The 48,049-nt window shown below is 62.3% G+C and carries 53 protein-coding genes and 2 pseudogenes (1 of these 55 only partly in view); 22 read left to right on the forward strand and 33 right to left on the reverse strand.

Features of this window, described 5'->3' with window-relative positions:
* Positions 1–37, forward strand: the 3' end of a protein-coding gene (locus ACP7DW_RS06195; protein WP_426054369.1) for a metallophosphoesterase. It extends 1,085 nt beyond the left edge of the window; the window shows 37 of its 1,122 coding nt (coding positions 1,086–1,122); its start codon lies off the left edge, out of view; it ends in the stop codon at positions 35–37.
* 3 nt (positions 38–40) lie between these two features.
* Here the strand turns inward: ACP7DW_RS06195 and ACP7DW_RS06200 are convergent, their stop codons facing one another.
* Complete coding sequence (locus tag ACP7DW_RS06200; protein WP_426054370.1) at positions 41–793, reverse strand: DUF4303 domain-containing protein; 753 nt, start codon at positions 791–793, stop codon at positions 41–43.
* Between the two features lie 16 nt (positions 794–809).
* Complete coding sequence (locus ACP7DW_RS06205; RefSeq protein ID WP_426054371.1) at positions 810–1,733, reverse strand: LysR family transcriptional regulator; 924 nt, start codon at positions 1,731–1,733, stop codon at positions 810–812.
* A 123-nt stretch (positions 1,734–1,856) separates the two neighbouring features.
* Here ACP7DW_RS06205 and ACP7DW_RS06210 point away from each other — a divergent pair, with 123 nt between their 5' ends.
* A complete protein-coding gene (locus ACP7DW_RS06210; protein ID WP_426054373.1) occupies positions 1,857–2,618 on the forward strand; it encodes an SDR family oxidoreductase in 762 nt (253 codons plus the stop codon).
* A 37-nt stretch (positions 2,619–2,655) separates the two neighbouring features.
* Here ACP7DW_RS06210 and ACP7DW_RS06215 read toward each other — a convergent pair whose 3' ends face one another.
* The 3 genes from ACP7DW_RS06215 to ACP7DW_RS06225 form a co-directional block, all read right to left on the reverse strand.
* Entirely contained in the window at positions 2,656–3,828 is a 1,173-nt protein-coding gene (locus ACP7DW_RS06215) for a porin (RefSeq protein WP_426054374.1), read from the reverse strand.
* Positions 3,829–3,969: 141 nt separating this feature from the next.
* The gene (hpaR, locus tag ACP7DW_RS06220; protein ID WP_257225069.1) at positions 3,970–4,425 is read right to left on the reverse strand and encodes a homoprotocatechuate degradation operon regulator HpaR; all 456 of its coding nucleotides are present in this window, start codon (positions 4,423–4,425) and stop codon (positions 3,970–3,972) included.
* Between the two features lie 86 nt (positions 4,426–4,511).
* On the reverse strand, positions 4,512–4,805 hold the full coding sequence (locus ACP7DW_RS06225) for a hypothetical protein (RefSeq protein ID WP_426054375.1): 294 nt from the start codon (positions 4,803–4,805) through the stop codon (positions 4,512–4,514).
* On the opposite strand from ACP7DW_RS06225, the gene ACP7DW_RS06230 reads away from it, so the two are divergent.
* The 5 genes from ACP7DW_RS06230 (at position 4,804) to ACP7DW_RS06250 (ending at position 7,274) form a co-directional block, all read left to right on the forward strand.
* Entirely contained in the window at positions 4,804–4,965 is a 162-nt protein-coding gene (locus ACP7DW_RS06230; RefSeq protein WP_426054376.1) for a hypothetical protein, read from the forward strand. The genes ACP7DW_RS06225 and ACP7DW_RS06230 overlap by 2 nt on opposite strands.
* A gap of 48 nt (positions 4,966–5,013) precedes the next feature.
* Complete coding sequence (locus ACP7DW_RS06235) at positions 5,014–5,475, forward strand: GNAT family N-acetyltransferase (RefSeq protein WP_426054377.1); 462 nt, start codon at positions 5,014–5,016, stop codon at positions 5,473–5,475.
* Positions 5,476–5,546: 71 nt separating this feature from the next.
* Positions 5,547–5,834 (forward strand): putative quinol monooxygenase, encoded by a 288-nt coding sequence (locus tag ACP7DW_RS06240; protein WP_426054378.1) that lies wholly within the window; start codon positions 5,547–5,549, stop codon positions 5,832–5,834.
* 79 nt (positions 5,835–5,913) lie between these two features.
* The gene (locus tag ACP7DW_RS06245; protein ID WP_426054379.1) at positions 5,914–6,480 is read left to right on the forward strand and encodes a hypothetical protein; all 567 of its coding nucleotides are present in this window, start codon (positions 5,914–5,916) and stop codon (positions 6,478–6,480) included.
* The gene (locus ACP7DW_RS06250; RefSeq protein WP_426054380.1) at positions 6,480–7,274 is read left to right on the forward strand and encodes a hypothetical protein; all 795 of its coding nucleotides are present in this window, start codon (positions 6,480–6,482) and stop codon (positions 7,272–7,274) included. The genes ACP7DW_RS06245 and ACP7DW_RS06250 overlap by 1 nt, the downstream gene beginning before the upstream one ends.
* 92 nt (positions 7,275–7,366) lie before the next feature.
* Here ACP7DW_RS06250 and ACP7DW_RS06255 read toward each other — a convergent pair whose 3' ends face one another.
* Together ACP7DW_RS06255 and ACP7DW_RS06260 are read right to left on the reverse strand one after the other, a co-directional pair.
* Positions 7,367–7,657 (reverse strand): hypothetical protein, encoded by a 291-nt coding sequence (locus ACP7DW_RS06255; RefSeq protein ID WP_426054381.1) that lies wholly within the window; start codon positions 7,655–7,657, stop codon positions 7,367–7,369.
* Positions 7,658–7,728: 71 nt separating this feature from the next.
* Positions 7,729–8,301, reverse strand: coding sequence for a sigma-70 family RNA polymerase sigma factor (locus tag ACP7DW_RS06260; protein ID WP_426054382.1), 573 nt, complete (start codon positions 8,299–8,301; stop codon positions 7,729–7,731).
* A gap of 351 nt (positions 8,302–8,652) precedes the next feature.
* Between ACP7DW_RS06260 and ACP7DW_RS06265 the strand changes: the two genes are divergently transcribed.
* The gene (locus ACP7DW_RS06265; RefSeq protein WP_426085195.1) at positions 8,653–8,913 is read left to right on the forward strand and encodes a hypothetical protein; all 261 of its coding nucleotides are present in this window, start codon (positions 8,653–8,655) and stop codon (positions 8,911–8,913) included.
* 166 nt (positions 8,914–9,079) lie between these two features.
* On the opposite strand, the gene ACP7DW_RS06270 is transcribed toward ACP7DW_RS06265, so the two are convergent.
* From ACP7DW_RS06270 to alkB, 8 genes and pseudogenes are all read right to left on the reverse strand, one after another.
* Entirely contained in the window at positions 9,080–10,621 is a 1,542-nt protein-coding gene (locus ACP7DW_RS06270; protein WP_426054384.1) for a cryptochrome/photolyase family protein, read from the reverse strand.
* Between the two features lie 23 nt (positions 10,622–10,644).
* Positions 10,645–13,098: a penicillin-binding protein 1A gene (locus ACP7DW_RS06275; protein WP_426054385.1), complete on the reverse strand. Its 2,454-nt coding sequence runs from the start codon at positions 13,096–13,098 to the stop codon at positions 10,645–10,647.
* A 74-nt stretch (positions 13,099–13,172) separates the two neighbouring features.
* Positions 13,173–13,568, reverse strand: coding sequence for a hypothetical protein (locus ACP7DW_RS06280; protein ID WP_426054386.1), 396 nt, complete (start codon positions 13,566–13,568; stop codon positions 13,173–13,175).
* Positions 13,565–14,383 (reverse strand): class D beta-lactamase, encoded by an 819-nt coding sequence (blaOXA, locus tag ACP7DW_RS06285; RefSeq protein WP_426054387.1) that lies wholly within the window; start codon positions 14,381–14,383, stop codon positions 13,565–13,567. The genes ACP7DW_RS06280 and blaOXA overlap by 4 nt, the downstream gene beginning before the upstream one ends.
* An 85-nt stretch (positions 14,384–14,468) precedes the next feature.
* Positions 14,469–14,636 (reverse strand): hypothetical protein, encoded by a 168-nt coding sequence (locus ACP7DW_RS06290; protein ID WP_426054388.1) that lies wholly within the window; start codon positions 14,634–14,636, stop codon positions 14,469–14,471.
* A 46-nt stretch (positions 14,637–14,682) separates the two neighbouring features.
* Positions 14,683–14,832: pseudogene (locus ACP7DW_RS06295) on the reverse strand (GTP cyclohydrolase, FolE2/MptA family); the annotation flags it as partial.
* A gap of 154 nt (positions 14,833–14,986) precedes the next feature.
* Positions 14,987–15,763: a GTP cyclohydrolase FolE2 gene (gene folE2 / locus ACP7DW_RS06300; protein ID WP_426054389.1), complete on the reverse strand. Its 777-nt coding sequence runs from the start codon at positions 15,761–15,763 to the stop codon at positions 14,987–14,989.
* Positions 15,764–15,854: 91 nt separating this feature from the next.
* On the reverse strand, positions 15,855–16,517 hold the full coding sequence (gene alkB / locus ACP7DW_RS06305; RefSeq protein ID WP_426054390.1) for a DNA oxidative demethylase AlkB: 663 nt from the start codon (positions 16,515–16,517) through the stop codon (positions 15,855–15,857).
* A gap of 94 nt (positions 16,518–16,611) precedes the next feature.
* On the opposite strand from alkB, the gene ACP7DW_RS06310 reads away from it, so the two are divergent.
* Positions 16,612–17,094: a heme-degrading domain-containing protein gene (locus ACP7DW_RS06310; RefSeq protein ID WP_426054391.1), complete on the forward strand. Its 483-nt coding sequence runs from the start codon at positions 16,612–16,614 to the stop codon at positions 17,092–17,094.
* Between the two features lie 9 nt (positions 17,095–17,103).
* On the opposite strand, the pseudogene ACP7DW_RS06315 reads toward ACP7DW_RS06310, so the two are convergent.
* From ACP7DW_RS06315 to ACP7DW_RS06325, 3 genes and pseudogenes are all read right to left on the reverse strand, one after another.
* Positions 17,104–17,193, reverse strand: a pseudogene (locus ACP7DW_RS06315) (aspartate racemase); the annotation flags it as partial.
* 8 nt (positions 17,194–17,201) lie between these two features.
* Positions 17,202–17,939: an SDR family NAD(P)-dependent oxidoreductase gene (locus ACP7DW_RS06320; RefSeq protein WP_096235720.1), complete on the reverse strand. Its 738-nt coding sequence runs from the start codon at positions 17,937–17,939 to the stop codon at positions 17,202–17,204.
* Positions 17,932–18,648, reverse strand: a complete 717-nt coding sequence (locus ACP7DW_RS06325; protein ID WP_426054392.1) for a GntR family transcriptional regulator — start codon at positions 18,646–18,648, stop codon at positions 17,932–17,934. The genes ACP7DW_RS06320 and ACP7DW_RS06325 overlap by 8 nt, the downstream gene beginning before the upstream one ends.
* Before the next feature lie 115 nt (positions 18,649–18,763).
* Between ACP7DW_RS06325 and ACP7DW_RS06330 the strand changes: the two genes are divergently transcribed.
* The gene (locus tag ACP7DW_RS06330) at positions 18,764–19,144 is read left to right on the forward strand and encodes a hypothetical protein (RefSeq protein ID WP_426054393.1); all 381 of its coding nucleotides are present in this window, start codon (positions 18,764–18,766) and stop codon (positions 19,142–19,144) included.
* Here the strand turns inward: ACP7DW_RS06330 and ACP7DW_RS06335 are convergent.
* Complete coding sequence (locus tag ACP7DW_RS06335; protein WP_426054394.1) at positions 19,054–19,737, reverse strand: YoaK family protein; 684 nt, start codon at positions 19,735–19,737, stop codon at positions 19,054–19,056. The genes ACP7DW_RS06330 and ACP7DW_RS06335 overlap by 91 nt on opposite strands.
* Positions 19,738–19,926: 189 nt before the next feature.
* Here ACP7DW_RS06335 and ACP7DW_RS06340 point away from each other — a divergent pair, with 189 nt between their 5' ends.
* Positions 19,927–21,291, forward strand: coding sequence for an amino acid permease (locus tag ACP7DW_RS06340; RefSeq protein ID WP_426054395.1), 1,365 nt, complete (start codon positions 19,927–19,929; stop codon positions 21,289–21,291).
* A gap of 64 nt (positions 21,292–21,355) precedes the next feature.
* Here the strand turns inward: ACP7DW_RS06340 and ACP7DW_RS06345 are convergent, their stop codons facing one another.
* Positions 21,356–22,978 carry a hypothetical protein gene (locus ACP7DW_RS06345; RefSeq protein ID WP_426054396.1) on the reverse strand — a complete coding sequence of 541 codons (1,623 nt, stop codon included), beginning with the start codon at positions 22,976–22,978 and terminating at the stop codon, positions 21,356–21,358.
* 423 nt (positions 22,979–23,401) lie between these two features.
* On the opposite strand from ACP7DW_RS06345, the gene ACP7DW_RS06350 reads away from it, so the two are divergent.
* The 6 genes from ACP7DW_RS06350 to ACP7DW_RS06375 all read left to right on the forward strand — a co-directional run bounded on the left by ACP7DW_RS06350 (position 23,402) and on the right by ACP7DW_RS06375 (position 29,324).
* A complete protein-coding gene (locus ACP7DW_RS06350; protein WP_426054397.1) occupies positions 23,402–25,120 on the forward strand; it encodes a methyl-accepting chemotaxis protein in 1,719 nt (572 codons plus the stop codon).
* A 23-nt stretch (positions 25,121–25,143) separates the two neighbouring features.
* Positions 25,144–25,770 carry an adenylyl-sulfate kinase gene (cysC, locus tag ACP7DW_RS06355; protein WP_426054398.1) on the forward strand — a complete coding sequence of 209 codons (627 nt, stop codon included), beginning with the start codon at positions 25,144–25,146 and terminating at the stop codon, positions 25,768–25,770.
* 33 nt (positions 25,771–25,803) lie between these two features.
* Positions 25,804–26,919 carry a sulfotransferase family protein gene (locus tag ACP7DW_RS06360; RefSeq protein ID WP_426054399.1) on the forward strand — a complete coding sequence of 372 codons (1,116 nt, stop codon included), beginning with the start codon at positions 25,804–25,806 and terminating at the stop codon, positions 26,917–26,919.
* A gap of 123 nt (positions 26,920–27,042) precedes the next feature.
* Complete coding sequence (locus tag ACP7DW_RS06365) at positions 27,043–28,380, forward strand: diguanylate cyclase domain-containing protein (protein ID WP_426054400.1); 1,338 nt, start codon at positions 27,043–27,045, stop codon at positions 28,378–28,380.
* Positions 28,381–28,410: 30 nt separating this feature from the next.
* Positions 28,411–28,815 carry a hypothetical protein gene (locus ACP7DW_RS06370; RefSeq protein WP_426054401.1) on the forward strand — a complete coding sequence of 135 codons (405 nt, stop codon included), beginning with the start codon at positions 28,411–28,413 and terminating at the stop codon, positions 28,813–28,815.
* Positions 28,816–28,883: 68 nt separating this feature from the next.
* Positions 28,884–29,324 carry a DUF411 domain-containing protein gene (locus ACP7DW_RS06375; protein ID WP_426054402.1) on the forward strand — a complete coding sequence of 147 codons (441 nt, stop codon included), beginning with the start codon at positions 28,884–28,886 and terminating at the stop codon, positions 29,322–29,324.
* A gap of 91 nt (positions 29,325–29,415) precedes the next feature.
* On the opposite strand, the gene ACP7DW_RS06380 is transcribed toward ACP7DW_RS06375, so the two are convergent.
* The 3 genes from ACP7DW_RS06380 to ACP7DW_RS06390 all read right to left on the reverse strand — a co-directional run bounded on the left by ACP7DW_RS06380 (position 29,416) and on the right by ACP7DW_RS06390 (position 34,620).
* Entirely contained in the window at positions 29,416–31,647 is a 2,232-nt protein-coding gene (locus ACP7DW_RS06380; RefSeq protein ID WP_298405816.1) for an NADP-dependent isocitrate dehydrogenase, read from the reverse strand.
* Positions 31,648–32,159: 512 nt separating this feature from the next.
* The gene (locus tag ACP7DW_RS06385; RefSeq protein WP_426054403.1) at positions 32,160–33,818 is read right to left on the reverse strand and encodes a methyl-accepting chemotaxis protein; all 1,659 of its coding nucleotides are present in this window, start codon (positions 33,816–33,818) and stop codon (positions 32,160–32,162) included.
* A 295-nt stretch (positions 33,819–34,113) separates the two neighbouring features.
* A complete protein-coding gene (locus tag ACP7DW_RS06390; protein ID WP_426054404.1) occupies positions 34,114–34,620 on the reverse strand; it encodes a DUF3429 domain-containing protein in 507 nt (168 codons plus the stop codon).
* A gap of 153 nt (positions 34,621–34,773) precedes the next feature.
* On the opposite strand from ACP7DW_RS06390, the gene ACP7DW_RS06395 reads away from it, so the two are divergent.
* Together ACP7DW_RS06395 and ACP7DW_RS06400 are read left to right on the forward strand one after the other, a co-directional pair.
* On the forward strand, positions 34,774–35,163 hold the full coding sequence (locus ACP7DW_RS06395; RefSeq protein ID WP_426054405.1) for a thiol-disulfide oxidoreductase DCC family protein: 390 nt from the start codon (positions 34,774–34,776) through the stop codon (positions 35,161–35,163).
* 262 nt (positions 35,164–35,425) lie between these two features.
* Positions 35,426–36,121, forward strand: coding sequence for an SDR family NAD(P)-dependent oxidoreductase (locus ACP7DW_RS06400; protein WP_426054432.1), 696 nt, complete (start codon positions 35,426–35,428; stop codon positions 36,119–36,121).
* A gap of 29 nt (positions 36,122–36,150) precedes the next feature.
* Here the strand turns inward: ACP7DW_RS06400 and ACP7DW_RS06405 are convergent, their stop codons facing one another.
* The 8 genes from ACP7DW_RS06405 to ACP7DW_RS06440 all read right to left on the reverse strand — a co-directional run bounded on the left by ACP7DW_RS06405 (position 36,151) and on the right by ACP7DW_RS06440 (position 43,679).
* A complete protein-coding gene (locus ACP7DW_RS06405; RefSeq protein WP_426054406.1) occupies positions 36,151–37,227 on the reverse strand; it encodes an NAD(P)/FAD-dependent oxidoreductase in 1,077 nt (358 codons plus the stop codon).
* A gap of 76 nt (positions 37,228–37,303) precedes the next feature.
* Positions 37,304–38,287 carry a MerR family transcriptional regulator gene (locus tag ACP7DW_RS06410; RefSeq protein WP_426054407.1) on the reverse strand — a complete coding sequence of 328 codons (984 nt, stop codon included), beginning with the start codon at positions 38,285–38,287 and terminating at the stop codon, positions 37,304–37,306.
* A 234-nt stretch (positions 38,288–38,521) separates the two neighbouring features.
* Positions 38,522–38,947, reverse strand: a complete 426-nt coding sequence (locus ACP7DW_RS06415) for a BLUF domain-containing protein (protein WP_426054408.1) — start codon at positions 38,945–38,947, stop codon at positions 38,522–38,524.
* A gap of 22 nt (positions 38,948–38,969) precedes the next feature.
* Complete coding sequence (gene folE / locus ACP7DW_RS06420) at positions 38,970–39,677, reverse strand: GTP cyclohydrolase I (RefSeq protein ID WP_116744653.1); 708 nt, start codon at positions 39,675–39,677, stop codon at positions 38,970–38,972.
* Positions 39,678–39,712: 35 nt separating this feature from the next.
* The gene (locus ACP7DW_RS06425) at positions 39,713–40,213 is read right to left on the reverse strand and encodes a TspO/MBR family protein (protein WP_426054409.1); all 501 of its coding nucleotides are present in this window, start codon (positions 40,211–40,213) and stop codon (positions 39,713–39,715) included.
* 207 nt (positions 40,214–40,420) lie between these two features.
* Positions 40,421–41,626: a class I SAM-dependent methyltransferase gene (locus ACP7DW_RS06430; RefSeq protein WP_426054410.1), complete on the reverse strand. Its 1,206-nt coding sequence runs from the start codon at positions 41,624–41,626 to the stop codon at positions 40,421–40,423.
* Positions 41,623–42,399 (reverse strand): DUF1365 domain-containing protein, encoded by a 777-nt coding sequence (locus ACP7DW_RS06435; protein WP_426054411.1) that lies wholly within the window; start codon positions 42,397–42,399, stop codon positions 41,623–41,625. Before ACP7DW_RS06435 ends, ACP7DW_RS06430 begins: the two co-directional genes overlap by 4 nt.
* A complete protein-coding gene (locus tag ACP7DW_RS06440) occupies positions 42,396–43,679 on the reverse strand; it encodes an NAD(P)/FAD-dependent oxidoreductase (RefSeq protein ID WP_426054412.1) in 1,284 nt (427 codons plus the stop codon). The genes ACP7DW_RS06435 and ACP7DW_RS06440 overlap by 4 nt, the downstream gene beginning before the upstream one ends.
* Before the next feature lie 95 nt (positions 43,680–43,774).
* Between ACP7DW_RS06440 and ACP7DW_RS06445 the strand changes: the two genes are divergently transcribed.
* The 3 genes from ACP7DW_RS06445 (at position 43,775) to ACP7DW_RS06455 (ending at position 47,110) form a co-directional block, all read left to right on the forward strand.
* The gene (locus tag ACP7DW_RS06445) at positions 43,775–44,380 is read left to right on the forward strand and encodes a TetR/AcrR family transcriptional regulator (RefSeq protein WP_426054413.1); all 606 of its coding nucleotides are present in this window, start codon (positions 43,775–43,777) and stop codon (positions 44,378–44,380) included.
* 672 nt (positions 44,381–45,052) lie between these two features.
* A complete protein-coding gene (locus ACP7DW_RS06450; RefSeq protein ID WP_426054414.1) occupies positions 45,053–46,414 on the forward strand; it encodes a hypothetical protein in 1,362 nt (453 codons plus the stop codon).
* Between the two features lie 60 nt (positions 46,415–46,474).
* Complete coding sequence (locus tag ACP7DW_RS06455) at positions 46,475–47,110, forward strand: PEP-CTERM sorting domain-containing protein (RefSeq protein WP_426054415.1); 636 nt, start codon at positions 46,475–46,477, stop codon at positions 47,108–47,110.
* Positions 47,111–47,124: 14 nt separating this feature from the next.
* Here the strand turns inward: ACP7DW_RS06455 and ACP7DW_RS06460 are convergent, their stop codons facing one another.
* Both ACP7DW_RS06460 and ACP7DW_RS06465 read right to left on the reverse strand, forming a co-directional pair.
* A complete protein-coding gene (locus ACP7DW_RS06460) occupies positions 47,125–47,319 on the reverse strand; it encodes a hypothetical protein (RefSeq protein WP_426054416.1) in 195 nt (64 codons plus the stop codon).
* 84 nt (positions 47,320–47,403) lie between these two features.
* Complete coding sequence (locus ACP7DW_RS06465) at positions 47,404–47,670, reverse strand: cation-transporting P-type ATPase (RefSeq protein WP_426054417.1); 267 nt, start codon at positions 47,668–47,670, stop codon at positions 47,404–47,406.
* Between the last annotated feature and the right edge of the window lie 379 nt (positions 47,671–48,049).

The raw sequence follows: 48,049 nt of genomic DNA on the forward strand, positions 1-48,049 counted from the left end.
GGCCGAGATTACCCGCTTGCGGCTGGTGGCGGCGTAGGATCTAGTCGGCCCAGCTGGCCATCCACGCCTCGAAACGCGCCACCACCGCCGGTGGATTCAGGCGCGCCATGGCGCCTTCCAGCGGCTCGCTGTCGCTGACTTCGAACAACAGCACGAACTCCTCGCGCCGCGCACCGGAGCCGAACACGCCTTCGGCGTCAAGCTGCGCGAGCGCCGCGATGCAAGCGTCGAACACGCCGCTGCGGAAGGTGGCGAAATCCACATCGAATGGCAAGTCGCGGTGCGCCTGCAGCAGCAAACGCCAGGCGCTGTCGAAATACGCGCCGCCTTCGTCAAACGCCCACTCGGCCGGATTCCACAGCATTTCTTCGCCATCTTCCGAGGCGGCCAGCGCTTCGCGGCTATTCGCCATGCAGCCTATCGTCATGGCGCTGTCGTCGCTCACCAGCGCGAAGGCGTCGATGCGCTGGTCCGGATGCGTACGCCGGACGGCATCGACAGCCAGGCGCGCAGCGTGCGCCACCAGGGTTTGCAGCAGCGCGAAATCAAAGTCGGTCGGGTCAATGAGCATGGCGCGCGCCAGCGTGTAGCCGTCGGCCTGCGCGGCGCGGCCATGCGCCAGCCAGGCGGCGTGCGCCTGCGCCTCGCAGGCGTAGTCCTTGCGCGTCTCTTCGCCCCACGTCATGGCCGCACCGGCCGCCGTCCACACGGTGCGGCCAAAGACGCGCGCTTCCCGGAAGCGGGCCGCTTGATCGCCGTCAAAGGTGTAAAACAGGCTGTAGTTACTATGCATGGGAATTTTCCATTGCTTAATCGGGCAGCATCTGCGCGGCGAAATCGCGCTGGCGGAACTGCTCCAGCAAAAAATCGACGAAGACGCGTGTCTTCGCGGGCAGCAGCTTCTTGCTGGCATAGTACACGGACAGGGGGCCGGAATCGGCACGCCAGCCGGGCAGCAAGCGGACCAGGGCGCCGCTGCGCAAGTGGTCCAGCGCGTGCGCCATGGGCAGCAGCGCCACGCCGACGCCCATGACAGCCGCATGCGCCATCGCGTCGGGGTCGTCGAAGATGGCGCGCGGGCGGCATTCGGCCACGCCTTCGCCGCCCGAGCCATTCCGCAATATCCAGCTGCGCAGTCTGCCGCTGCCGGCCGAGCGGCGCGCCACGCCGTCGATGTGCGCCAGGTCCGACGGATGCACAGGCATGATTTTCCCCTGCATGAAGGCGGGCGACGCCGTGGCGACGACGTGGACGTGGCCCAGTTCGCGCGCCACCACGCCCGGCGTCAGCTCGATGCCGCCGCCGATGGCGACATCAAACCCTTCGCCGATCAAGTCCACTTGCCGGTTGTCGAAATGGCAGTCGGGGATGACGCCCGGGTAGCGCGCGATGAAGTCGCCCAGCAGCGGCACCACGTAGCTGCGCCCGAACGACGGCGCCATGCTGATTTTCAGGATGCCGGCCGGCTGGCCGCCCTCTTCGGCCGCGCCGGCGATCGCTTCGCGCAGGGTAGACAGGGCGCCGCCTATCTGCTGCAGGAAACGCTCGCCGCCTTCCGTCAGGGTCAATCGCCGCGTGCTGCGCTGGAACAAGCGCAATCCCAGGCTCGCTTCCAGCCGCGCCACGTTCTTGCTGACGGCCGCAGGCGTCAGCCCCAGGCGGCGCGCAGCCGCCGAAAAACTGCCCAGCTCGGCAGACAGCACAAACGATTGCAAGTGATTGAGGGCGTCCATGCGCCTATTTTACCCGCTCATTTGATACTTATGGTTGAAAGTGATTGTAGCGATTCATGGCTAGCGCACAGGCAATGGAAAGCAGATACTGGCTTCCTCGACTCCTCACACAGAAAGCCCATCATGCAAACCCAAGCCACCACATCCCTGCCACTGCAAGACAAGATCGCGTTTGTGACGGGCGGCTCGCGCGGCATCGGCGCGGCCATCGTGCGGCGCCTGGCCAGCCAGGGCGCCAATGTCGTCTTCACGTATCAAAGCTCGGCCGCCGAAGCGCAGGCGCTGGCCGCCACAGTGGAAACGGCCGGCGGCAAGGCCCATGGCGTGCAAGCCGAGGCGGCCGACGCCGCAGCCCTGACGGCGGCCATAGCCAAGGTGGCGGCGCAGTTTGGCCGCATCGATATCCTCGTCAACAATGCGGGTGTGTTCCTGCCCGGCGCCATCGACGATTTTTCGCTGGCGGACTTCGACAAGACCTTGAACGTTAACGTGCGCGCCGTGTTCGTCGCCATCAAGGCGGCCGTGGCGCACATGCCAACGGGCGGGCGCATCATCAACATCGGCAGCACGAATGCGCACCGCATGCCGTTCGGCGGCGCGGCCGCCTACGCCATGAGCAAATCGGCGCTGATCGGCCTGACGCAAGGCCTGTCGCGCGACCTGGGCCCGCGCGGCATCACCATCAACAATGTGGAACCTGGCCCCGTCGCCACGGACATGAACCCGCCGACGGGCGACTTCGCCGACCTGATGCACGGCCTGATGGCCCTGCCCCGCCACGGCACGGCCGATGAAATCGCCGGCATGGTGGCCTACCTGGCCAGCGCGGAAGCGGCATTCGTCACGGGCGCCGGGCTGAAGATCGATGGCGGCTTCGCCGCTTGAGCAGGGAACAGCACGGACACAGGCCCGCGAGACTATATTAGAAGGCGTGCTTGAGGCCCACCAGCAGCACCGTCTGGCCGCCGTTCGACGACGGCGTGCCGTTTTGCGAATCGCCCACCGAAGCGACGGCATTGACGATGCCGCCGCCTTCGCCCAGGGTCTGGCCGCGCGCCAGCTGGCGCGCTTCGATCAGGTAGATGGCCGTGCGCCTGGACAGCGCATAGTTCTGCTCGAACGACAGCTGGCGGTAGCGCGCGCGATGTGCGATGCCGTTGGCCGAGGAGGCGCGCGTGTCGCTGTAGCCGGCGGACAGGAACCACTGTGGCGTCAGCTGGAAGCTGGAGATCACGCCGGCCGTGTTGAAGATGGCCGTGTCGCGGAAGGCGGAGTGGCTGCCGGCCTGGTATTGCACATTGCTGGCGTTGGCGCCCACCATCCACTTGCCCATGGTGTAGCGCGCGCCGGCGGCGATGAACTGAATGCTTTCGGCCGACGCGTAGCCCTGATTGATGGCCGAGATGCCAAAGTTGCCCGAGGCATTCGCGCTCCAGCCCATGCCATCCTTGCCATTCCTCAGCTTCAGATAACCGAGCGCGAACTCGGCCGGCGAGGCGCTGTACTTGAGGGCCGCGCTGAAGCTGCTGCCCACGGCATTGCCGTCGGCCGCTTCGCCGAAGCCATATTGTGTGCTGGCCTGCAAGCCGCGCCACACGGGCGAGCTGTAGGTCAGGGAATTGTTGACGCGCACGGTGGTATCGAGGCCGTCGATATCGCCCGGGTGGGCACCGGTGGCACCCGTCAGGACATTGCTCGACGCGAGGGAACCGACCAGCAGGTAGTACGGCGTGTACTGGCGGCCCGCCGTCACGGCGCCGTAGGCGCGCGATTGCAAGCCTACATAGGCCTGGCGATTGAACAGCGAACCGCTGGCGCTGTGCGCGCCGCTGTCGAGTTCAAAGCCGCTTTCCAGCAAGAACAGGGCCTGCAAGTCGCCACCCAGCGCTTCCACGCCCTGGAAGCCGATTTTGCTGGCCGATAAGCTACCGCTGCGCAGATACGTGTTCGCGTTGCCATTCTGATTGTTCGCGTACGCCACGCCCGCATCGGCCACACCGTAGATGGTGATATTGCTTTGGGCGCTGGCGTTGCCACTGACGAAAGAGGAGGCGGCGGCGGTCAGCACCGCGACGAGCATGCAAGGTTGTTTCATTATTTTTCCTGGCTATCCTGATGTATTTTGACGCTATGCTCTTGATGTGGATCAAGCGGGCGAAATTATACGCTCAATTACTCACATATGAGTGATTTACTCTCAGGTAGTATCCTGGCGAAATCAGGGGTGTGGCGAAGCTCAGCGCAGGATGGCGGGCGCCACCGGCAGGGTTTCGAGAGCAATAAAAGCTTCCAGCGCGCGGCGCATGTCTTCGAACACTTGCTTGCCGTATGCCGTTTCCAGGTGGGCATACTGCAGGTCGATGAGTTTACCCATCTGCAGCAGCAAACTGGCGCCCGCTTCCGACAGGTGCACCTTGCGGCGGCGCTGATCGCCTTCGAACTTGCTGCGTCCGATCAAGCCGATTTCTTCCATGCGCGCCAGGATGCCGCTCATGCTGGGACTGGATATCTGGCAGATATTGCACAGCTCACGCGGTTCCAGGGTCGGGCTTTCGTTCAGCGCGCGCATGATGCGCCACTGCTGCTCCGTCACGCCGAAGTGATTGAGGATGGGGCGGAAATGCTGGAGCAGGCTGTCGCGTGCCTTTAGCAGCAGTTGCGGCATGTTCGGATAACGGATCGGTAGCTGCAAGCGGAACTCCCTCGGTGGCCGGCAAATGAGCGTCATTATACGGCCCGCCCCTTGCAAACGGCAGGCCCGCTACGATGTATTTTTCGCTACATCCGCCCTGCCCCATCCTCCTGCGCGTGCCGCTGCACGGACCACAGCACGCCCGCCGTCAGCAAGAGCATCGCCGCCCGTTCCAGGGGGCGCGGGATGCGCTGCGCGTAGACGAAGCCGTAGAGCAGAACGAACAGGGTCTGCGACAGTAGCAGCTGACCCAACAGGGTGACAGGTACCAGGCGCGACGCCAGGTTCCACAGGTAGTTGCCGACCATGGAAGCGCCCAGCGCCAGCATCACGGCGCCAACGATCAGGGCGATGACGCCGCTGGCCAGGCCATGCAGCATGGCCCATTCCACCGAACTGAAATGCGCGTGGCGCTTGAGGAACTCAGTCAAGCAGCACTGGCACGAGCGCTACCATGAAGATGCGTCGAACCGCTGGCTGCGCCAGACGATGGCGCAGCTGTTTGGGGCGGGCGGCAGCACAACATTGCCTATTGAGTAATTTTTCCCCATACTGGCAAGCCTTGTCCTTACCTTCCATTGATTGAACATGCTCATCAGCCTGCGCCCCGTCACCGTCGATAATTTTGACATCATCAGCGACCTGCCTTTGCTGCCACAGCAGCGCGACTACCTGGCCAGCAACGACTATTCCATCGCGCAAGCAAGTTTCCATCCCGCCATCCTGCATACGCGCGCCGTGTATGGCGACGAGGAAGTGATCGGCTTCCTGATGTTCGTCTCGCCCGACGCCGATGATCCGCCCGGCTACTACCAGATCTGGCGCTTCATGATCGATCACCGGCGCCAGGGGCAAGGCCATGGCCGCGCCGCCCTCGCTCTGGCGCTGGCGGAAATCCGCGCCCGCCCGGACGCGCGCAGCATCGAAATTTGCTACAAGCCCAGCAATGCCAACGCGAAACAGTTCTATGCCAGCATGGGTTTCGTGGAAAAAGGTTTGGATGCCGATGGCAATGACATGCTGGCCGTCATACAGCTCGGCGCAGCCTGACCGGGCATGGCGGGCAAGAATGGGCAAACTACGCTAAGCTGCACCCGCCCCACCACTTCACAAGGACCACCATGACCCTGATCGTCGTCGCCACCATCGATGCCCAAACTGACCATATCGACGCCGTGCGCGCCGCCCTGGAAGCCGTCGTAGCGCCCAGCCGCGCGGAAAGCGCCTGCCAGCGCTACGAATTGCACCTCGACAACAAGATTCCCACGCGCTTCATCATGCTGGAAGAATGGACCGACCAGGACGCGCTGACGGCGCATTACGCGACGCCCCACTTCAAGGCGCTGGTAGCTGCCGTGGGCGACAAGAGCGTCAAGATCGATGTGGCCGAGTTGAGCAAGCTGAAGTAACGCGTACGGCAGCGTTCAATCGCGCGTTCCCCAAAGAAAGTTGCCACTTATAATATGGCAACTTTTTTTTATGCCCATCATGACACCATTCTCCCGCATACACGGCGCCCTTGCGGCGGCCGCCTTCACCGTTTGTGCCGGCGCCGCCGCGCAAGCGCCCATGCCCAAGCTCGTGGGCGAATACAACTTGCTCTCGTCGACGACCGTGCCGCCCAGCAACTGGGGCTATTCCAAGGCCCGCGTGTCGATCAAGCAGCTCGATGACCATCACCTGCTGATCCTGCTCGCCTGCGAATGGAAGCGCGAACCGAAGGCCGTCTGCGGCGACTATTTCTATGCCCAGTGGCGCGGCGATGGCCTGTATCTGCAGGATATGAACACGTTTGCCATGCGCCTGTACTTCGATCCCGTCACGCGCAAGCTCACCATCATTTCGCGCGGCGCCGACGCCAGGCAGAGCGTACGCCACGAAGTGTTCGGCACGACGACCGCCCCGCTGGTCGACACCGCCCTCGTGCGGCGCATGAAGCGCGAGCAATCGAATGCCGACAGCAAGGAAAACCGGCGCGTGTTCGGGCCCTACACCAAGTGGCAGTATCAGGAAAATCGCATCGAATTCCAGCGCCAGGACTTGACGGCACCGTGATGGCGCGCCTGATCCAGCCCATGCGGCGCCAGCTGCTGCGCCTCGCCGGCGCCCTGCTGTGCTCGCCCGTGCGCGCGCGCGCGGCCGATGGCGGCCTGCCCCGCGCCGTGCACCAGCGCATCCTAGCCAGCCTCGACGCGCCGCTGCCCAAGGTGCTCAATGTGCAGCATCTGGCGCTGATACGGCGCTTCAACATCGGCTGGTCGCCCGTGGAAAGCGGCGCGCCCATGCTCAATCCGGCCTACCCGCTGGGCAAGGGCGACACCCTGGCGCTGGCCATGCAAGCCATCGCCAGCAAGGATGCGGCACTGGCCGCCCAGCGCCTGATGGAAGCGTCGCTGCTGCTGCCCCGCTTCGTGCAGATGGCCGACCTGAAACCGGGCAGCTATGCCAACGGCAAGGCGCCGTTCACGTTGACCTCCCGGCATCTGGCGCTGCTGCGGCAACAGTCGTGGATGACGTTGGAAATGCTGGGCATGGGCGCGGAAGACTACCTGGCCGAAGGCTCGGCCCACCCCGTCCGTCGACGGCAAGCGCCCGTATGGCGACTTCACAAATTACCCAGTGGAAATGGCACAGGCGCTGGGCTTGCCCGTGCGCCAGCAAGCGGACGGCAGCCTGTTCATCACGCCCGCGCTGAGAACGGAACTGAAAGCGCTGCACCAGCAGACCATGCCAGCGCTGCAAGTGTTCGTGCGGGAAGCGGGGTTGAGGCGCAATACGGTCTGAAGCGTAGCCGGCTTCCTGTCGAGTACGTACGGCACTCCCCGACCAAATACTATTCCAACGGATGAGCAGCCCGCATCGCCGTCCGACTCGGTACCGAAGCGTGACAATTGCCCTCGCATTTAGACGCATAGAAGGTTGTTTTCAAGCCTGCTCAATCTTATTTCCCCCTTTTCGCGGTCTGCCTGGACTGGAAGCGATTAACAGGCCCATCCTCGAATCCCATCATTTTTGGTGGCGATGGGTCTTTTCGGTGAGCATATATCAACACACGCAATGCGATAGATAGCGGCACGCCATTTGTTCGCAAGTATTTTGCTGCCACTGCAGTGCCAAGCATTTCCTGGAAAATAATCGCAACGTCTATTTTTTGTGCGGTCAATGCATCGACTCGTCTTCGACGATCAAGCTCCTCTTGCGCCAGGCCGCTGATGTAATTTTTATTTATCATGTAAATTTATGTTAAGTAGCGACAAATAATCGCAGCTTGCGCCTGGGTACCGCAATTATGCGGGGCTACATTCAATCATCCTTTTCCAGCCTCTTGCGTATCTCTGTCCTGACCCTGTGAATACGGCTTCGCACTGTTCCCATAGGACATCCCATCTTTATTGCAATCGCACCGTAGCTCATACCATCAATCTCACGTAGCAATAATGCCTTTTTCAACAGAGGCGGCAAGTTGGCGATCAATCGAACAATCTCCAGCCCAGTTTCCATTGCACTACATATTTCCTCTGGACTATTTTCATTAGAAATATTTAATGCATCAACAACATCATCATTCACGCCGTCGAATGAGCACAATTTTCTTGATTCAATTTTTAATTCATTACGACAATAGTTTTCGATACTATTCATGGCTATTGAATACAACCATACATATAACGTCGAGTAGCTACGACATTCTTTAAACCATTGAAATGCATTGAGAAAGATAATCTGAACCATATCATCGATATCTTGCTTATGATGAACATGATGACTTACCAAACTTCTCATATGAACATTATATTTGACATAGAGCGTATGAAATGCCGATGGGTCACCGACACAAATTCTTTCCCTCATGAAATTTTCATTATTTTCAAGCATGACTGGGTCATTGACACCAAGGATGAGCTTGTATCCTAACAGTAAGAATTTATCCTAAAAACAATACACCAAGAACCTTGATTTATATCAAAGTCAAAAACATAACAGAGTATCATCAAAAAATTAATTAAATCAATACTTTCCGATGAGAATAATTAAACTCGGAAATTATTTTTTCTGATTGCAACAATACCTATGCATAAAGAAATTTTAATTTATTTTGCATAAATAATATTTTATTTTGGAAATATTTTCAGCCAGGAATTTAATGATGTGCTCGTTTTCGTGTGCGACAAAAAATTTTTATATAGTAATATCTAAAAAACTTACGCACCTGAATGAGTATTTTTGATGATTAAAAATATAAGAACTTCATATGTCATCGAGTTTACGCAGCGAACGACGCGGGTATTAAGGTCGCTCGATGTCGAATCTGGGCGCATGAAGATTGATATAAAAGACACGGCGATGCCGTTCGACACGCGCATAGTTGATGCCTGGGTCAGCGTGGAAGACGGTGTCCTGTGGCTGGAGCATGAAACGGAAGGGGAGCATACGGTGAAAATCAGACTTGCTAAAGTGCTACGTTGGTCACGTCAGCCCAGATGGTAGCCAAACTGCAGACGTCACTCTGCAATTCGACGCCTGCTCCCATCAGATAATCTACTGGCCCAGTCCGTCGGCCGATGGCAAGCGTCCGTACGGCAACTTCACACCCTGTGGAATTCCCCTAGGGAAATAGCGCAGGCTACCATGGGTTGCCCGTGCACCAGCAGGCTTACAGTGCATCGAGCCTGGCCAGCATCGTGTCCGCCTGTTGCCGGAAAGCCCCGATCGTCGCCGCGTCCATTTTCTCCAGCTGGCGATACGCCATGCCGATGCGGGGATTGCGTTCCAGGGTGTCGGCATTGCGATGGAAAAAATCCCAGTACAGGGCATTGAAGGGACAGGCGCGCTCGCCGATGCGCGCCTTTTTGTCGTAATGGCAGCCTTTGCAATAATCGCCCATGCGGTCGATATACGCCGCGCTGGAGACATACGGCTTGGTGGCCAGCAGCCCGCCATCGGCGAACTGGCTCATGCCGACGGTATTGGGCAACTCCACCCATTCGAAAGCATCGATATAAATGCCCAGGTACCAGCCATGCACCCTGGCCGGATCGAGGCCGGCCAACAGCGCGAAATTGCCGATCACCATCAGGCGCTGGATGTGATGCGCATGCGCCTGTTCCAGCGACTGGGTGATCGCCTGCGACAGGCAATGCATCTTCGTCTTGCCATCCCAGAACCAGGAAGGCAGCGGGCGCGTGTGGGCAAAAAAGTTCTTCTCCGCATAGCCGGGCATATGCGCCCAGTAAACACCGCGCACATACTCGCGCCATCCCAGGATCTGGCGGATGAATCCCTCCACCGCAGCCAGGGGCGCATGGCCGGCGTGATAAGCCGTCTGCGCCCGCGCGACGACTTCGCGCGGGTTGAGCATTTTGACGTTCAGCGCGAACGACAGCAGGGAATGAAACAAGCGCCATGCCTTGACGCTCATCGCATCCTGGAAATCGCCAAAATGCGGCAAGGCCCGCTCGATGAAGGCATCGAGCTGCTGCAGCGCTTCGTCCCGGTTCAGCGCCCACGGCAGCCGGTCGGCATGCGGCGCGCCAAAGCTTTTCACGCCTGCGGCGACGATGCTTTGCCATAACAGGGAATGGTCATGCACGGTGCGCGGATCGTGCGGCTCGGCGGGCGTGCCGCGCCAGGGCTTGCGGTTATCGTGATCGAAGTTCCATTGGCCGCCGACGGGTTTTTTCGCGTCTGCCATCAGCACCTGGTGCGCGCTGCGCATCTGGCGGTAGAAAAACTCCATCAGCCATTGCTTGCGTCCAGCGAAAATATCGGCAGCCTCATGGCGTGCCGTATAGAAATGCTCGCTGTCGACCATCAGCCAGGGGATGGTCGAGCGTCTTCCCGCCTGGTACAGCTGCTGGTCGAGGCGCCACTCGTCGGGCGCCTGGTATTCGAAGGCGGCAGCGTCATAGTGACGAATCAGCGCTTCGATATTCTCCGGTATCGACCGCGTGCTTGCCACCTCGTCGATGGCGATGTAATGCACGCTGTGGCCAAGCTGGCGCAGCTGGCGCGCCAGCTCGCGCATGGCCGCGAAGATCGCCAGGATTTTCTGCGCATGATGCAGCACATAATCGGTTTCCTGCCTTACCTCCATCAGGACATAGATGGTGGCGGCATCGACGTCGGTAAACCAGCGATGCTGCGCATTGAGCTGGTCGCCGAGTATCAGGCGCAGTGTGGGCTTTGGTGAGGTCATGATTGTTCTTTGCGATAGTTGACTTACCCTTGCGGCGCCGGCTGCGGCACCGGCGCGGGGGCAGGCACGGGAGCGGGCTCCGGCACCGCCTTGCCATGCGTGTCCTGCTCGCCTTCGGCCGGCACGGCCAGCGGCGCCGGCGGCACGCCTTCCTGCAGCAAATCTCCCGGCTCTTCCACCGGCTCGTCCTGCGGCGCCTCGACCGGTTCCACGTGGCGCAGCGGTGGCGGCGGCTTGCCGCCAGGGAAGATGGCGTCGCGCGACAGTTTTCCTGTGTCGAGCGCCGTCTTGAAGAAGTCGCCCACCACCAGCACGGCGTTGTGGCCGCCCTGGCCCCAGTAATTGCTGCGCATGGTGACGCGCGCGTCATTGAAACCCACCCAGGCGCCGCCCACCAGTTGCGGGTGCATCAAAATGAACCAGCCATCGGCGTTGTTTTGCGTGGTGCCGCTCTTGCCGGCCACGTCGGAGCGGATGCCGAAGCGGCTGCGGATGGCCGTGCCCGTGCCGCGGTCGATCACGCCGCGCATCATGTCGGTCAGCGTGGTGGCCGATGCCTCTTGCATGGCGCGCTGGGGCTTGTCTTCGCCAAAGCGGGCGATGACCTTGCCTTCGCGGTCCGTGATGTGCGTGACGACGAACGGCAAACGGGCCTCGCCCTGGGCCGCGATGCTGGCGTAGGCGTTGACCATTTCCAGCAAGGTGACGGGACTGGTGCCCAGCGCCAGGGACGGCACTTTTTCCAGCTTGCTGTCGCGGATACCGAGCGCGCGCGCCAGCTTGATGATCGGCGGCAAGCCCACGTCCTGCATCACTTGCGCCGTGATGGTGTTTTTCGAGTAGACGAGGCCGTCGCGCATGGTCATGTCGCGCCCCGTGGTGCCGCTCATGTCGGTCGGGCGCCATTTGGTGCCGTCGGCCGCCTTGATATCCATCACTTCATCGCGGTACACATGGTCGGGACTCAGGCCCTTTTCCAGCGCCGCGCCATACACGATGGGTTTGAAGGTGGAACCGGGCTGGCGCGCCGCCTGCGAGACGTGGTCGAATTGCTCGCGCGCAAAGTCGCGGCTGCCCACCCAGGCGCGCACGGCGCCCGTGGCCGGGTCCATGGCCGTAAAACCCGCTTCCAGGCGCGTCTTCGACTTGCGCAGGGCCGCCATGAAGGCGCGGTCGCCCTTCAGCTGCGCCAGCGCCGCCTCGGGCGTGCCGCCGGCCGCCGTCAGCTTGCGGTAGTCTCCCGATTCGCGCACGAAGGAATCGAGCAGGGACGGATGCGATTTCCAGAAATACTCGAACGGTACGCTGCCAGCCTGCATGCCCGCGTACATGCCCGTCGAGGTGGACGACGGCACGCCCGCGCGGCTCCATTCCACGTCGGCAATCGCCTGCAAGGCATTCGCCTGGCGTTCGACGGCGCGCTCGGCCGCCAGCTGCAAATCGTGGTCGAGCGTGGTGTGCACCACCAGGCCGTCGCGCTCCAGGTTGTAATCGTTTTCGTCGGCCCACTCGATCAGCCACTTGCGCACATAGGCCGTGAAATGGCTGTCCGATTGCGCCCGCTCGCTCTGGCGCTCGAAATGCAGGCGCAGCGGACGCTTGATCAACTGTTTATAGCGCGCCTCGTCGATAACGCCGTGCTTGCGCATCTGCCCCAGCACCACGTTGCGCCGCTGCAGCGAGCGTTCGGGATTGCCGACGGGATTGTAGTAATTCGTGCCCTTGAGCATGCCGACCAGGGTGGCGCTTTCCAGGATATCGAGGCGCGAGGCGGGCTTGTCGAAATAGGTGCGGGCCGCCATTTCGATGCCGTAAGTGTTGTACAGGAAGGGTACCGTGTTCAGATACGCTTCCAGGATTTCCGTCTTGCTGTAGGTGGCCTCGATTTTCAGGGCCGTGATGAGTTCCTTCAGCTTGCGGTTCAGGTTGCGCGAGCGGCCTATCTCCTCGGGGAACATATTGCGCGCCAGCTGCTGCGTGATGGTGGAACCGCCCTGGGGGTTGCCTCCCGCCGTGTGCAAGATGGCGCCCGCCGTGCGCGTGAAATCGATGCCATGGTGTGCATAGAAACGGTGGTCTTCCGTCGAGATCAAGGCGCTGATCACGTTCGGCGAAATCTGCTTTAACGTGACCCGTTCCTGCAAGCCCTGGTCGAAACGCACCAGTTCCTTGCCGTCGGTGCTGACCATGGTGCTCGGTGCGGCCGCGCGCGCCTGGCGCAAATCGTGGATGCTGGGCGTCAGGGGTATCAGCAGCAGCAGGTACAGCGTCAACAAGGCCAGCAAAGCCAGGAACGACCACAGGCCCAGCACCAGCGCGCGCCGCACGGGCGGCAAGGTCATCAAGTGCGCATGGCCGCGCCGGTACAGCGCCACCGCTTTTACCCACGCCAGCCCCGCCACACGAACGACCTGCGCGCGCGCCCGTATCCACGCCTGCCGTGCTTTTTCCTGAAACTGCTCCATGCCTGATGCCATGCTTGTAACCTTGTCTGATGCCGGATGATCCGTTTCAGCAAGTATATAGGGCGGGCAACAAAGCGGGCCGGATTTTACGCCTGGCAAGCATCGAGGCGTGCCAGCGTGACGCCGACATACGCGCCCACGCAGCGCGCATCATGCGTTGTAAACGGGTTTTCCAGCCGCAGCAGGCCGCAATCGCAGACGACGGGGTCAACGCTGACGACGACGCCGAGCGCCAGGTAGCGCCAGCCGTCAAGCCGGCGCAACCCCTGCTCCCGGCCCGGATTGGCGCGGAAGATGGCGTCCCAGTCGTCACGCTCGCTGGGCATGGGCGACAGTTCGAGCTGAACTTGCGCGCCGGCGGCCAGTTGCGCGCCGCCAAACTCGTCCATCACGTGCAGGCGCTGGCCATCCACGTCGATGACGGCTTCCAGGTACGCTCCCTCGGTCGCGATGAAGGTGGCGGCGACGATGCTGGCCGTCACTTCTGCGCCTGCTCCAGCAGGGCCGGCAATTCTTTCAGCATGGCCTCGCGCGTGCGCAGGCCCGCCGATGGCAAGCCCTTCTGCTCGTCCTGCACCAGGCGCGCAAACACGATGCTGCGCTCGCCCTTGCTGGCCCAGCCCACGAACCAGCCGTAGCCATGCGCCTCGTCAAAGCTGCCGTCGGCCTTGCGCGGGAAGGCCGCGCCCGTCTTGCCGTGCACTTGCCAGCCATCCACGTCCGCCAGGCGCGTCAGGCGGCGCGTCTGTTCCATCGCCTGCCTGGTGACTGGCAACTGATCGTTGACCAGCTTGCGCAAGAAACCCAGCTGTTCCAGCGGGGAGATCTTCAGCGAAGAGCTGATCCACGAGCGCTCCAGGCTATTGTCCTTGCCCTTGTCGCCCGACACGTCCGCATTGCCATAGCGCAAAGCCTTGGCGTACTTCTGGAAGCGCTCGGCGCCCAGCGCCTGCGTGATCTGCTGCGAATACCAGACGACGGAATACTGCATCCAGCGCGACGGGTCCGTATCCTGGCGCCACGCGTCGCCGCCCCAGTCCACATAGCCCTGGCGGTATGGCAGGGTCGGCTTGTGCTCGTCCTTGAGGAAACCGGCGTCGTAGCCCATCAGGCTGAGCGCGATCTTGAAGGTGGAGGCGGGGGTGACCCGGTCGATGCAATTACCTTCTTGCAACAAGACGGCACCGGTTTTGGCGTCGGCCATGGCGGTGCAGATGGTGCCGGCCTGGGCTGGCGAGGCGGCCAGCGTGGCGCCTGCCAGGCCGAGGATGAACGGGAAGAATGCGCGGTATTTCATGGGCCTCCGGGGCTGGGGAGAAGGACAAAGCGAAATTGTACCGGTCAGCGCGGCGCGATGCCAGCGCTGATGCAGTACCTGAGCGCTAGCGCCCCGCCGGCGCGCCCGGCTGGCGCTCCCGCTTCAAATGTTCCTCTTCCAGCTCGTCCATGCCCAGCTTTTCCTCGTCGATCAGCGCACGTTCGCGCCGTTCGCGCTCCAGTTCCGCTTCCAGGCTGTCATCGCCCACTTCCCGCTCAATGTTCTCCGGCATGCTGTCTTCCTTCACGGTGGTTGAGTGAAAAAGTTGAGTGAAAAGCTCAGGCAAGCTGGCCCGCCTGCGCCACGGCGTCGTGCGGATGCAGGCTTTCCATATGCCGTACGGTAACACGCGCCTGCGCATGATGTGACGCCAATGACGCCAGCGCCGCCTGCACGCGGCGGGCCGCGTCTCCCACATACATCAGGTCAAGTAATCCTCGGGAAATTATTGTGAATTTATGACGAACAGAACCGGATGCTATGCAAGGCGCTCGCTGCGACGCAGTGCGAGCACTGCTAGCAGTGAGCAACGCCGCAGAGCGCCGGCTATGGAGGTCAGAAATCACAATAATTTATTGGGGGTTACTTAGCACCATTCAAGCGCGCGAACGCCTGCTCGTCGGCCCGTTTCACGGCCGTTTGCAGCGGCGTCGCCAGCGCCGCTTCGACCAGGTCGATCAGGGGAAACAGGTCCAGCTCGGCCTGCTCCGTCAAGGGCACGGTGACCGTCGCCGTGCTGCGCTGGCTGTGCGGCGTGGCCAGGCTCGCGTGTTCCTGAAGCCAGTCGCGCGCAGCCGCGCCGTCGATGCCGCCCGCGCCGAAGCGTGCCGCGAAGGCGTCGGCAAGCAGTTGCCGCGCCAGCGCCGCCGAACATGGGCAGGTCGACGAGTAGCCGATCTCCACCGTCAGGGACAGGGCAAAGCCCTGCGGCGAAACACTCGCCTGCAGGCGCACGGGATACGATTTCCAGCCCGACAATCCCGCCGTCAGCAACGCCGGCTGGCGCCGCAGCACGGGGAACGCCAGCGCGAGGCGTGCCTGCGTGCTGCCGCAATCGGCGTGACTGGCCACCATGCGCCGCAGCACGGCGGCCAGCGCACCCGCATCGAGCGGCTGCGCGGCGGCAAACGCGTCGAGCAGCAGATACAGCCGCGACATGTGGATGCCCTTCACGTGCGGATCGGGCAAGTCCACCTGCACATCGGCCCAGGCATGCACTTGCTGCGCCTGCCCGCCCTCTTCCAGCCACAGCGGCAAGGCGATGCCCTGCATGCCGACCCATTCCAATGGCAGGGGGTGGCCCAGATGGGGGCCGGCCGCCACGTCGGGCAGGGGCGTGGAAAGGGAATCGCGCTTCATGGTCATGGCTCCATATGCAAACAAATTGCATATCATGGAGAAAAACAGTCGTATTTGCAAGTGTCTTGCATTAATGAGCGTCAATGGCAGCTTAGCTGGCCTTGCGAAACGTCAGATTGATGCGCTGCGCGCCCAGCAGCGCGTGTTCGCCCTCCTTCAGCGGCGCCACGCCGTGGAAGCGCAGGCGGTCGGGGCCGCCCCACACCACCACGTCGCCGTGCAGCAAAGGAATGCGGGCCGCCTTATCTGCCCGCTCGGCGCCGCCGAACAGGAAGGTGGCGGGCAGGCCCAGCGAGACGGAGACAATGGGCGCGGTGAAATCGCATTCATCGCGGTCCTGGTGCAGGGCCATGCGCGCGCCGGGCGCATAACGGTTGACCAGGCAGGCGTCGGGCATAAAGCCCGGATAGCCGGCCGCCAGCGCCGCCTGCTGCGCCAGGCGCAGGAACACGGGCGGCATCGGCGGCCACGGGCGACCGCTGGCCGGATCGAGCCGCGCATAGCGATAGCCGCGTCCATCCGTGATCCAGCCCTGGGCGCCGCAATTGCTCATGGCAACGGACATGCGCAAGCCGCCCGGCGTGGCCATGTGGCGCAGTGGCGCCGCCAGCACGATGGCATCGAGCGCCGGCAGCAGCTCATCCAGATACGCCAGCGCGAAACCGCGCAGCAGGAGCGACGCGGACGAGCCAGGCGCCAGCGGCGCGGGAGCGGCCGGAGCCTGGTCTTCATCGGCAAACAGGGACAGGTTCATGCCGCCTATTGTAGGCCCGGCGCGGAAAAAGCGCGCGCGGCTGGTCCATGCTGCGCTACAGTAGCGTTTCCAGCCACTACCCGACTCCCTGACGATGGATCATTACGCCGATTTGCTGCACACCCTGGCACAGCAGGAAGAATCCCTGCAATTCGAACGCTTCGACAACGATGCCGCGCTGGCCGTGGGCCTGTGGATCGTCGAGGAGGTGCGCAAGCGGGGCAAGGCCGTCACCGTGAACATCACGCGCAACGGTCAAATCCTGTTCCACCACGCCATGACGGGCGCCACGCCCGATCAGGCCGACTGGATACGCCGCAAGAACCAGACGGTGCAGCGCTTTTGCCACAGCTCCTACTACATGGGCATCTCGTATAAAAGCCGCGGCAGCACCTTCGAAGACGTGAAATACCTCGACGACATCGAGTATGCGGGCCACGGCGGCGCCTTCCCGTTGCTGATACGCGGCGTGGGACTGGTCGGCACGGTGAGCGTTTCCGGCCTGGCGCAGGCCGACGACCACGCGCTGGTGGTGGCGGCGCTGCAGGCGCAGCTGGACGCACAGCCGGGCAAATAGTCAGGCGGCCAGCGCCTGCGCGCCCTCTTCGCCTATCGTGCGCTGGCACAGGGCCGCCCCTTCTGCCGAACAGCCGACGATGCCGATATGTTGGGTCACGGTCTGCCTTAAATGCGCTGGCCGCCGTCGATGGGAATCTCCGCGCCAGTGATGTACGAGGCGCGCTCGCTGCACAGGAATTCCACCAGATCGGCCACTTCGGCCGTCGTGCCCAGGCGGCGCAGGGGGATTTGCGTGTCGACGATGTGCGAGGTGCCGGGCGACAAAATCGCCGTGTCGATCTCGCCCGGTGCGATGGCATTCACGCGCACGTTCAGCGGCGCCATGTCGTTGGCCATTTCGCGCGTCAGCGACGCCAGCGCCGCCTTCGAGCTGGCGTAGGCGGAACCGGCAAACGGATGCACGCGGTAGCCGGCGATCGAGCACAGGTTCACGACGGCGCCGTGCGCATTCGACAATTCCTGCGCGAAGCCGCGCGTCAGCGCCAGCGGCGCAAAGAAATTCGTGTTGTACATTTCCTGCCAGGTCTGCATGTCGGTGGTCAGCGAATTGACGCGCGCGCCGCCCGGCCCCTTTGGCGACACTCCCGCATTGTTCACCAGCGCGTGCAGCTTCGAGTCGCCCAGCATGGGGCGCAGGGTATCGACCATCTGCCCGATCTGGCTTAAATCCGACAGATCCATGCACACATGCGTGTTGTGCTCCTGGCTGCGCGGGCAGCCGCCGGGAATCGGACTGCGCGAGACGGTGATGACGCGCCAGCCCAGGCTGCGGAAGCGTTCCGCCACGGCGTGGCCGATGCCGCGGCTGGCCCCAGTGACGATGGCGGTTTTTTGTTCACTCATGTTCTTCCTTGTTCTGTTCTTGTTCGGTGGTGCCGGCGTGGATGCGCTCCTGGCGCATGACATAGGCCAGCATCTGCGTCCCGCCGTCGAGGATGTCCTGTTCGATGGCGCGCCGCGCGGCCGCGCTGTCGCGCTGGCGCAGCGCGCTGATGATGGCGTGGTGATGGCCGACCCGCATGTCGGGCGAAAAGCTGGCGTAGCCGGCGGCGATCAGGGGCGCCGTCTGCATCCACAGATGGTCGACGAAGCGCTTCAAGGTCGGCATGCCGGCCGCCTGCGCCAAGGCCAGGTGAAACGCCTGGTTGCATTGCAGGGCCGCCGCCAGGTCGTGCCGCGCGATGGCCTCTTCATTCGCCTGCAGCAGGCGCTCCAGGTCGGCCAAGGTGGCGTCGTCGATGCGCTGCGCCGCCTCCGCCGCGCCCAGCCCTTCCAGTTCCAGGCGCAGCGCGCGGATTTCCAGGTAGCGCGCCACGCTGAGCACGGGTACGCGGAAGTCGCGTGGCGAGCGCAGCACCAGCGCCTCTTCCTGCACCAGCTGCAGCATGGCGTCGCGCACGGGCGTGACGCTGGTACCGAGCTGCAGCGCCAGCTCGCGGATGCGCAGCCGGTCGTTCGGCTGGAAGCGCCCCGCCGCCAGCGCGTCGCGCAGCATCGCATACACGGACTTGCCCAGGTTGACGTGCACCAGGCTGTCCAGGGAATGGTTCATCGGCATTTCAAATTCCTCAGATTATGATGCATCATACATCAACGCACAAAACAGTGTTTTTCCAGGCGTGCGCCGCAGGCAGGAAACGCCGCGGCACTGACAATCAGCGGCCACCGTGTCGAAAGAACCGCTCTTGAACTGGGATTGTCCGCACGCTCACACCCTGCCCGTCACGCCCGAAGCGGGCGGCATCGATGGCTTGCCGCATACGAACAACGCCGTGTATGTGCGCTGGTGCGAGCATATCGCCTGGCACCACTCGGCCGTCCTGGGGCTGGACCTGGATGATTGCCGGCGCCTGGACCGGGCCATGGCGATACGCTGCGGCGAATACGGCTACCTGCCGCCCGAGTTTCTGGCCGTGTACGAACCGGCCATCGTGGCGGCGCGTCAACCGGTGCAGGTTCAGGCGGCCTGGCGTGCCGGCTCGAGCGCAATCAGCACCAGTAAAATGGCCAGCGGCACGGCCAGCGCGGCAAAACCCACGGCCAGGTAGGCAAAGGCGGCCAGGATGGCGCCCACGGCAAAGCCCAGCAAGGGCGAGAAGCTTTTGACGCAGCGCTCGCGCGTGGCGCCGTCGGCCGCGCCGCGCAGCACGTCGAGCGTATCGATCACCAATTGCGTGACGTTGCCCGTCATCATGGACGTGGGCGCCAGGTGCGCCAGCAGCAGGCGGCTGATGGCGCTGTGCGCACCCATGGCCGCCGCGCCGAACAGGCCGGCCGCCATCGCCAGCGCGCCCGGCTCCGCCGCCAGCGGTTCGGCCAGCACGCCAGACACCATGAAGCCGAGCAGCAGCGCCAGCTCCAGCAGCAGCGCCATGCGCAGTGCCGGTCCGCCGCGGCGCTCGACCGCCACGCTCAGGAGCCGCGTCGCCGCCACGCCGACGATAAACGCAGGGAAGGCCAGCAGCTTGAGGGCGATCGAGGCATGCGTGGCGTTGGCCAGCGCCGCGCCGATCAGCACGAAGTTGCCCGTCACATGAGCCGTGAACAGACCGAACAGGGCGACAAAGCCCAGGGTATCGACATAGCCGGCCAAAAAGCCCAGGCTGATGCCTTGCAAACGGCTACGCTGCGCAAGCTGCATACACACTCCTTGAAATTTGCCATCATGATACCGTGCCGCCGGCGCAGCCTGCAGCGGTTTTGCGCGCCGTTCGGCGAAGATGCGGGGCTTTTCTTGCACCTGCGCAGTGCAACATGCATTTCGCTCCTGCTTTGCGCGCCCATGCTTTAGAATCAGCGATCTCAGCCCCGTAAAAACAGGATAAAACATATGACGGCAGTCGGGAATACCGAACCACAAGAGCTCAAGCGCGGCCTGAAAAGCCGCCACATCCAGCTCATCGCCCTGGGCGGCGCCATCGGCACCGGCCTGTTTCTGGGCATCGCGCAAACCATCAAGATGGCCGGCCCTTCCGTGCTGCTCGGCTATGGCATCGCCGGTGTGATCGCCTTCCTGATCATGCGCCAGCTGGGCGAAATGGTGGTCGACGAACCGGTCGCCGGCTCCTTCAGCTACTTCGCCGACAAATACTGCGGCCACCTGCCCGGTTTCCTGTCGGGCTGGAATTACTGGGTGCTGTATGTGCTCGTCAGCATGGCCGAACTGACGGCCGTCGGCATCTACGTGCAGTACTGGTGGCCGGGCGTGCCGACCTGGGTCTCGGCGCTGATCTTCTTTTGCGTCATCAACGCCATCAGCCTGCTCAATGTGAAGGCCTTCGGGGAGATGGAATTCTGGTTCGCCCTCATCAAGGTGGTCGCCATCATCGGCATGATCGTCTTCGGCGCGTATCTGCTGGCCTCCGGCGACGCGGGCCCGCAGGCGTCCGTGGCCAACCTGTGGCAGCACGGCGGCTTCTTCCCGAATGGCTGGCAGGGCCTGGTGATGGCCATGGCCGTCATCATGTTCTCGTTCGGCGGCCTGGAACTGGTGGGCATCACGGCGGCCGAAGCGGATGATCCGAGCACGACGATTCCACGCGCCACCAACCAGGCCATCTACCGCATCCTGATCTTTTACATCGGCGCGCTTGGCATTTTGTTGTCGCTGTACCCGTGGCAAAACGTCGTCACCGGCGGCAGCCCGTTCGTGCTGATCTTCCATGCGCTCGACAGCAACCTGGTGGCCACGGCCCTGAACGTGGTGGTGCTGACGGCCGCCCTGTCCGTCTACAACAGCGGCGTGTACTGCAACACGCGCATGCTGTTCGGCCTGGCCAAGCAAGGCAATGCGCCGCGCGCGCTGCTGCGCCTGAACCGCCGCGGCGTGCCTTTGGCGGCGCTGGGCGTGTCGGCGCTGGCGACAGGCGCCTGCGTGGTGGTCAATTACTTCATGCCGGGCGAAGCGTTCGAAGTACTGATGGGACTCGTGGTCTCGGCGCTGATCATCAACTGGGCCATGATCAGCTGGATCCATTTGCGCTTCCGCGCGCAGAAAAAAATCGAAGGCAAGACGACCTTGTTCCAGAGCCTGGGCTACCCGTTCACCAACTACCTGTGCCTGGTCTTCCTGGCCGGCATTCTGGTGATCATGTACCTGACGCCGGGCCTGCGCATTTCCGTCTACCTGATCCCCGTCTGGCTAGGCGCCCTGGGCGTCGGCTACTGGATCAAGCAAAGCAAGGCCAAGGCCTGACGCGACACCTTCGCGCCAAAGAAAAAGCCCGCCTTCTTGCGAAGACGGGCTTTTTTTCTGCACGCTAGGCGCCGGCCGCCCCATTACTGGCTTCCTGTGCCGCGGATAGGGTGCCCCCCTGCCACGGGCTGATCCACTGGCCGGGATAGGATTGCAGCATGATCTCGTCGTTCAGTGTCAGCAAATCCTGTTTGTGCCGCTCATCCCTTCCCTCGACAGTCTGGTCCGTGGTACCCGTCTTGTAAGGCCACAGCAGCGTGAGCAAGTCGCGCTGCACCGAATGCTGGGTCGGCGTGGTCGTGTCCGACTCCAGCTTGCCCATCACATAGGTCATGACATGCGTGGACTGGGTGGCCGACTGCCGCAGGCTCGCTTTGACCAGCTTGCCTTCCTTGTAGGCCAGTTGTGCATCGCTGCTGGCCGTGTCTTCGATCTGGTGGTAGGTGTAATTCTGTGATTCCACCGCTTCCGACAAGCGCAACGGCACGCCGGGGATCAAGGGCATGTGGAAGCTGGCGCTCAGCTTGGATTGCTGCTGCTGCTGGATCGAGCGCTCGTCCTGGCTGGCGCCGGCCAGGGTCGTCTGTTGCGACAGCTCATAGTTGAAGCCATCCGTTTCCGCCAGGCGCATGGAATTGATCGATTTCGGCGTTTGCGACACCGAAGCGCTGAAGTCCGCCATGCCGGTCAGAATCGCCTTGTCCTCGGCTGCCAGGCGCCACTTGCCCGCTGCCGGTACGCCGCGCGCATCCTGCGGCGCGGCGGCGTTGCTGTGCAAGGCGCCAAACGCATCCTTGAACATGGCCATCAGCGCCGGATCGCCATGCCCGCGCGACGCGGCCTGGCCGATCTGCTTCATATAACTGCTCATGGCCTTGGCCTGCTGCTCCTGGCTGCCCAGGGCGTTGAGCTGGCTGGCGTCCACCTTCACGTCCAGCGATCCGGCCACGCCCTTGAAGCTGACCTTGCGCTGCGCGCTGTCGGCCTGGAAGTCCAGCGTCTGCGTGCTTTGCGGCTCGGTGCGCACTTTCACTTCCGCGTGCAAGTTCACCGACGCCAGCACATTCTGGTCAAATTGCATCAGACCGCTCAAGCTGATCTTCGGCTGGCCCTGCGCCATGCCATCGATGGCTTCCTGGAAGGCCTGCGCCAGGCCGCCCAGCGCGCCGGCCTCGGCCTCGCTGAGTTCACCGCTCGTGCTCATGCGCACGGCCAGGCCATCGTCCTGACTATCGAGCGACAGCTTGACCTCCACGCCGCTCCTGGTGGTGATGCCGAGAGTGACCTTGTCTTCGCCATTGCCATGCAAGCTGGCCGCTTGCATGGCCCCGATGTCGCTATAGGTATTCGGTTCCATGCGCGGCGGCGATTGCTGCACCGCCTGCGATACATTGCGCACGCCCCCCTTGATCTGTTCCAGCAAGCTCGCGCCCAGGCCGGCGAAACGGCCGCCAACCGTGCGCGAAAAAAAGTTTTTCGTCATTTGCTCGCTGACGCCATCGCGCGACGGGCTTTCCCATATCTTGGGCGACGGCGTCAGGTCCGCGATGGCTTGCCTGCTTCCGATGGCAACGATGGAAGACGGACTCGGCGCCGGAGACGGCGCGGCATCGGCCTTGTTGGCCGCGGCACTGAGCGCGCGGGACGGACTTGGATTCCAGCTCGGGATCGGGGAGACGGAGGTCATGGGTCTTATGCCTTGCTAAACGAAGATCGGTGATTGGATAAAAGATGCATAACTTTCATTTTTTGATAACTATTTACCTTCAAGCACTCCCAGGCTTGCATGGAGAAAGGAACCGGGTACATCTGAAACGCTAAGCAGACACAGCTATAACGACGTGAAAGGTGAAATCATGAGCGCAAAGTAGCATGAAAATTTTTCATTCCTGATACAACTCACGCTGCGCCGCCACACCCGCGCCCGCGCGGGTTCGCCATCTAACTCAATCTGAACTGTTGCCACAAGTAAATTTCTACTGTTGCTCAAATGCTGAAAGTGACTTTGTGTGATATTCCGCTTGCCCGCAATCACTATGATCGTTGAGTGCTTCACGATCAATCCGCATTAGCTTATGCGAAACGGCAAGCATAGCCCTAAGGAGGCAGCATGAGATTTCTGAACTTAACCATCGCCAAGCGGCTCGGCCTGGGCTTTGGCCTGGTATCCCTGTTTTTGTTGCTGGTCATCGCACTGGGACTGACCAGCATGCGGCAAATCCAGGACCGCATGGATGAAGCGACCAAGGTCAACAACGTCGAAACCAGGCTGGCCCAGACTATGGACTTGACAGTAACCGAGCGGGCGCTGGCGCTGCGCAATCTGATCTTGCTGAAGGAGGAGAAGGAAATCCAGATCGAGGTCGCGCGCATCGCGGAGCAGGAAAAAAAATACGCCGCCGCCCAGCAAAAGCTGGGGGAAATGTTCGCCACGCTGGAAGGCACCTCGAGCGAAGAAAAGAGCCTGCTCGAACAGATCCGCACACAAAGCGGGCTGGCGGCCCCCTTCATTCAGCGGGCCGCCGCGCTGGCACTGGAGCAGAAGCAGGACGATGCCTACAAGCTGCTGCGTTATGAATTTCGCCCCGTGCAAAAGCGCTGGTGGGAATTGCTGCGCAACTTGATTGCCGTCGAAGAACAGCAGAATAGCGAGGCCTCCAGCATGGCCGAGGCGGCCTACAGCCGGGCGCGCCTGGTGATGCTGAGCATCGGCTCGCTGGCGCTGCTCACCAGCCTACTGGCCGCCGTGCTGATCACGCGCAGCGTGACGCGCCAACTCGGTTGCGAACCCGACGAAGCGGCGGCGATCGCCGGACAGATCGCCAGCGGCAACCTGGCCGTGCCCATCCATACCCGCGCCGGCGACACGCACAGCCTGCTGCACGCCATGCAGTCGATGCGCGACAGCCTGGCGCAAATCGTCCAGCAAGTTCACGCCAGCACCGAGACCATCGCCACGGCGGCGGGACAAATCGCCATGGGCAACCTGGACTTGTCTTCGCGCACGGAACAGCAGGCCAGCACGCTGGAGCAGACCGCTTCGTCCATGGAAGAACTGACCAGCACCGTGCGCATCAACACCGACCATGCGCGCCAGGCCAACGGGCTGGCCGAATCGGCCTCCGATGTCGCCACCAAGGGCGGCGCCGTGGTGGCGCAGGTGGTCGACACCATGGCGGCCATCGATGTCTCGGCGCGCAAGATCGTCGACATCATCGCCGTCATCGACGGCATCGCCTTCCAGACGAATATCCTGGCGCTGAACGCGGCCGTCGAAGCGGCCCGCGCCGGGGAACAGGGACGCGGCTTTGCCGTGGTGGCCACCGAGGTGCGCAGTCTGGCGCAGCGCTCGGCCGCCGCCGCCAAGGAAATCAAGGACTTGATCGGCGACTCGGTCGACAAGGTCCAGGCCGGCAACCGGCTGGTGGAACAGGCAGGATCGACCATGCACGAGGTGGTCGCCAGCGTGCGGCGCGTCACCGGCATCATGTCCGAAATGATGTCCGCCAGTCAGGAACAATCGGCCGGCATCGAGCAAATCAATATCGCCGTGACGCAAATGGACAATGTGACGCAGCAAAATGCGGCGCTGGTCGAAGAAGCCGCCGCCGCCGCGCAAGCGATGCAGGAACAGGTCAACAGCCTGAACGAGGTGGTCAGCGTCTTCCGCGTGGGCAACATCGCTGGCGGCCGCGCGGCGCCACCGCGCGTCGTCAGCCGTCCGCCACCGCCGCCACCGCCGCTGGCGGCACGGCGCCCGGCCGCCACGGCAAAGCCGGCCCGTCCGGCCGCCGCCAAGCCCAGCGAAATCGAGTGGGAACAGTTTTGAACCGGTAACGGAGGGAGTGGCACATGGGTAAACTGGAACAGATCGCCGCTGCGGGCCACGTGGAGACGCACATCTTCCCGCATGCGGGCCACATCGGCAAGGAACAGCGGGGGCCGCTGGCCGGCCAGCGGGCCGCGACGCTGTGGCTGACCGGTCTGAGCGGCGCAGGCAAGTCGACGCTGGCATACGCACTGGAAAGACGGCTGCTGGCGCAGGGCCGCCTGAGCTGCGTGCTCGACGGCGACAATATGCGGCGCCACCTGAATGCCGACCTGGGCTTTTCTCCGCGCGACCGCCAGGAAAATATCCGCCGCGGCGCCGTCGTGGCCAGGCTGATGAACGACGCCGGCATGATGGTCATCTGCGCCTTCATCTCGCCGCTGCGCAGCGACCGCGAGATGGCGCGCCAGATCATCGGCGGCGACGATTTTATCGAAGCCTACATCAGCACGCCATGCGCGCTGTGCGAGGAACGCGATCCCAAGGGACTGTACAAGAAAGCGCGGGCCGGACTGATCCCGGCATTTACGGGCGTCTCGGCGCCCTACGAAGCGCCGCTGGCGCCGGCGCTGACGCTCGATACCGGCACGCTGTCGCTGGAACAGGCTTGCGAACGGCTGTTCCAGCAGCTGTGCCCGCGCTTGCTCTGATGCCGCGCCCCCACCTGTTCGAGGAATGATGCGATGAGCAGCCACCACCCCGGCCACGGCGCCCGCCCGCGCCCCGTCATGATGATTCCCCTGCGCCGCTGCGGCAGCCATGCCCTGCGCCTGCGCCTGAACCTGTCGCCGCAGTTCTATTCACCGTATCCGCTGCACCTGGTCGATATGATGCCGCTGCTGCCCCTGTACGGCGACTTGCGCGACGACCGCGCCTACTTTCGCCTGGTGGTCGATGTGGTGGGCCTGGCGGCGGTCAGCATGGTCAAGTGGCCGGGAGTCGTCTTCGATCCGGTGGAAGTGTTCGAGACGCTGCGCGGCCAGCCGCGCAGCGTCCACCGCGCGGCATGGGAGCTGCTGCTGCGCGCGGGCAAACGCCGCCAGGCGCAGGTGGTGATGGACAAGTCGCTCGACAGCGTGCACTACGCCGACGACATCGTGCAGCTGTATCCGGACATGCTGTTCCTGAACGTGGTGCGCGATCCGCGCGCGCAAGTGGCGTCGATGAACCGCGCCATCATCCACGATTTCGACACGCTGCTCAATGCCCGGACCTGGCTGGCCGCCCACACGGCCGCCGACCATGTCGTGCAGCGCTATCCTCAGCGCGTGCTGACGATACGCTATGAAGACTTCCTGGCGCGGCAACACGAGACGCTCGAAACGGTATGTGACTTTCTCGGCATCGCCTTCCTGCCGCAGATGCTGGACGTGGCCGCGTCGGCCGAGGCGCGGCACATCGCACAGTTGTCGTCGCTGTGGTCGGCCAACTGCCATGCGCCGATCACGGCCAACATCGACAAATTCCGGCAGCAACTGTCGGACGATGAGATCAACCTCATCGAAACGCTCGCGGGCCCGTATATGGACCGCTACGGCTACGCGCGCCTCGCCCGCGGCGACGCCGACATCACGCCCGCGCTCATCGAGCTGGCCGGCGTGCGCTCGGCGCAAGGACGCGAACGCGCCTGGCGCGCCCTGGAACAGGATAACTTCCGCGACTACGCGCTGCGCCGCTGCCGCGCCGACTATCTGGCCCAGCTGCATGCACGCCTCAGCCAGAGCGCCAGCGCGCCGGGCAGCGGCACCATCGTCACGCTGGATCCACTCGATCCGGACACGTTTGTCGTCGATGACTGACAGGCTGGCGCCGACTACCTGCTCCGCAGTGACACGCGTCGGCAAGCCGCGATCCACGTTCTTTGTTTTCTAAAAACAACAATTACTATATCGATCGGCAATGTCCACTAGAATAGTGAACATATGAAACATCTGATTAGCGCGCCGGTCGCCAGCTTCACCGATTTGTTGCTCGACGCCGTGTGCATGGTCGATGTCAACGGGCGCTTTGTCTTTGTCAGCGCCGCCTGCGAACGTATCTTCGGCTACACCCAGGAAGAAATGATCGGCATGGTCATGCTCGACCTGGTCGCGCCAGCCGACCGTCAGCGCACCATCGCGGCGGCGCAGGCCATCATGGACGGCCATGCCCAGGTCCACTTCGAGAACCGCTACACCAGGAAAGACGGGCGGGTCGCGCACATCATGTGGTCGGCCCGCTGGTCCGCCACCGACCAGCTGCGCGTGGCGGTGGCGCGCGATATCACGACGCTGAAACAGACGCAGGCGAAGCAGGCGGCGCTGTACGCCATCTCCGAGGCGGCGCATGCGACCGAGGAACTGCCGGCCCTGCTCCAGCGCATCCACCAGATCGTGCGCGAACTGCTGCCCGCCTGCGGCCTGACAGTCTCCCTGCTCGACGAGCACGGCCAGCACTTGCACCATGCGCAGCAGGGACTGGACGGCGCGCCGGCAACGCACGCCGCGCTGGCGGGCCTGCTGTGCGAAGAAGTGCAGCGCAGCGGCCGCACCTTGCTGATCGAACCCGGCCAGCTGGCCGGCTTGCCGCCCGCCTTGCAGGCTGCCGCCGGCGACCTGCTGGAATACTGGCTGGCCGTGCCGCTGCAGTCGTCGCGCGGCATCATCGGCGTGCTGGTATTGCAAAGCGGCCAGGGAACTGCCACAGGCAACGAACACGAACTCGATTTGCTGCAATTCGTCGCCAAGCAACTTGCCATCGCCATCGAGCGCAAACAGCTGCAGAGCCGCATGCACTTCATGGCCATGCATGATGAACTGACCCGCCTGCCGAATCGGCGCCTGTTCCATGACCGCCTGCAGACGGCGTTTGCGCGTGCCCAACGCCAGGATGGCCGGCTGTCGCTGCTGTTTCTTGACCTGAACCGCTTCAAATCAGTCAATGACCAATACGGCCATGCCTGCGGCGACCTGCTGCTGCAGGCCGTGGCAAGCCGGATCAGGGCTTGCCTGCGCGAGACCGATACCCTGGCCCGCCTGGGCGGCGATGAATTTGTGGTGCTATTGGAAAACAATCCACTGTCGCTCGATGTGACGCGGATCGAACGGAAAATCCACGCGGCGCTGGCCACCGCGCTGCGGCTCGGCGATGGCCGCCACCTGCGCATCAGCGTCAGCATCGGCGTCGCGCACTATCCGGACGACGGCGATACCATGCAGCTGCTGCTGCGCAATGCGGACCGGGCCATGTACGCATCGAAGACGGGCGCCACCGACCGCTAGCGGGTGCCTGCTTCTGGCGACAATGCCCCTATGCTATACTTTCTGGCGATGCTAAAACTCTTCAAAACATGGCTGATCCTGCTATTGATCACGGCGATGCCGCTGCAAGCGGCAGCAAGCGGCGCCATGCGGGCGTGCGCGCCACTCGCGGCCTTCCCTGACGCGATGCTGGCAGCGAACTGCCAGCATCACGCTGCGCAGTCATCCGCCGTCCCCCACCACGCCGATACGCAAGAAGAAAACAAGACCCCTGCCAAGCATCCGGCTTGCGGCGTTTGCTCGATTTTTTGCCTGGGCGCGCTGATGCCGCCCTGCCTTTCCCTGCCTGCCGCAGCCTGCACCGGCGCGCAACAAGTCACCATCGCAACGGCCACCTTGCTGACAGGATTCATTCCTGACGGCCCGCGCCGGCCGCCGCGGCCGCTTTCCGCTTAAAGTCCAAGCTCGTCCCAGGCAGGCCACCCGTGTGGCCACGATAGCCCTTATTCGTCTGAAAGCAACACATGATCAAACATTTCTTATTGCGCGGCGCCTGCGCCGCCATGCTGGGCCTGCCCCTGCTCGCCACGGCCGCCGCCCCCGTCATCGACGTCTACAAAAGCGCGTCGTGCGGCTGCTGCACCGCATGGGTCAAGCACCTGGAAGCGAACGGTTTTACCGTGCGCGCCAAGAACGTCGAGATGCCAGCGCAATATCGCCAGCGCGCCGGCATACCCGACCAGTTCGGCTCCTGCCACACGGGCATCGTCAACGGCTACGCCATCGAAGGCCACGTGCCCGCCAGCGACATCAAGCGCCTGCTGCGCGAGAAACCCCAGGCGAAAGGACTGGCCGTGCCGGCCATGCCGATGGGCTCGCCAGGCATGGAAGGACCGCGCAATGATCCCTACGACGTGTTCCTGGTGAAAGCCAATGGCACTACGGTCTACCAGCACTACAAATAAAGGCAGGGAACAATAAAAAACGCCGCCGGGATGGCTCCCGGCGGCGTTTTTTTGTCAGGCAGTAATGACCTTACCGCCTGTCAGGACTGCATCAGATACTGTCGAGCACCGCATTCAGGCTGGCGCTCGGACGCATCACCGCTTCCGTCTTCGCCGGATCAGGCAGGTAGTAGCCGCCGATATCGGTTTCCTTGCCTTGTACCGCTTTCAGCTCGGCAACGATCTTTTCTTCGTTGTCGGCCAGGGCTTTGGCCACTGGCGCGAAGTGCGCCGCCAGTTCCGCATCGTCCTTCTGCGCTGCCAGGGCTTGCGCCCAGTACATGGCCAGGTAGAAATGGCTGCCGCGATTGTCGAGCTCGCCAGTACGTGGCGATGGCGACTTGTTGTTGTCCAGCAGCTTGCCGGTGGCTTCGTCCAGGGTTTTCGCGAGGACTTTGGCCTTCGCATTGCCCGTCTTGATGCCCATGTCTTCCAGCGACACGGCCAGGGCCAGGAATTCACCCAGCGAATCCCAGCGCAAATGGTTTTCTTCCACCAGTTGCTTGACGTGTTTCGGTGCCGAACCGCCGGCGCCCGTTTCGTACATGCCGCCACCGGCCATCAGCGGCACGATCGACAGCATCTTGGCGGACGTGCCCAGTTCCAGGATCGGGAACAGGTCGGTCAGGTAATCGCGCAGGATGTTGCCGGTCACCGAGATGGTGTCCAGGCCACGGAAGGCGCGTTCCAGCGTGTAGCGCATGGCGCGCGTTTGCGACATGATCTGGATTTCCAGGCCGCTCGTGTCGTGCTCCTTCAGGTACACCTGTACCTTCTTGATGACTTCGTTCTCGTGCGGACGGTAGGAATCGAGCCAGAACACGGCCGGCATGCCCGAGTTGCGCGCGCGCGTCACGGCCAGCTTGACCCAGTCGCGGATCGGCGCGTCCTTGACCTGGCACATGCGCCAGATATCGCCCTCTTCGACCGTTTGCGTCAACAGCACTTCGCCCGTTTCCAGGTCGGTGATGTTGGCGGTGCCACCTTCCGGCACTTCAAAGGTCTTGTCGTGCGAACCGTATTCTTCCGCTTGCTGCGCCATCAGGCCCACGTTCGGCACGGTGCCCATGGTCTTCGGATCGAAGTTGCCATGCCATTTGCAAAAACCGATCATTTCCTGGTAGATGCGCGCGAAAGTCGATTCCGGCATGACTGCCTTGACGTCTTTCGGACGGCCGTCGGCGCCCCACATCTTGCCGCCGATACGGATCATGGCGGGCATGGACGCGTCGACGATGATGTCGTTCGGCGAATGGAAGTTGGTGATGCCCTTGGCCGAATCGACCATGGCCAGTTCCGGACGATTCGCGTGGCAGGCGTGCAAATCTTTCAGCACTTCATCTTTTTGCGACGCTGGCAGGGTCTCGATCTTGTCGTACAGGTTGCTCATGCCATTGTTGACATTCACGCCCAGCTTGTCGAACAGTTCGGCGTGCTTGGCAAACGCGTCCTTGTAGAAAATGCGCACGCAGTGGCCGAAGACGATCGGGTGCGAGACCTTCATCATGGTCGCCTTGACGTGCAGCGAGAACATCACGCCCGTCTTGAAGGCGTCGTCGATTTCCTTCTCGTAGAACTCCAGCAGCGCTTTCTTGCTCATGAACATGCTGTCGATGATTTCGCCCGCTTTCAGCGCAACCTTCGGTTTCAGCACGATGGTCTTGCCCGAGGCGGTGACCAGTTCCATCTTGACATCGCGCGCCTTTTCCAGGGTCAGCGATTTTTCGCCATGGTAGAAGTCGCCATGATGCATGTGCGAGACGTGGGTTTGCGACGCCTGGCTCCACTCGCCCATCGAATGCGGGTGCTTGCGTGCATACTCTTTGACAGCCTTCGGTGCGCGGCGGTCGGAATTGCCTTCACGCAGGACCGGATTGACGGAGCTGCCGATGCACTTGCCGAAACGGGCCTTCAAGGCTTTTTCTTCTTCCGTCTTCGCGTCTTCCGGATAGTCGGGCAGCTTGTAGCCACGGCTTTGCAATTCGCGCACGCAAGCGATCAATTGGCCTTGGGAAGCGCTGACGTTCGGCAATTTGATGATGTTGGTGTCTGGATTCTGGGTCAGTTTGCCCAGTTCAGCCAGGGTATTCGGGACTTTTTGCGCGTCCGTCAGGAATTCGGGAAACTCGGCCAGTACACGCGACGCCACCGAAATATCCGTGGCGACGATATCCACGCCAGCCGGCGCGGTGAATTTTTTGATGATTGGCAGCAGGGAATACGTCGCGAGCAGCGGCGCCTCGTCAGTCAGCGTGTAGATGATTTTGGATTTTTGTGTTGCCATGTTCATTCCCTTGTATGCGGTGATGCCTGGTGGTTAACTTTCTTCATTCCAAACACAGGACGGTTAGCCTTGCTTTGGACGGCTAGTGTGCCGGCGGTGACGCCGTGCTTGCCCACCACGTATTTTAGACTGTCCTGCCGCTGTTTGTGTATCCGATGGCGACGAATCTTATATAAGACAGCAAATATCTGATGGCGCCGGGCCAGAACGGCCATTTTCGGCCTTGAAATGGGCGCAGGAGAATAGCACGGCATGTATGCGGCCACGAAAAATCATTCAATATTGACAATATTCAAATGGGAGCGACGTCACGCCCGCTCGTTCCTGACGATGCCGCGCACTGCTGATCAACAACACCCGGAACCCGGCGCTATCGAGCCAGCAATTGCCGATGTTATGTTAGTTACTCTCCAGGAATTATTCCAGGGGTGCATCAGCATTGACGGCACGTTTTCAAGAAAGCTGGCCGTGAACGTCAAGTCGCGCCCCTGTTTTTCGCCCACCGCGAGCGGTCAGGCGGCCAAGCGGCGCACTGCCGGCTTGCGGGCGGCCCGCGAGAGAGCCGCCTTGATGGCGACATCACCGGTATTGCGGCTACCTTCGGGATCGGCGCTGAGCTGGAAGACGCCGACCACCTCGGCCAGCATCTGCGCTTCTTTCTGCAGCGATGCGGCGGCGCTGCTGGCTTGTTCGACCATGGCGGCGTTCTGTTGGGTCGCTTCGTCCATCTCGCCTACGGCCTGGTTGACCGATTCGATGCCGGTGCTTTGTTCCTGGCTGGCCAGGCTGATCTCTGCCATGATGTCGGTGACGCGTTTTACGCTACGCACAATCTCTTCCATCGTGGTGCCGGCGTCGTCAACCAGGCGCGCGCCGATATCAACCCGCTGCACCGAACTGCCGATCAAGGCCTTGATTTCGCTGGCGGCCGAGGCCGAACGCTGAGCCAGGTTACGCACCTCGGTTGCCACGACAGCAAAGCCGCGGCCCTGCTCTCCGGCGCGCGCCGCTTCCACGGCGGCATTGAGCGCCAGGATATTGGTCTGAAAGGCAATCGAGTCGATCACGCCGATGATGTCGACAATTTTCTTGGACGATTCATTGATTGCCGCCATAGTCTCGACCACTTGCGCCACCACGGCCCCGCCACGTACCGCGACTTCGGATGCGGACTCGGCCAGTACATTGGCCTGCCGCGCATTGTCGGCATTCTGACGCACGGTGCTGGTTAATTCTTCCAGAGACGATGCGGTCTCTTCAAGCGTTCCTGCCTGGCGTTCGGTGCGCGATGAGAGATCCAAGTTTCCGGCTGCGATCTCGGTCGACGCGCTGAAAATTGTTTCGGTGCCGGTCCGCACCTGCGCCACGATCCCGACCAGATTGTCGCGCATTTTTTTCATGGCGAACAGCAGGCTGCTGTGGTCGTCTTTCGCTGTGTGAATCGCGACGGACAGGTCGCCAGCAGCGATGCGGCTAACGATACTGACCGCATAATCCGGTTGTCCTCCGAGTTGCCGCAGCAGCCCGCGACCGATATACCAGGCACTGCTTACGCCGGCGGCAATGGCAACCGAACACAGCAGTAGCATCCAGGTGAAGAAGCTGCTGCTCAGCGCGCGGGCGCCGGCGGTAGCGTCCTGGCTCATCTTCTCTTCCAGGTCGATCAGTTTATTCACCGACGCCAGCCAGTCAACGAAGGCAGGGCCGACCTGTTGCGCCAGCAGGCTGGAAGCCTGCGCAAATTGCTCGGCACTACGCAACTCGATCACCTTGGCGATCAACGGTTGTACGCGGCGCTCGGTGTCCTTGATGCTGCTCAAGGCTGCTTTTTCATCGGCAGTCACGGCACCGGCAAACAAGGCATCGAGCGGGGCCGCCGATTGCTGGTATTTGTCATCAAGCGCCTTGATTTTGTTCACCTGCACCTGCACGGCGGCGGCGTCAGTGGCCAGCACCACGTCGCGCACGGCAATCGCACGGTCGTGGACGCTGCCGCGGAAGTTGATCGCGTGGCGCTGTTTGACGTTATTGACATCGTTGACGCGGCTGAGCGTCTGATCGATGCTGCCGACTCGATTCATGGCCAGGCCGGTGAGTAAGATTGTCAGCGCGAAAGTGATGCCGAAACCTATCGCCAGGCGGGTGCCGACGGTTTGAGTGGAATTGTTCATTCAAGTCTCTATGTGGTTTGCAGGACAGAGCGATAAGGACGCCATTGTCCGATCAATGATGATTCTTTGCGGCAACGTCTTTGGCGAGCAAATAGGCGTTGCAAATTTTAAATTTGCAACATTTAATTTTTTGCAATGGATACGCGCGCGGAAAGACAGGATTTTTCTAACAAGTGTCAATTGATGCAGGACGGCAACTGCCTCTCTGTTTGCCAACCGCTGGTGGAGCCGCGTTGTGTGTTTTCGCCGATGAAAGCCGGGCACCCAGCGGCCTGATGGCCCACCCAGCCTTGCCTCATGCCTGGCTGGCGAAGCTGGTGGCGAGCAGGCTCGCAGCGGCGACGACGGACAATTGCAACCTCAGCGGCAAATACCAGATGGGCAAGCCGGCATGCCTGAATAGCCGCCAGTCCTGGAAGTAATGGACGCCAAAGCCGGTGGCCAGCAAGGCACTGCCCGCAAGCGGGTCAAGCGCCAAGGCCACCCAGGCCAGCAAGGCGGGAATCACACTCCAGGCAAAGCAGACGTTGCGCTTGCGATCACTGACGAATTGCACGCTCATGGCGAACCCCCAGTGCAGAGCGCCGACAAAACTGAGGATCACAGCGCCGTATTGCAGTGATAATTGCTGCCAGACACCGCTACGCTGCGTATCGAGCCAGCTCGCCGCCAGTAAGGCAAGGAACGGTATCAGGCCAGCGTAAGCGAGGCAGGCAACGAGGCGCGGCGTGCGGCCCCGGCTCATTTGACGCGCCCGCTCCAGTTCGTCGGCCGCAGCGGCCTTCAATGCCAGCTTGTTCATGCAACCCTCTTTGTTTGTCAATGTTGTGCGGCGTTGATCGCTACCTGAGCGGCCATTGCACGATTGTAGCTATAATGAACCGCATAGTCCAATATATATAGGTTCAATGTAGGTTCATCACAACAAGTACTCACTACCTAAAGAGGTCAAGCCATGCCCAACCCTGCCGAAAACGGCAATACGACAACTGTTTTTTTTGATGGCTCCTGTCCTTTGTGCCGTTGGGAAATCAGCCTGTATCAAGGTGCTGTGCCGACGACCCCCATCGAATGGGTCGATGTCAGCGATTCCAAGCTGAGCGCAATCGCGGGTTGCCGTTGCCAGGAGTTGATGGCGAGATTTCATGTGCAAACGAAGGACGGCGCCATGCTGAGCGGCGCGGCGGCCTTCGTTGCACTATGGCTGCTCTACCCGGCCTGGCGCTGGCTGGGGAAATTGGGCGCATTGCCCGGCATGCAAACGCTGCTGGAGTTGCTGTATCGTGGCTTCTTGCGCCTGCGTCCCAGCCTCCAGTGGCTAGTCAGACAATGCGGCACTGACTAGCCACTGTAGTGTCAGTCCTGGCATCGATGTCGGCACGGTGCAACCCGGGTAGAACAGACGCCCTCATGGTGAAAGCGCATGCTGACAGTGCCATATCTCGATGCATAGAACCGATAATGAACCGCTTTTTTATCAGACGGACGCACACCAAGCTGGACACCTACGATGCAGGGCGCTAAGCTAGGTCAAGATGGCGTGCCAGGAACCATGTCAGGAAACAGATAGGTACACCCCCCACCCTTGAATGGAGCAGCATGCCATGATGTCCAGTCTTCCTGATCAGTTTCACGCGCTAGTGCTTGGCGCGTCGGGCGCGATCGGCGCCGCATTCGTCGACCTGTTGGGCGCCATGCCACGCTGCGCATCCGTGTGCGGCCTGCATCGCCATTCGACACCACGACTCGACTTTGCCGACGAAAACAGCATTGCCGAGGCAGCACGAGAACTTGCCACCAAGCCGCCCTATCACCTGATCATCAACGCCGCAGGCATGCTGCACGACGGCAATCTCATGCCGGAGAAACGCCTGGCGGACCTCAATTATGAGCAGATGCAGGCAATTTTCCAGACCAACACCATGGGGCCGGCACTGCTCATGCGCCATTTCTTGCCGCTGCTCGACGGTGAACGCGCCATCATGGCCATGTTATCGGCGAAAGTGGGCAGCATAGGCGACAATCAGCTAGGCGGCTGGTACAGCTACCGCGCCTCGAAAGCCGCGCTCAACATGCTGGTCAAGACGGCAGCCATCGAATTGGCGCGTAACCAGAAGCACAGCGTGCTGGTCGCGCTGCATCCGGGCACCGTCAACTCTCGCTTGTCGCGGCCATTTCGCGGTGAGCTTATCGGACGTCCCGCGCATGACGCCGCCAGCGACATGCTCAGCGTACTCAACACCCTGAGGCCGTCTGACAGCGGCACATTCCTGGCATACGACGGCACGCGCCTCTCCTGGTAGTACGCAGCGCGCCGGCACGCGCGCCAAGCTTAAGCGGAGCCGGCAATGATGCGTTGTGCCAGTGCATGACCGCTAAGCCAGGCAGCCTCCACTGTGCCACCGTTCAGCCAATCGCCGCACATCCCCAGACCCTGCCCTGCCTCCCATAGGCAGACATCGTGACGCGCCTGCGGCGTGCTGGCATAGCGCCAACGGTGTACGCTCCAGCGTTGCGGCACCTGGCCGCCCAGACTGATAAAGGCGGCAAGCAGCTGCGCGGCAATGCTATCGGCATCGAGCTCAATGTGCGCCTCGCTCCATTCGGCACTGGCATGCAACAGCCAGCTTTCGCGACCGCTACGGCCAGGCTTGGCGCTGTCGCGTGCCACCCAGCGCAGCGGGCCGGCGTTGAGGAAACCCGCATTGAAGCCCAATGCCAACGGCTGCGCATACTCGAGCATCATTGCCCAGCAGCCTGCCATATTTGTCCCGGCCGCCAGCGCGGCCTGCAATGGCGCAGCCTGGCCCAGCAGTGGCACCGCCTGCGGCGCCGGCACCGCAAGCACGACCATGTCATAACGATGCGCAAGTGGCCCCTCATCCTGCACATGCAAGCGCCAAGCGTTGTCTTCACGTTGCAACGCACTGATCGCCATCTCTGTGTGCAATGCCAGATCGGCGGCCAGCCACGCGCCGATAGACGACATGCGCGGAACGCCGACAAAGCGCTCGACCGGTGCACCGCCGCTGCATCCGTCGGCATCGAGGCCGCGCAGCTGCAGCTGCCACTGCGCAGCCACGCCGGCCCGCTCCCAGCGGCTCACCTCGGCGCGGAATTCAGGGTGGCGCGCGGTAAAATACTGTGCGCCATGGTCGCATTGCCAGTCGGCGCCGCGCCGTGTGCTCATGCGCCCTCCCGCGCCGCGGCTCTTGTCAAACAGAGTGACCTGGAAGCCAGCCTGACTCAAGGCAGTGGCACAGGCCAAACCGGCGATGCCGGCGCCAATGATGGCGATGCGAGAAGAGCGCATCATGAGATGCTCAGTCTTCTGCGCAGCAACTTGCACGGCTGCAAACGCAACACCGTTGCCGCGCGGCCAGACAGGCGCCAGGCTGGCGAGTGCCATGACATATGCGGGCGGCACGGGGCTTTCGTGATGGTGGAATACGGCATGGTGCTCCTGATAAATGATGACTTTGCGCTTACAGGCCCGCCGGCAAAGGCAGCGCCTCCGCCCGGGCAAGCCGCAACAGCGCTTCCTCCAGAACCATGCGGGCGGTAGCGGCGGCGTGCCCTAACTGCTCATGCAACAGCGCGTCGTCCACATTGCGCGACGAGCATTGTTCGCTGTAACGCTCGAAGCTGTTGATCATCAACAGGATCTCCGTCAGATGGCGCGGGCATTCACAGTGGACAGTACTGCTGGCCGCCGCCAGCTCCGCCAACGCCCGGTCGTCGAAGCGGCGCGGGGCCGGCGCCGCCGGGCGCTGCCGCGCAAGCTGAGCTTGCGCCAAGGGCAACGCAGCCAGCGCCGCCTGGCACAGCAACACTATTTCTGCAACATCGTTGGGTACGCGCGCAACCAGGCAGCCCTGAGCGCGCAACTGGCGTATGGTCGCGCTGGCGCCGAAACGGTACAACACCACCACCGCCATCCCCAGTTTTTGACGCAGCGCGCCAATCGCCGGCACCACGCGCTCATCGAGTTCCGATATTTCCATCAACAGCAGTTGCGCGCCGGTGCCAGGCCATGTCGCTGCCGCCTCGTCCAGATTCTGAAAGTGGGCGACGATATCGAGCGCCAGTAACTCTCGCCCGCCGACGGCCAGACGTCGCGCCAGAGCCGTGCCCATCAGTGCCAGGCGCATAGGCTGCAAAGGCTGCAAGGGCGCGCCAGGCTCCGGTACCAACGCAAACTGGCCTAATTGTTCCAACTGCAGCTTCGCCAGCGCGCCAATTGGATGGCCCTGGTCGACCAGTTGCTTCATCAGCCGCAGCCGACGAACCTGATCCTCGGAATACAAACGCTGGCCATGCGCGCTACGGCCGGTGTCGGAGATGCCGTAACGACGCTCCCACACGCGCAACGTTTCAACCGGCAAGCCAGCGAGTCTGGCGGCGACCCCGCTGCGATATTGAACAGGCTGACTGTTGTCGGACTGAGGAGGAAGTAAGGATTGCACCATAAATCGAACCGATAATGAACCTGTAATCCCTGATTATATCGCGCAAGCGGCAGATAACAGACGAAAATCGCCGAAGACACCGCTACAAATCCAGTTCATCACCACGCCAACTCCCCGTGAGCCGGGAACAGACCCGACTGTTTTTCAAGTGAAATGCAACAACATTGAACATGAACCCGCCGCAAGCGGCCGATGCCGCGACAGCTTCGGTGCAGAGGCGATGGCGCGTCGCCCTTAGGCCCGACCAAGGACGGCAGCGCCAGCCATCAACTCGTCGACCAGCGAGAGCGAACTGGCTCCGCCAAGCGCGAACGGATCGAACTCGGGCAGCATCGAGTAGCGCAGCAGCGTGCCCGGGTTGAGCTTGTCGAGGTTGGTCTGTCCCATCGTCCAGCCAGCGTAGCGACGCTCGCTCATTTCTGCGTAGTGCAGCAGTGTGACGCCTGTGTGTCGTGTATCGGCGAGTATGCGGGCATACAGGATATTGACCTGTTCACGTCCGCCTTCGATCAGCTGCAGGTAAAACCGTTCGCTGTGGCACAGGACGCCGGTTATGCCGCTCGGTGGATTGTGGCGGCGGGACTGCTGGAGTATGGCGCCGATGGTAGCGGCATCGATAGTGCCCGCGGCGCGGCTGGCATAGAGTAGACGGACGAGCATGGAAACTCCTTTGGACGGTGGATCAGCGTTTGATCAATGAGAGGAACTCCCGCCGCAGCGCGGGGTCCTTGAGGAAAGAACCGTGCATGACGCTATTGATCATACGCGCGTCATTGTCCTTGACGCCACGCCACTGCATGCAGAAGTGATCGGCCTCCATGATCACGGCCAACCCGTCCGGCTTGACCTTTTCCTGCAGCAGTTCGGCCAACTGGACCACGGCTTCTTCCTGGATCTGCGGACGGCTCATGATCCATCCCGCCAGCCGCGCATACTTCGACAGGCCAATCAGGTTGGAGTGCTGGTTGGGCATCACACCTATCCATACTTTGCCCATGACCGGGCACAAGTGGTGCGAACAGGCGCTGCGCACGGTGATCGGGCCGATGATCATCAGCTCGTTCAGGTTGGCGGCGTTGGGAAATTCTGTCACGGGCGGTGGGGGGATGTAACGCCCGCCGAACACTTCCAGCAAATACATCTTGGCCACGCGGCGCGCCGTGTCCTGCGAGTTGTGGTCGTTGGCGGTGTCGATCACCAGACTCTCGAGCACGCCCTGCATGCGCAGACTGACCTCGTCCAGCAGTTCATCCATTTCGCCGCTTTCGATGTAGTCGGCGATATTGTCGTTGGCGTGGAAACGGACACCGCTTGCCATCAAACGGGCGCGTATGCGTTCGGAGGCAGGTGTGCCGGCAACCCGGTAGTCAAGCTGCTTTTCATTCGTCATGGGAATTCCTTGTTGTTGGTAGTGCGTTGTAGCGTTTAGCCGAGCAGGGACGGGTTGCGCTGCCAGATGCTGAAGCACAGCCCCCCGGCGAAGCTGACCCATGCCAGATAGGGCCATAGCAGCATGGCGGCGAGGCGTTCGCGGCGGCCGAAGAGTACGATGGTCGCGGCGATCATCAGCCACAACACGACGATGCACGCAAACGCCGCCGCGCCCAGATGCCAGGCAAAGAATAGCCAGCTCCACAGTGCGTTGACCGCCAGCTGCGCCAGATAGAACAGCAGCGCCGGGCAGGCGCGGGGTGCAGCGGCACGACCGACGCGCCAGGCGGCGATGGCCATCATCAGATACAGCAAGCTCCACACGGGACCGAACAGCCAGGCGGGCGGTGCCCAGCCGGGGCGGTCCAGCTGCGCATAAAACACGGCCGCGTGGACGGAGGCGAACGCGCCCAGCGCTGCAAAAGCGGCGGTCAGCGCGAGCCAGCCGGCCAACTGAAGCAATGCGCCCCGCTTCATGGACTTGGCCCCGTTCATGCCTTCCTTCCCTTTGTTGCTGCGTCCGCCGCGTACAATTGGCCCGCCCGTCCAACGGTGTCCGGGGTCAGCGTGGCATACCATGCCAAGAGTGGTTGAGTATCGTTCATTTTTCCAGCAAAAAGTAAGTGATGGCGATGGGCCGGTTCAAGGGGCGCATGCGCGCCTGCCGAACCTCAGCACGAGCTGGCCCAGGCGCCACAGCGACTAGGCCTTCTGCAGCAGGAATTGAACAACATCGGTGCGTCCCTCGTCAAAGGCAGCTTCGCAATAGGCGAAGTACATATGCCAGATCCGCATGAAGGGTTCGTCGAAGCCCAGGCCCGCGATCTGCGGATGGTGCAGGCGGCAGCGAGCATCCCAGCGGCGCAGCGTTTCGGCGTAGTCGCGGCCGAAGGCGTGGCGTTCGACCGGGCGCAGGCCGCTGCGGGCCGCCTGGCGTTCGAAACGTTCGACGCTGGGCAGCATTCCGCCGGGGAAAATGTACTGCTGGATGAAATCGGTGCTGCTGCGGTAGCGCGCAAAATGCTGTTCGCCGATGGTGATCGACTGTACCAGCGCCTGTGCACCGGGCTTTAGCCGCGCCGCGACGGTGCGGAAATACTGCGGCCAATACTGCTCGCCCACGGCCTCGAACATTTCAATCGACACCACGGCGTCGTACTCGCCACGCAGGTCACGGTAATCGCACAGCTCCAGCTGCACGCGGTCGTTCAGCCCCAACGCCTGCACGCGGCGCTGCGCCACCTCCAGCTGCGACGGCGAAATCGTCACGCCATGCACGTGGATACCTTGTTGCGCGGCCTGCTCAGCAAAGCCGCCCCAGCCGCAGCCGATTTCCAGCACGCGCTGGCCGGGCCGTAGCTGTAGCGTGTCGATGATCCGCTGGTACTTGCGCCGCTGGGCGTCCTGCAGCGTCAACTGGTAGTCGCCGTCGAACAGCGCGCTGGAATACGTCCAGCTGGGATCGAGCCAGAGCTGGTAGAAATTGTTGCCGATGTCGTAATGCGCGTGGATGTTGCGCATGCTGCCCTTGCGCGTGTTGGGGCGCAGCCAGTGCCGCAGCCGGTACCAGCAGCGCGCCAGCGCACCGCCGAACACCAGCTGGTTCAGCGACGCTTCGTTGCGCAGCGCCAGGCGCAGCAGCGCGGTCAGGTCCGGCGTGCTGACCCAGCCAGCCGCGTAGGCCTCGGCAAAACCGATGTCACCGGCGCGCAGGATGCGCTGGCAGGCGCGCCAGTCGTGCAGCTTGAGCGTCGCGCCGGAAGCGGCATGGGCGTCGCCGAATACCATGCGCGTATCGCAGGGGGTGATCAGTTCCAGGTGTCCGTGACGGATATTGTTCAGTAGCCTGAGGAAGAACCGTGCGCCGATGGGGGCGGACAGCGTGGCGGTAGATAATGTGCGATTCATCGGGCAGGCTCCTGGTGCACGGTGGTTTGATGAGAGGGGGCAGGCGGCTTGCTGAAAAACGGAACGTGTTTCAACCAGAGCCTGAACGCCTGCCAGTGAATGCGGAACACGATGCCCAGCCCCAGCAGCGGATAGCGCAGCAGGGCGCCAGCCAATGCGCTGTCGGTCATCGGCACGGGACGCCCGCTCAGCGCAGTGCGCAGCAGCACGCCGCCAGCGTCGTGATAGTCCAGCCCGGTGCAGTGGCTGGCGCCGTCCAGTCGGAAGCGAAAGCGGTAGTGCCCCTTGACCTCGCAGAACGGCGACACGTGCATCTGCTTGTCGGCAATGGCCGTGGCCGAACCACCGGCCGTGTGGGCGATGCGCATCAGGTAGCGGTGGCTTTCGCCGAAGGTGTTGTTGACCTCGGCCAGCACGGCGCGCAGCTGGCCAGCCGCGTCGTGGCAATGCCAGAAACTGACGGGATTGAACACATAGCCAGCCACACGGGGAAAGGTTTGCAGCCAGATGTCGCCGTCGGCGTCGATGTGGTGGTCGCGCAGCAGAGCGCGCATCCATTGCTCCAGACTCGATCCATCGCGCGGGCCATAGTCGCGTCGCCGTATCGACAGCGGCCGCCAGCGGTCCACGCCGAACCAGCGCGTATCACATTCGTCCAGCCGGGCCAGGTTCAAGCGCACATAAAAGAGCGGATAGACGAAGCGGTGCGGCGCCGGACGCAGGCGCACATGCGTCACCTGGCCGTACAACAGTTGAGCGGTAGCCTGCTTCATGGCAGCACACTCCATGCTGGCGCCGTGTCGAATGCCGCGGCGATGCGCAGTGCCGATTTCAGGCCGTCTTCGTGGAAGCCGTAGCCGGTCCAGGCGCCGGCAAACCAGACACCGCCCTTGCCCTGGATTTGCGCCAGCTGCTGCTGGGCGCGCACGGTAGCGAGGTCCATCACCGGGTGGGCGTAGTCGAACGTGGCAAGCAGTTTGCTTTCGGCCGGCAGCGTGTGCGGATTGAGCGTCACGATCACCGGTGCCTCGAACGGCAATGCCTGCAGCTGGTTCAGCCAGTAACTCACACACACGGGACGCTGTCCATCCGCCTGCGCGCCCGCCAGGTAGTTCCAGGCCGACCAGACCTTGCGCCGCCGTGGCATAAGATTCGTGTCCGTGTGCAGGTAGGCAGTGTTGGGCTGGTAGCGCACGCCGCCGAGGATGGCGCGCTCTGTCTGACTGGCGTCGTGCAACATGGCCAGCGTGGTCGGCGCGTGGGTAGCGAACACGACGGCGTCGAACTCGTCGGCGTCCGCGCTATTGCTCCACACCTGCATCCTGCCTGCGCTGCGCCGCACGGAAACCACCGGCGTGTTCAGACGCATGTCAGGCAGCGTGGCGGCGATCTTGTCGACATAGTGGCGGGCTCCGCCTGCGACCGTGCGCCACTGCGGACGGTCGTTGACCTGCAACAGACCGTGGTTGAGACAGAAACGCAAAAAGGTCGCCGCGGGAAATTGCAATATATCGCTTGGCGAACTGGACCATATTGCCGCCGCCATCGGCAGCAGGTAGGCGTCGCGGAAGCGCGCGCCATAGCCCTCCCGCTGCAAAAGCTGTCCCAACGTCAGCACCGTCTGGTTCGAGCATTGCAGAAAGCGCTCCGCGTTGCGGTTGAAATGCAGGATGTCCCACAGCATGCGCAGGAAGGAAGGTGAGCCGGCGTTGCGCCGCTGCGCAAACACGGTATCGAGGCTGGAGCCTGCCCATTCCAGCGCTCCGCCATCCATGGACACGCCGAACGACATGTCGCTGGCGATGCTGTCGACACCCAGCTCGCCGAACAGCGCCACAAGGTTGGGATAGGTGCGCTCGTTATAGACCAGAAAGCCCGTATCGACGCCGTGGCAGCGCCCTTCCAGCGTCACATCCACGGTGTTGGTGTGGCCGCCAAGATAGCCGGCGGCCTCGAACAGCACGACGTCGTGCTTGCGGTTGAGGAAATAGGCGCTGGCCAGACCTGAAATGCCGGAGCCGATGATAGCGATGCGTTTGCGTGGCGGGTTCATGTAGTTTTATTGATTATTCTGACCATTTTTTACTGGCGTGCTAATATTACTACCTCCAAATAATAAAAGCTACTGATTAGTATCAAAAATTACCAATGAGTATAATTCCAAGACTAAGCTTTAAAAATCAAGCATTTAAGCTGCGCGAGAACGCCATTCTGGATGCCGCGACGGCAGTACTGAGCCAAAAAGGCTATGACTTGATGACCATGGATGACGTCGCCGGTACGGTCGGCATCTCCAAACCCAGCCTTTACAAGCACTTCAAATCAAAGGAGGAGCTAATCGGTGAGGCGCTGATACGACTGCTCGACGGCGCGCTCGAGTATGTCGCCGCGCTGGACACCGCACTCGGTCCGCTGCAGAAATTGTCAGCCCTGCTCGAGTGGGCGCTGCGGGTGCGCCTGGGCGGCGGACTGCCGTTCCTGCCATCGACCAGCCCGCACGTGCGCGACATGTTGATCCGCAATGTGAAGTACATGCTGCGAATAATGAAACTGAACCGGCAGCTGGAGGCCCTGGTGAAGCTGGCGCAGCAGCAAGGGCAATTGAACCGCGAACTGCCCACCGACGTCATACTCTTCAGCTATTACGCTCGAACCTGCGACCCCGCGGTCGAGTATTTGCAAAAATACAGCAAGATGGAGCCTGAGGATATCGTGCGCCATATGCTCAAAGTCTCGTTTGAAGGCTTGAAGTGAAACAGACTCAAGCACCCTACCCGCACTGCGTCACCGGCGCCTGAAAAAGATGTATGCCAAGGAGCGCTTGAAAGCCGAGATCGTCGCGAAAAACCGCTGCCGCTGGCCATGCCTGCACAGATCAACGAGACCTGGTCGATGGACTTCATGCACGACCAGCTCGAGGAGATGAGGATTTTGCAAGCCGCTGGCTATGGACTTGCAATCCCGCCCGGCCCAACATGGCACCTGGCGGCATCACACCAAAACAGAAGCTTGCCCTGGCCGCTTAACCTCAACTTTTAGCGCGCGCTAAAAATGGGGGAATTACCATCCCAGTCAATGAAACCATTCGCTGCAGGCGCCCCTCGGAAGCGGGGACTGCGTTGATCGTCGTCGCGTGGCTCGCCACGCGTCCTCCTCACGCCTTGTCCGCGCTCCTGATGAACTACCCGCAGAAGACGCTCACTACGGGCATAGGCTGTTAGCAACAGCGTGTCGGAAATAGGCGGCCTGGTCTGTCGAAGAATTTGACAGCCGCCACAGCAGCTACTGCTTTCCCACAATAATGTTCTCTATGAATCAAGAACTTGCGTCTCTTGGCCCTGTTTTTGCTCTGACACGTGCTGCAGGAAAGACCTGCCTGCGAGGCCTGTCTTGCCCCTTGCTCGCAGCACTTTGAAAGAGGACACCATGAACACCTTTGCTCGAACAATCGCGGTGGCATGCGCGCGCTGCCGCTGCTACGGCGGCGCTGCGCTGGCCGCCGCCAGCCTGCTGATGGCGGCAACGGCCGCTGACGCAGCATCGCCCCGCACCGACCTGCTGAGCGGCGCCGGCCACGGGTGGCTGGCCAGCCCCAATGGCGTCAACGGCTGGATCCCCGCCTATGGGCCCTATCCCAATCCGCACACAATGCCCAATCCCTTCCTGAATGCGCAGGGGATACATGCCAACCTGATGTGGTACTGGCCCGGTCCGGGCGTTCCCGAAGCCGGCAGCCCGCCGAGCACCGCGTATTTCCGCCACCAGCTCCACCTGGAACCGGAAAATGGGATGAAACCGCAAATCGTCGCGCTGGTGGCGGCGGACGACAGTATGACCCTGACGGTCAATGGCATTCCAGTCGGCAGTTACCAGTTGTCTGCAAATACGATGCACAATGGTCAGCCAGCGGCCGTGGCGATGGATCTGACGCCAGCATTGCGGCTCGGGGATAACCAGATCGACATCCGGGCGACCGATAATGGTGTCTATCACTGGGTATTTTTTGACAGCTACAACATTAACGCCTCCACAGAACAGGTCCTGGAGCAGCGGGCGCCCGCACAGATCAGCCTGACCGGCGACAAGGACAACTTCCATCCCGATGACCTGGCCGATACGCCCTCCAAGTCGCAGCACGTGCTCGACCTGCAGGACAAGCTCATGCCGACGCCGCCCATCGACCTGGACCAGCCGGCAATGAATCAGTCAGTGGGACTGACGCATGACATCACCGTGCCGGAAGGCGCCATCATCACCTCGGCTACCGTCAAGTTGCATATCAGGATGACGGGCGACATCGTCGACAACGACATCATCCTGTTTAACCAGAGCATTATCACCGACCAGGGGCTGTCCACCAGGGTGATTTCCCTGAATGACCTGCTGGGCTTTCCGCCGCAAGCGGGCACTACCTACGACCTGATCTGGAACCTGGCGAAGACCCCGCTGCGCAATGTGGCCCCCCCTGTCGTGACCGGACAGCCCGACCAGGTGGTCAACCTCCTGCCCATGCTGGCAATCGACAAGCACCTGGACGTGCTGCTGACGGACGACACCATGGTCGATTACTCGGAGCTGAGCATCACCTACACCAGCGTCAGCGCCGCGGCGGGCGACCTGAATAACGATGGCGCGGTCAACCGCGACGACCTGAACATATTGCTGCTGGGCCTGAACACCCTGGCGTCGGGTCCGAACGACCCGCGCGACCTCGACCATGACGGGCGCATCACCGCGCTCGACGTGCGCAGGCTGGTAGCGAGCTGCAGCCAGCCCCTGTGCATGTAGGCAGGTACTTTCAAGCCGGCCCTACCCGGCCGGCTTACTCCATTTTCGGGAGATTTAATCATGAAGAAGTTATTGACTGCAGCAATGTTGTGGCTGGCGTGCCTGAGCTGTGCACCAATGGCGCAGGCGCTGCAAATGACCCTGGTGCCACGCGGCAGCTACCAGATCGCGCCGGGCGGCATGCTGCTGGTTGACCTGAACATCGCCGGCCTGCAATCGGGTGGTCTGAGCACGGAGCTTGGCGCCTTTCACCTGGATCTGTATTACGATCCTGACCTGCTGTTCTATCTGCCAGGCGCGCCATCGGGCTGGGGCACTGCGCTGGGCCAGACGGGCGGCGGCGCCCAGGCGCTGGCATTCGCCGACGCCAGCACGCCAGGCCTGTTGCACCTGGACGAAGTGTCGCTGCTCGACGGCCTGACGCTGGGCCAACTGCAAGGCGACGGTTTCCGCCTGGCCACGCTGGCCTTCCAAGTGAAGGTGCCGCCCTTTCCCGCACCGGCCAATACGATCCTGTTCGCCGACGACATTCTGCTCGGTGATGCTGGCGGCAATGTGATTCCGGCGGCACTGGACCAGGTACCGATCCTGATATTGCAGGTCGATGAACCGGGCACACTGGCACTGCTGGCCCTGGGGATGGGAGCGCTGGTCTGGCAACGGCGCCGGGGCCGCCTTTTGCCCGGGCGCACCTAAGTGGTGGCGGCCCGTCAGCGGGGACCAGAGGATAAGCTGGCAAGTATACGCCGCAGCAAGGCGCACCACGCCAGGGTCGCCGCTGCCACCACGCAGCACGGCAGCAACGGCCCTGTCGCGGGAATGGCAAAGGCAAACAGCTGCCGCAACCCTGGCACGCCCAGCACCACCAGCAGCAAGGACACGGCCGCGCCGATGGCCGCTTCCATGGAGTCGAACGCTTGCCGGCGCCTGGCCGCACGCGTAGGCCGCCCCTTCCGACCACAGGCGGCGCAGCCGCATGCGTCTGCTGGTCAGGGTGCCTGTTTTATCGACGCACGACACCGTCGTCGCCCCCAGCAATTCGATGGCCGGGATGCTGCGTGCCAGCACCTGTTCGCGCCCCAGGCGCCCAACTCCAGGCACAGCATCAGGATCAGCGGCACGATTTCGGCCAGCAGGCGCCAGTAGCCCAGCGGGCGCGTGGCAGGCAGTTCGTTCGGACCGTCTGCGGCAAGGCGCGCCGCCGCCTCGGCGGTCGCCCATCCGCCGGGATGCGGGCACTGCGGCAGAAGGGTCATCCTCCTGTGTCGGGCATGCGTACATCATGGCATACGGCTGGCGCAAGGCTAAGTAGGGAGCGTCTTCTGCTGGCAGTTCATCAGGAGCGCGGACAAGGCGTCAGAAGGACGCGTGGCGAGCCACGCGACGACGAGGCAAGTCATGCATGACGGCCAGTCCCCGCTTCTGAGGGGCGCCAGCAGGGGATGTATTCATCTACTGGGATAGGCTCTTAGCATCACCCCTTTAAAGGTGTGTCGTCACAGATGAGATAAAAACGGCACTCTTTGTAGCAAACATCATCTAACTGGGACAGGAGGACACTGCCATGATGATGAATGCTGTGGTATCGCACTGCGCAAAAATCAGCCCGCTGACTGTAATGGCAAGGCTGGCGCT

This window comes from Janthinobacterium sp. PSRC1-1, from assembly GCF_049897525.1.
Lineage (GTDB): Bacteria > Pseudomonadota > Gammaproteobacteria > Burkholderiales > Burkholderiaceae_D > Janthinobacterium > Janthinobacterium tructae.

Coding starts and splice junctions, on each gene's coding strand:
- ACP7DW_RS06200 (WP_426054370.1), bottom strand. CDS start 793: ATGCATAGTAACTACAGCCTGTTTTACACCTTTGACGGCGATCAAGCG.
- ACP7DW_RS06205 (WP_426054371.1), bottom strand. CDS start 1,733: ATGGACGCCCTCAATCACTTGCAATCGTTTGTGCTGTCTGCCGAGCTG.
- ACP7DW_RS06210 (WP_426054373.1), top strand. CDS start 1,857: ATGCAAACCCAAGCCACCACATCCCTGCCACTGCAAGACAAGATCGCG.
- ACP7DW_RS06215 (WP_426054374.1), bottom strand. CDS start 3,828: ATGAAACAACCTTGCATGCTCGTCGCGGTGCTGACCGCCGCCGCCTCC.
- ACP7DW_RS06230 (WP_426054376.1), top strand. CDS start 4,804: ATGGCCCATTCCACCGAACTGAAATGCGCGTGGCGCTTGAGGAACTCA.
- ACP7DW_RS06225 (WP_426054375.1), bottom strand. CDS start 4,805: ATGCTGCATGGCCTGGCCAGCGGCGTCATCGCCCTGATCGTTGGCGCC.
- ACP7DW_RS06235 (WP_426054377.1), top strand. CDS start 5,014: ATGCTCATCAGCCTGCGCCCCGTCACCGTCGATAATTTTGACATCATC.
- ACP7DW_RS06240 (WP_426054378.1), top strand. CDS start 5,547: ATGACCCTGATCGTCGTCGCCACCATCGATGCCCAAACTGACCATATC.
- ACP7DW_RS06245 (WP_426054379.1), top strand. CDS start 5,914: ATGACACCATTCTCCCGCATACACGGCGCCCTTGCGGCGGCCGCCTTC.
- ACP7DW_RS06250 (WP_426054380.1), top strand. CDS start 6,480: ATGGCGCGCCTGATCCAGCCCATGCGGCGCCAGCTGCTGCGCCTCGCC.
- ACP7DW_RS06255 (WP_426054381.1), bottom strand. CDS start 7,657: ATGATAAATAAAAATTACATCAGCGGCCTGGCGCAAGAGGAGCTTGAT.
- ACP7DW_RS06260 (WP_426054382.1), bottom strand. CDS start 8,301: ATGCTTGAAAATAATGAAAATTTCATGAGGGAAAGAATTTGTGTCGGT.
- ACP7DW_RS06265 (WP_426085195.1), top strand. CDS start 8,653: ATGATTAAAAATATAAGAACTTCATATGTCATCGAGTTTACGCAGCGA.
- ACP7DW_RS06270 (WP_426054384.1), bottom strand. CDS start 10,621: ATGACCTCACCAAAGCCCACACTGCGCCTGATACTCGGCGACCAGCTC.
- ACP7DW_RS06275 (WP_426054385.1), bottom strand. CDS start 13,098: ATGGCATCAGGCATGGAGCAGTTTCAGGAAAAAGCACGGCAGGCGTGG.
- blaOXA (WP_426054387.1), bottom strand. CDS start 14,383: ATGAAATACCGCGCATTCTTCCCGTTCATCCTCGGCCTGGCAGGCGCC.
- ACP7DW_RS06290 (WP_426054388.1), bottom strand. CDS start 14,636: ATGCCGGAGAACATTGAGCGGGAAGTGGGCGATGACAGCCTGGAAGCG.
- folE2 (WP_426054389.1), bottom strand. CDS start 15,763: ATGAAGCGCGATTCCCTTTCCACGCCCCTGCCCGACGTGGCGGCCGGC.
- alkB (WP_426054390.1), bottom strand. CDS start 16,517: ATGAACCTGTCCCTGTTTGCCGATGAAGACCAGGCTCCGGCCGCTCCC.
- ACP7DW_RS06310 (WP_426054391.1), top strand. CDS start 16,612: ATGGATCATTACGCCGATTTGCTGCACACCCTGGCACAGCAGGAAGAA.
- ACP7DW_RS06320 (WP_096235720.1), bottom strand. CDS start 17,939: ATGAGTGAACAAAAAACCGCCATCGTCACTGGGGCCAGCCGCGGCATC.
- ACP7DW_RS06325 (WP_426054392.1), bottom strand. CDS start 18,648: ATGAACCATTCCCTGGACAGCCTGGTGCACGTCAACCTGGGCAAGTCC.
- ACP7DW_RS06335 (WP_426054394.1), bottom strand. CDS start 19,737: ATGCAGCTTGCGCAGCGTAGCCGTTTGCAAGGCATCAGCCTGGGCTTT.
- ACP7DW_RS06340 (WP_426054395.1), top strand. CDS start 19,927: ATGACGGCAGTCGGGAATACCGAACCACAAGAGCTCAAGCGCGGCCTG.
- ACP7DW_RS06345 (WP_426054396.1), bottom strand. CDS start 22,978: ATGACCTCCGTCTCCCCGATCCCGAGCTGGAATCCAAGTCCGTCCCGC.
- ACP7DW_RS06350 (WP_426054397.1), top strand. CDS start 23,402: ATGAGATTTCTGAACTTAACCATCGCCAAGCGGCTCGGCCTGGGCTTT.
- cysC (WP_426054398.1), top strand. CDS start 25,144: ATGGGTAAACTGGAACAGATCGCCGCTGCGGGCCACGTGGAGACGCAC.
- ACP7DW_RS06360 (WP_426054399.1), top strand. CDS start 25,804: ATGAGCAGCCACCACCCCGGCCACGGCGCCCGCCCGCGCCCCGTCATG.
- ACP7DW_RS06365 (WP_426054400.1), top strand. CDS start 27,043: ATGAAACATCTGATTAGCGCGCCGGTCGCCAGCTTCACCGATTTGTTG.
- ACP7DW_RS06370 (WP_426054401.1), top strand. CDS start 28,411: ATGCTATACTTTCTGGCGATGCTAAAACTCTTCAAAACATGGCTGATC.
- ACP7DW_RS06375 (WP_426054402.1), top strand. CDS start 28,884: ATGATCAAACATTTCTTATTGCGCGGCGCCTGCGCCGCCATGCTGGGC.
- ACP7DW_RS06380 (WP_298405816.1), bottom strand. CDS start 31,647: ATGGCAACACAAAAATCCAAAATCATCTACACGCTGACTGACGAGGCG.
- ACP7DW_RS06385 (WP_426054403.1), bottom strand. CDS start 33,818: ATGAACAATTCCACTCAAACCGTCGGCACCCGCCTGGCGATAGGTTTC.
- ACP7DW_RS06390 (WP_426054404.1), bottom strand. CDS start 34,620: ATGAACAAGCTGGCATTGAAGGCCGCTGCGGCCGACGAACTGGAGCGG.
- ACP7DW_RS06395 (WP_426054405.1), top strand. CDS start 34,774: ATGCCCAACCCTGCCGAAAACGGCAATACGACAACTGTTTTTTTTGAT.
- ACP7DW_RS06400 (WP_426054432.1), top strand. CDS start 35,426: ATGTCCAGTCTTCCTGATCAGTTTCACGCGCTAGTGCTTGGCGCGTCG.
- ACP7DW_RS06405 (WP_426054406.1), bottom strand. CDS start 37,227: ATGGCACTCGCCAGCCTGGCGCCTGTCTGGCCGCGCGGCAACGGTGTT.
- ACP7DW_RS06410 (WP_426054407.1), bottom strand. CDS start 38,287: ATGGTGCAATCCTTACTTCCTCCTCAGTCCGACAACAGTCAGCCTGTT.
- ACP7DW_RS06415 (WP_426054408.1), bottom strand. CDS start 38,947: ATGCTCGTCCGTCTACTCTATGCCAGCCGCGCCGCGGGCACTATCGAT.
- folE (WP_116744653.1), bottom strand. CDS start 39,677: ATGACGAATGAAAAGCAGCTTGACTACCGGGTTGCCGGCACACCTGCC.
- ACP7DW_RS06425 (WP_426054409.1), bottom strand. CDS start 40,213: ATGAACGGGGCCAAGTCCATGAAGCGGGGCGCATTGCTTCAGTTGGCC.
- ACP7DW_RS06430 (WP_426054410.1), bottom strand. CDS start 41,626: ATGAATCGCACATTATCTACCGCCACGCTGTCCGCCCCCATCGGCGCA.
- ACP7DW_RS06435 (WP_426054411.1), bottom strand. CDS start 42,399: ATGAAGCAGGCTACCGCTCAACTGTTGTACGGCCAGGTGACGCATGTG.
- ACP7DW_RS06440 (WP_426054412.1), bottom strand. CDS start 43,679: ATGAACCCGCCACGCAAACGCATCGCTATCATCGGCTCCGGCATTTCA.
- ACP7DW_RS06445 (WP_426054413.1), top strand. CDS start 43,775: ATGAGTATAATTCCAAGACTAAGCTTTAAAAATCAAGCATTTAAGCTG.
- ACP7DW_RS06450 (WP_426054414.1), top strand. CDS start 45,053: ATGAACACCTTTGCTCGAACAATCGCGGTGGCATGCGCGCGCTGCCGC.
- ACP7DW_RS06455 (WP_426054415.1), top strand. CDS start 46,475: ATGAAGAAGTTATTGACTGCAGCAATGTTGTGGCTGGCGTGCCTGAGC.
- ACP7DW_RS06460 (WP_426054416.1), bottom strand. CDS start 47,319: ATGGAAGCGGCCATCGGCGCGGCCGTGTCCTTGCTGCTGGTGGTGCTG.
- ACP7DW_RS06465 (WP_426054417.1), bottom strand. CDS start 47,670: ATGACCCTTCTGCCGCAGTGCCCGCATCCCGGCGGATGGGCGACCGCC.